The sequence below is a fragment of the Pseudotabrizicola sp. L79 genome (genome assembly GCF_036553525.1).
Taxonomy (GTDB): domain Bacteria; phylum Pseudomonadota; class Alphaproteobacteria; order Rhodobacterales; family Rhodobacteraceae; genus Pseudotabrizicola.
The window spans coordinates 57,122-113,028 of record NZ_JAZHDA010000057.1 but is presented as its reverse complement, the minus strand read 5'-3'; the positions used below and the strand labels follow the sequence as shown (position 1 = coordinate 113,028).

General features: G+C 61.9%; 55 protein-coding genes and 1 tRNA gene (1 of these 56 cut by a window edge). 27 read left to right on the top strand and 29 right to left on the bottom strand.

Translation table 11 applies throughout. The annotated features are described in order from the left end of the window. Window positions 1–412, bottom strand: the start of a protein-coding gene (locus tag V3C85_RS18770; RefSeq protein ID WP_331797065.1) for an FAD-binding domain-containing protein. The gene continues 1,097 nt to the left of window position 1, outside the view; 412 of the gene's 1,509 nt are visible here — the first part of the coding sequence; the start codon lies at window positions 410–412; its stop codon lies off the left edge, out of view. A 39-nt stretch (window positions 413–451) separates the two neighbouring features. Then, window positions 452–634 (bottom strand): hypothetical protein, encoded by a 183-nt coding sequence (locus V3C85_RS18765; RefSeq protein ID WP_331797063.1) that lies wholly within the window; start codon window positions 632–634, stop codon window positions 452–454. A gap of 95 nt (window positions 635–729) precedes the next feature. On the opposite strand from V3C85_RS18765, the gene pepN reads away from it, so the two are divergent. After that, window positions 730–3,288 (top strand): aminopeptidase N, encoded by a 2,559-nt coding sequence (gene pepN / locus V3C85_RS18760; RefSeq protein ID WP_331797061.1) that lies wholly within the window; start codon window positions 730–732, stop codon window positions 3,286–3,288. A 13-nt stretch (window positions 3,289–3,301) separates the two neighbouring features. On the opposite strand, the gene V3C85_RS18755 is transcribed toward pepN, so the two are convergent. Further along, window positions 3,302–4,078 (bottom strand): 23S rRNA (adenine(2030)-N(6))-methyltransferase RlmJ, encoded by a 777-nt coding sequence (locus V3C85_RS18755; RefSeq protein WP_331797059.1) that lies wholly within the window; start codon window positions 4,076–4,078, stop codon window positions 3,302–3,304. A gap of 250 nt (window positions 4,079–4,328) precedes the next feature. On the opposite strand from V3C85_RS18755, the gene V3C85_RS18750 reads away from it, so the two are divergent. Further along, on the top strand, window positions 4,329–4,826 hold the full coding sequence (locus V3C85_RS18750) for a hypothetical protein (protein ID WP_331797057.1): 498 nt from the start codon (window positions 4,329–4,331) through the stop codon (window positions 4,824–4,826). 45 nt (window positions 4,827–4,871) lie between these two features. Here V3C85_RS18750 and V3C85_RS18745 read toward each other — a convergent pair whose 3' ends face one another. The 4 genes from V3C85_RS18745 to V3C85_RS18730 form a co-directional block, all read right to left on the bottom strand. Then, a complete protein-coding gene (locus V3C85_RS18745; protein WP_331797055.1) occupies window positions 4,872–6,515 on the bottom strand; it encodes a CTP synthase in 1,644 nt (547 codons plus the stop codon). Window positions 6,516–6,651: 136 nt separating this feature from the next. Then, window positions 6,652–7,011 carry a preprotein translocase subunit SecG gene (gene secG, locus V3C85_RS18740; RefSeq protein WP_331797054.1) on the bottom strand — a complete coding sequence of 120 codons (360 nt, stop codon included), beginning with the start codon at window positions 7,009–7,011 and terminating at the stop codon, window positions 6,652–6,654. Between the two features lie 125 nt (window positions 7,012–7,136). Then, entirely contained in the window at window positions 7,137–7,532 is a 396-nt protein-coding gene (locus V3C85_RS18735; RefSeq protein WP_331797052.1) for a DUF6524 family protein, read from the bottom strand. A 91-nt stretch (window positions 7,533–7,623) separates the two neighbouring features. Next, window positions 7,624–8,022, bottom strand: coding sequence for a VOC family protein (locus V3C85_RS18730; RefSeq protein ID WP_331797050.1), 399 nt, complete (start codon window positions 8,020–8,022; stop codon window positions 7,624–7,626). A gap of 119 nt (window positions 8,023–8,141) precedes the next feature. On the opposite strand from V3C85_RS18730, the gene V3C85_RS18725 reads away from it, so the two are divergent. Both V3C85_RS18725 and V3C85_RS18720 read left to right on the top strand, forming a co-directional pair. Then, entirely contained in the window at window positions 8,142–9,434 is a 1,293-nt protein-coding gene (locus V3C85_RS18725; RefSeq protein ID WP_331797048.1) for an adenylosuccinate synthase, read from the top strand. A 21-nt stretch (window positions 9,435–9,455) separates the two neighbouring features. Continuing rightward, a complete protein-coding gene (locus V3C85_RS18720; RefSeq protein ID WP_331797046.1) occupies window positions 9,456–9,689 on the top strand; it encodes a DUF2842 domain-containing protein in 234 nt (77 codons plus the stop codon). Window positions 9,690–9,795: 106 nt separating this feature from the next. Here V3C85_RS18720 and V3C85_RS18715 read toward each other — a convergent pair whose 3' ends face one another. Beyond that, the gene (locus tag V3C85_RS18715; protein WP_331797045.1) at window positions 9,796–12,378 is read right to left on the bottom strand and encodes a hypothetical protein; all 2,583 of its coding nucleotides are present in this window, start codon (window positions 12,376–12,378) and stop codon (window positions 9,796–9,798) included. Between the two features lie 139 nt (window positions 12,379–12,517). Here V3C85_RS18715 and V3C85_RS18710 point away from each other — a divergent pair, with 139 nt between their 5' ends. Further along, on the top strand, window positions 12,518–13,186 hold the full coding sequence (locus V3C85_RS18710) for a thiamine diphosphokinase (RefSeq protein ID WP_331797044.1): 669 nt from the start codon (window positions 12,518–12,520) through the stop codon (window positions 13,184–13,186). Here the strand turns inward: V3C85_RS18710 and V3C85_RS18705 are convergent. Next, window positions 13,156–14,124, bottom strand: coding sequence for a DMT family transporter (locus V3C85_RS18705; RefSeq protein ID WP_331797042.1), 969 nt, complete (start codon window positions 14,122–14,124; stop codon window positions 13,156–13,158). The genes V3C85_RS18710 and V3C85_RS18705 overlap by 31 nt on opposite strands. 146 nt (window positions 14,125–14,270) lie before the next feature. On the opposite strand from V3C85_RS18705, the gene V3C85_RS18700 reads away from it, so the two are divergent. Continuing rightward, on the top strand, window positions 14,271–14,906 hold the full coding sequence (locus V3C85_RS18700) for a gamma-glutamyl kinase (protein WP_331797040.1): 636 nt from the start codon (window positions 14,271–14,273) through the stop codon (window positions 14,904–14,906). A 6-nt stretch (window positions 14,907–14,912) separates the two neighbouring features. On the opposite strand, the gene V3C85_RS18695 is transcribed toward V3C85_RS18700, so the two are convergent. Then, complete coding sequence (locus tag V3C85_RS18695) at window positions 14,913–16,292, bottom strand: L-serine ammonia-lyase (protein ID WP_331797038.1); 1,380 nt, start codon at window positions 16,290–16,292, stop codon at window positions 14,913–14,915. A gap of 195 nt (window positions 16,293–16,487) precedes the next feature. On the opposite strand from V3C85_RS18695, the gene rpiA reads away from it, so the two are divergent. The 5 genes from rpiA to V3C85_RS18670 all read left to right on the top strand — a co-directional run bounded on the left by rpiA (window position 16,488) and on the right by V3C85_RS18670 (window position 21,150). Beyond that, window positions 16,488–17,273, top strand: coding sequence for a ribose-5-phosphate isomerase RpiA (gene rpiA / locus V3C85_RS18690; protein WP_331797036.1), 786 nt, complete (start codon window positions 16,488–16,490; stop codon window positions 17,271–17,273). Between the two features lie 94 nt (window positions 17,274–17,367). Continuing rightward, a complete protein-coding gene (locus tag V3C85_RS18685) occupies window positions 17,368–18,804 on the top strand; it encodes an FAD-dependent oxidoreductase (RefSeq protein WP_331797034.1) in 1,437 nt (478 codons plus the stop codon). 89 nt (window positions 18,805–18,893) lie between these two features. Next, window positions 18,894–20,078: an FtsH protease activity modulator HflK gene (hflK, locus tag V3C85_RS18680; RefSeq protein WP_331797032.1), complete on the top strand. Its 1,185-nt coding sequence runs from the start codon at window positions 18,894–18,896 to the stop codon at window positions 20,076–20,078. After that, on the top strand, window positions 20,078–20,959 hold the full coding sequence (gene hflC / locus V3C85_RS18675) for a protease modulator HflC (protein WP_445942042.1): 882 nt from the start codon (window positions 20,078–20,080) through the stop codon (window positions 20,957–20,959). The genes hflK and hflC overlap by 1 nt, the downstream gene beginning before the upstream one ends. Beyond that, window positions 20,956–21,150, top strand: a complete 195-nt coding sequence (locus V3C85_RS18670) for a DUF2065 family protein (RefSeq protein WP_331797030.1) — start codon at window positions 20,956–20,958, stop codon at window positions 21,148–21,150. Before hflC ends, V3C85_RS18670 begins: the two co-directional genes overlap by 4 nt. A 4-nt stretch (window positions 21,151–21,154) precedes the next feature. On the opposite strand, the gene V3C85_RS18665 is transcribed toward V3C85_RS18670, so the two are convergent. After that, the gene (locus V3C85_RS18665) at window positions 21,155–21,856 is read right to left on the bottom strand and encodes an FG-GAP repeat domain-containing protein (protein WP_331797028.1); all 702 of its coding nucleotides are present in this window, start codon (window positions 21,854–21,856) and stop codon (window positions 21,155–21,157) included. Next, on the bottom strand, window positions 21,856–22,179 hold the full coding sequence (locus tag V3C85_RS18660) for a 2Fe-2S iron-sulfur cluster-binding protein (RefSeq protein ID WP_331797026.1): 324 nt from the start codon (window positions 22,177–22,179) through the stop codon (window positions 21,856–21,858). Before V3C85_RS18660 ends, V3C85_RS18665 begins: the two co-directional genes overlap by 1 nt. Window positions 22,180–22,296: 117 nt before the next feature. Between V3C85_RS18660 and V3C85_RS18655 the strand changes: the two genes are divergently transcribed. From V3C85_RS18655 to V3C85_RS18645, 3 genes are all read left to right on the top strand, one after another. Next, the gene (locus V3C85_RS18655) at window positions 22,297–22,707 is read left to right on the top strand and encodes an OB-fold nucleic acid binding domain-containing protein (RefSeq protein WP_331797025.1); all 411 of its coding nucleotides are present in this window, start codon (window positions 22,297–22,299) and stop codon (window positions 22,705–22,707) included. A gap of 126 nt (window positions 22,708–22,833) precedes the next feature. Further along, entirely contained in the window at window positions 22,834–23,379 is a 546-nt protein-coding gene (locus V3C85_RS18650) for a peptidoglycan-binding domain-containing protein (protein WP_331797024.1), read from the top strand. Beyond that, the gene (locus V3C85_RS18645) at window positions 23,376–24,026 is read left to right on the top strand and encodes an HD domain-containing protein (RefSeq protein WP_331797023.1); all 651 of its coding nucleotides are present in this window, start codon (window positions 23,376–23,378) and stop codon (window positions 24,024–24,026) included. Before V3C85_RS18650 ends, V3C85_RS18645 begins: the two co-directional genes overlap by 4 nt. 67 nt (window positions 24,027–24,093) lie before the next feature. Here the strand turns inward: V3C85_RS18645 and V3C85_RS18640 are convergent, their stop codons facing one another. The 7 genes from V3C85_RS18640 to fabI form a co-directional block, all read right to left on the bottom strand. Next, window positions 24,094–25,572: a DegQ family serine endoprotease gene (locus V3C85_RS18640; RefSeq protein ID WP_331797022.1), complete on the bottom strand. Its 1,479-nt coding sequence runs from the start codon at window positions 25,570–25,572 to the stop codon at window positions 24,094–24,096. Window positions 25,573–25,725: 153 nt separating this feature from the next. Further along, window positions 25,726–27,234 carry an anthranilate synthase component I gene (trpE, locus tag V3C85_RS18635; protein WP_331797021.1) on the bottom strand — a complete coding sequence of 503 codons (1,509 nt, stop codon included), beginning with the start codon at window positions 27,232–27,234 and terminating at the stop codon, window positions 25,726–25,728. A gap of 25 nt (window positions 27,235–27,259) precedes the next feature. Then, entirely contained in the window at window positions 27,260–29,131 is a 1,872-nt protein-coding gene (locus V3C85_RS18630; protein WP_331797019.1) for a peptidyl-prolyl cis-trans isomerase, read from the bottom strand. A gap of 87 nt (window positions 29,132–29,218) precedes the next feature. Next, a complete protein-coding gene (locus V3C85_RS18625) occupies window positions 29,219–30,397 on the bottom strand; it encodes an aminotransferase (protein WP_331797017.1) in 1,179 nt (392 codons plus the stop codon). Between the two features lie 146 nt (window positions 30,398–30,543). Next, the gene (gene gpt, locus V3C85_RS18620; RefSeq protein WP_331797015.1) at window positions 30,544–31,047 is read right to left on the bottom strand and encodes a xanthine phosphoribosyltransferase; all 504 of its coding nucleotides are present in this window, start codon (window positions 31,045–31,047) and stop codon (window positions 30,544–30,546) included. A gap of 105 nt (window positions 31,048–31,152) precedes the next feature. After that, window positions 31,153–31,767 (bottom strand): LysE family translocator, encoded by a 615-nt coding sequence (locus V3C85_RS18615; RefSeq protein WP_331797014.1) that lies wholly within the window; start codon window positions 31,765–31,767, stop codon window positions 31,153–31,155. Continuing rightward, window positions 31,764–32,585, bottom strand: a complete 822-nt coding sequence (gene fabI / locus V3C85_RS18610) for an enoyl-ACP reductase FabI (RefSeq protein WP_331797013.1) — start codon at window positions 32,583–32,585, stop codon at window positions 31,764–31,766. The genes V3C85_RS18615 and fabI overlap by 4 nt, the downstream gene beginning before the upstream one ends. A gap of 118 nt (window positions 32,586–32,703) precedes the next feature. Here fabI and pdxH point away from each other — a divergent pair, with 118 nt between their 5' ends. The 4 genes from pdxH to V3C85_RS18590 all read left to right on the top strand — a co-directional run bounded on the left by pdxH (window position 32,704) and on the right by V3C85_RS18590 (window position 34,547). Then, window positions 32,704–33,321: a pyridoxamine 5'-phosphate oxidase gene (gene pdxH / locus V3C85_RS18605; RefSeq protein ID WP_331797012.1), complete on the top strand. Its 618-nt coding sequence runs from the start codon at window positions 32,704–32,706 to the stop codon at window positions 33,319–33,321. Between the two features lie 113 nt (window positions 33,322–33,434). After that, window positions 33,435–33,974, top strand: coding sequence for a cold-shock protein (locus tag V3C85_RS18600; protein ID WP_331797011.1), 540 nt, complete (start codon window positions 33,435–33,437; stop codon window positions 33,972–33,974). Continuing rightward, window positions 33,938–34,429 carry a DUF192 domain-containing protein gene (locus V3C85_RS18595; protein WP_331797010.1) on the top strand — a complete coding sequence of 164 codons (492 nt, stop codon included), beginning with the start codon at window positions 33,938–33,940 and terminating at the stop codon, window positions 34,427–34,429. The genes V3C85_RS18600 and V3C85_RS18595 overlap by 37 nt, the downstream gene beginning before the upstream one ends. A 41-nt stretch (window positions 34,430–34,470) precedes the next feature. Beyond that, window positions 34,471–34,547 (top strand) — tRNA-Pro (locus V3C85_RS18590). A gap of 89 nt (window positions 34,548–34,636) precedes the next feature. On the opposite strand, the gene V3C85_RS18585 is transcribed toward V3C85_RS18590, so the two are convergent. Both V3C85_RS18585 and V3C85_RS18580 read right to left on the bottom strand, forming a co-directional pair. Further along, window positions 34,637–36,373 carry an ATP-binding protein gene (locus tag V3C85_RS18585; RefSeq protein ID WP_331797008.1) on the bottom strand — a complete coding sequence of 579 codons (1,737 nt, stop codon included), beginning with the start codon at window positions 36,371–36,373 and terminating at the stop codon, window positions 34,637–34,639. 12 nt (window positions 36,374–36,385) lie between these two features. Next, entirely contained in the window at window positions 36,386–37,009 is a 624-nt protein-coding gene (locus V3C85_RS18580; RefSeq protein WP_331797007.1) for a heme NO-binding domain-containing protein, read from the bottom strand. 439 nt (window positions 37,010–37,448) lie between these two features. Between V3C85_RS18580 and V3C85_RS18575 the strand changes: the two genes are divergently transcribed. From V3C85_RS18575 to V3C85_RS18535, 9 genes are all read left to right on the top strand, one after another. Further along, complete coding sequence (locus V3C85_RS18575; protein ID WP_331797006.1) at window positions 37,449–38,621, top strand: PP2C family protein-serine/threonine phosphatase; 1,173 nt, start codon at window positions 37,449–37,451, stop codon at window positions 38,619–38,621. Then, window positions 38,618–38,962 carry an STAS domain-containing protein gene (locus V3C85_RS18570; RefSeq protein ID WP_331797004.1) on the top strand — a complete coding sequence of 115 codons (345 nt, stop codon included), beginning with the start codon at window positions 38,618–38,620 and terminating at the stop codon, window positions 38,960–38,962. The genes V3C85_RS18575 and V3C85_RS18570 overlap by 4 nt, the downstream gene beginning before the upstream one ends. 17 nt (window positions 38,963–38,979) lie before the next feature. Continuing rightward, window positions 38,980–39,372, top strand: coding sequence for an ATP-binding protein (locus V3C85_RS18565; protein ID WP_331797003.1), 393 nt, complete (start codon window positions 38,980–38,982; stop codon window positions 39,370–39,372). 49 nt (window positions 39,373–39,421) lie between these two features. After that, a complete protein-coding gene (locus V3C85_RS18560; RefSeq protein ID WP_331797002.1) occupies window positions 39,422–41,155 on the top strand; it encodes a DUF3131 domain-containing protein in 1,734 nt (577 codons plus the stop codon). Between the two features lie 20 nt (window positions 41,156–41,175). Then, window positions 41,176–42,300 (top strand): acyltransferase, encoded by a 1,125-nt coding sequence (locus V3C85_RS18555; protein ID WP_331797001.1) that lies wholly within the window; start codon window positions 41,176–41,178, stop codon window positions 42,298–42,300. Beyond that, window positions 42,297–44,126: a glycosyltransferase family 2 protein gene (locus V3C85_RS18550; protein WP_331797000.1), complete on the top strand. Its 1,830-nt coding sequence runs from the start codon at window positions 42,297–42,299 to the stop codon at window positions 44,124–44,126. The genes V3C85_RS18555 and V3C85_RS18550 overlap by 4 nt, the downstream gene beginning before the upstream one ends. Next, the gene (locus V3C85_RS18545; RefSeq protein WP_331796999.1) at window positions 44,123–45,481 is read left to right on the top strand and encodes a DUF3131 domain-containing protein; all 1,359 of its coding nucleotides are present in this window, start codon (window positions 44,123–44,125) and stop codon (window positions 45,479–45,481) included. The genes V3C85_RS18550 and V3C85_RS18545 overlap by 4 nt, the downstream gene beginning before the upstream one ends. Beyond that, on the top strand, window positions 45,478–46,224 hold the full coding sequence (locus V3C85_RS18540; protein WP_331796997.1) for a hypothetical protein: 747 nt from the start codon (window positions 45,478–45,480) through the stop codon (window positions 46,222–46,224). The genes V3C85_RS18545 and V3C85_RS18540 overlap by 4 nt, the downstream gene beginning before the upstream one ends. 266 nt (window positions 46,225–46,490) lie before the next feature. Next, window positions 46,491–48,392, top strand: coding sequence for a PHA/PHB synthase family protein (locus V3C85_RS18535; RefSeq protein ID WP_331796996.1), 1,902 nt, complete (start codon window positions 46,491–46,493; stop codon window positions 48,390–48,392). Here the strand turns inward: V3C85_RS18535 and V3C85_RS18530 are convergent. The 8 genes from V3C85_RS18530 to V3C85_RS18495 all read right to left on the bottom strand — a co-directional run bounded on the left by V3C85_RS18530 (window position 48,323) and on the right by V3C85_RS18495 (window position 55,812). Next, complete coding sequence (locus V3C85_RS18530; protein WP_331796995.1) at window positions 48,323–48,991, bottom strand: GntR family transcriptional regulator; 669 nt, start codon at window positions 48,989–48,991, stop codon at window positions 48,323–48,325. The two genes, V3C85_RS18535 and V3C85_RS18530, sit on opposite strands and share 70 nt — an antisense overlap. Before the next feature lie 110 nt (window positions 48,992–49,101). Beyond that, window positions 49,102–50,082, bottom strand: coding sequence for a 2-dehydropantoate 2-reductase (locus V3C85_RS18525; protein ID WP_331796994.1), 981 nt, complete (start codon window positions 50,080–50,082; stop codon window positions 49,102–49,104). Window positions 50,083–50,095: 13 nt separating this feature from the next. Beyond that, window positions 50,096–51,628 (bottom strand): acyl--CoA ligase, encoded by a 1,533-nt coding sequence (locus tag V3C85_RS18520; RefSeq protein ID WP_331796993.1) that lies wholly within the window; start codon window positions 51,626–51,628, stop codon window positions 50,096–50,098. A gap of 52 nt (window positions 51,629–51,680) precedes the next feature. Beyond that, window positions 51,681–52,433 (bottom strand): ABC transporter permease, encoded by a 753-nt coding sequence (locus V3C85_RS18515; protein WP_331796992.1) that lies wholly within the window; start codon window positions 52,431–52,433, stop codon window positions 51,681–51,683. Window positions 52,434–52,439: 6 nt separating this feature from the next. Continuing rightward, the gene (locus tag V3C85_RS18510) at window positions 52,440–53,237 is read right to left on the bottom strand and encodes an ABC transporter ATP-binding protein (protein ID WP_331796991.1); all 798 of its coding nucleotides are present in this window, start codon (window positions 53,235–53,237) and stop codon (window positions 52,440–52,442) included. Further along, window positions 53,224–53,985 (bottom strand): ABC transporter permease, encoded by a 762-nt coding sequence (locus tag V3C85_RS18505; protein WP_331796990.1) that lies wholly within the window; start codon window positions 53,983–53,985, stop codon window positions 53,224–53,226. Before V3C85_RS18505 ends, V3C85_RS18510 begins: the two co-directional genes overlap by 14 nt. 100 nt (window positions 53,986–54,085) lie before the next feature. Beyond that, on the bottom strand, window positions 54,086–55,048 hold the full coding sequence (locus tag V3C85_RS18500) for an ABC transporter substrate-binding protein (protein ID WP_331796988.1): 963 nt from the start codon (window positions 55,046–55,048) through the stop codon (window positions 54,086–54,088). Window positions 55,049–55,125: 77 nt separating this feature from the next. After that, the gene (locus V3C85_RS18495; RefSeq protein WP_331796987.1) at window positions 55,126–55,812 is read right to left on the bottom strand and encodes a FadR/GntR family transcriptional regulator; all 687 of its coding nucleotides are present in this window, start codon (window positions 55,810–55,812) and stop codon (window positions 55,126–55,128) included. Window positions 55,813–55,907: the final 95 nt, after the last annotated feature.

Here is a 55,907-nt window from a genome sequence, read left to right as displayed (position 1 = left end):
CGCGGCTGCGCAGGCGGCGGGTGATGCCCGATTGTGGCAGTTCTTGCCAGTCGATGCCCTGTGCGCGCGCCCAGGCCGCCACCCGCTGGTCGCGGCCATAGGTCCACAGATTGCCGGTTTCCTCATGGCTGACAAGGGTGGTGATGCGGTGCTGGCGGCACAGGCGGTCCAGCGTGCTGACCGCCTCGCCCACCCGCACCACAAGCGGTGCGCCAAGGCCGCGCAATTGCAGGCGCAGGCTTTCAACCGCCTCGGCCGTCAGGGCCCATTGCCGGGCCGAGGTGTCGGGCAGCGCCCAATACTCCGGCTCGACAATATAAACCGGCAACACCGCGCCCAGACGGGCGGCGGCGGTCAGGGCGGGGTGATCATCGACCCGCAGATCGCGTTTGAACCAGACAAGAACATTCATGGAACATTTATGTAGCCTCCGGCGCAGATTCGTAAAGCCTTAACCGTTCATCGGGGCGGTTATGGCGGGGGATTCTTCGCCGGGTGTCTGGCCTTCATCGACCAGCCAGACCGACAGGCCGAAAAACAGCGCGAGGGCAAAGGCCACAACGGCGATCATGCCGATCAGGGCGCTGCGGTGGCGGGCTTTCTGGCGGTCAAGGTTGGTATCGGGGGCTGACATGGGGTCTCCTTTCGCTTTGGGCGCAGTTGCGATGCGCGGCATGGGGGGCTAACGTCCGGGCAGATGGATCTGTTCCCCAGCCTCAAGGAGACGTGATGAAGGACGCCAGCCCGCAGACGGTTTTCCTGTCGGATTATCAACCTTTTACCCATGTGGTGCAGCAGGTGGCGCTGACCTTTCGGCTGGCCCCGGCCGCCACGCGGGTGCTGGCGCGGCTGACGCTTGCGCCCAATCCGCTGCGGCCTGGGGCGCAGGATCTGCGGCTGGATGGCGAAGGGCTGCGGCTGATCTCGTGCCGCGTCGACGGGCAGGCGGTGGGGGTGGTGCCCGATGCCACGGGGCTGACGCTGGCGGCCGATCTTTTGCCCAACCGCGCCTTTGTGCTGGAAACCGAGGTCGAGATTGCCCCCGAGGCCAATACCGCGCTGGAGGGGCTGTATATGTCGAACGGCATGTATTGCACGCAATGTGAGGCCGAGGGCTTTCGCAAGATCACCTTTTACCCCGACCGCCCGGATGTGATGGCCCCGTTCAAGGTGCGCATCGAGGGCGATCTGCCGGTGCTGTTGTCGAACGGCAACCCGGTGGCGCAGGGGCCGGGCTGGGCGGAATGGGATGATCCCTGGCCCAAGCCGGCCTATCTGTTCGCATTGGTGGCGGGCGATCTGGTGGCCCATGCGGGCCGGTTCCGCACAGGTTCGGGGCGCGAGGTGGCGCTGAACATCTGGGTGCGCAAGGGGGATGAGGACCGCTGCGCCTATGCGATGGACAGCCTGATCCGGTCGATGGCCTGGGATGAAAAGGTCTATGGCCGCGAATACGACTTGGACATTTTCAACATTGTTGCCGTCGATGACTTCAATATGGGCGCGATGGAGAACAAGGGCTTGAACATTTTCAACTCTAAGTTCGTTCTGGCCAGCCCTGAGACGGCGACCGACGATGACTATGCCCGGATCGAGGCGATCATCGCGCATGAGTATTTTCACAACTGGACGGGCAACCGCATCACCTGCCGCGACTGGTTTCAGCTGTGCCTGAAAGAGGGGCTGACCGTGTTCCGCGATCAGCAGTTTTCGGGCGACATGCGCAGCCATGCGGTCAAGCGGATCGAAGATGTGCTGATGCTGCGCGCCCGCCAGTTCCGCGAGGATCAGGGGCCGCTGGCGCATCCGGTGCGCCCGGATTCCTATATGGAGATCAACAACTTCTACACTGCCACGGTCTATGAAAAAGGGGCTGAGGTGATCGGGATGCTGAAGCGCCTTGTGGGTGATGATGGCTATGCCCGCGCGCTGGATCTGTATTTCGACCGCCATGATGGCGAGGCCGCGACGATCGAGGATTGGTTGACGGTGTTCGAGGATGCCACGGGCCGCGATCTGACCCAGTTCAAGCGCTGGTATACCGAGGCCGGAACACCGGTTCTGAAGGTCACGGAAGACTGGAAGGACGGCACCTATACCCTTCATTTCGAACAGGAAAACCCCGCCACGCCGGGCCAGCCGGTCAAGGGCGCCAAGGTGCTGCCGATTGCCGTGGGGCTGATCGGGGGGAATGGCGATGAGGTGGTGCCAACGACTGTCCTGGAGATGACAGAGACGCGGCAGAGCTTTGCCTTTGAGGGGCTGTCGTCGCGGCCGGTGGCGTCAGTCTTGCGGGGGTTTTCGGCGCCGGTGATCCTTGATTTTCCGCGCTCGGTGGGGGATCGCGAGTTTTTGCTGGAGCATGACACCGACCCGTTCAACAAATGGGAGGCGGGCCGCGCCTTTGCCAAGGAGCAACTGGCGCGGATGGTGACGGGGGCCGAACTGTCGCCCAGTTGGACCGCCGCGCTGGCACGGGTGGTTCTGGACCCATCGCTGGACCCGGCGTTTCGGGCGCTGTGCCTGCGGCTGCCATCGGATGACGATATGGCGCAGACCCTGCATGCCGCCGGGCAGGTGCCTGATCCGGCCCGTATCTATGCGGCGCGGCGGCGGATGGGGCTGGCGCTGGCCGAGCATCTGGCGCCGAATTTGCCGGGGCTGCTGGCCGATCTGGCCAATCCGGGGGCCTTTTCGCCCGATGCGGCCTTTGCCGGGCGGCGGGCACTGCGGCAGGCGCTTTTGGCGTTGATGACGCGGCTGGATGATGGTGTGGCGGCGCAGATGGCCTTTGCCGAGGCCGACAACATGACCGACTCGCTGGGGGCGCTGACCTGCCTTGTAGACAATGGGCGGGGGGCTGCGGAACTGGCGGCCTTTGCGGCGCGCTGGTCGGGCGATGCGAATGTGATGGACAAGTGGTTCATGTTGCAGATCGCCTATGCCGCGCCGGATCGGGCGGTTGAGGTGGCGCGCGATCTGGTGGCGTTGCCGTCGTTCAACTGGAAGAACCCCAACCGCTTCCGCTCGGTCATCGGGGCGCTGTCGGCCAATCATGCCGGGTTCCACCGGGCCGATGGGGCGGGCTATGCCTTTGTGGCCGATTGGCTGTTGCGGCTGGACCCGGTGAACCCGCAGACCGCGGCGCGGATGTCCACCGCGTTTGAGACCTGGCGGCGCTATGATGCCGACCGCAGCCAGATGGTGCAGGCCCAGTTGCGGCGTATTCTGGCGCAGCCGGGGCTAAGCCGCGACATGACCGAGATGGTGGGGCGGATGCTGGGGTAGGCGGCCGGCGCCGTCAAAGCCTGTGGAAATGGGCGCCGAGGTGTTTGGCCTCGGCTTCCAGCCCGAAGGGCGGGTTGATGATGAACATCCCCGACCCTGTCATCCGGTGGCCTTCGCGCGCGGGGGGGAAGCTGACCTCATGCGCCAGGGCACCCGGATGGGCGGCCTTGAGTGCGCGCACCATCGGGAAATGCGGATGACCCGCCAGGATGGGATACCACAGCGCGATGATGCCCACGTTCCACTTGCGGGCAATCTGGCCGATGACGCGGGGCAGGGTTTCGTAATCGGTCTTGATTTCATAGCTGGGGTCGATCAGCAGCATGCCCCGGCGCGGGGTGGGCGGGCAGATCGATAGGGCCTTGGCCAGCCCCTCCTCGCGGTAGACATGCGCGCCAAAAGGGCTGGTGGCATAGTCGAGGGCGGCGTGTTCCTGCGGGTGCAGCTCGCACAGATGGATGGTGTCGGTTTCCCGCAAGATATGGCCCGCGATCAGGGGGCTGCCGGGATAGGCATCGGCACCCCGCTCGGCCCGCGTGGCGGCAATGGCGCGGGCATAGGGGTGGGATTTGGCAAACCAGCTTTCGGCGCGGGCGATGCCCATGGCGGCCTCACCGGTCTTGATGGCCTCGGCAGCATTCAGATCATAAAGCCCGCGCCCCGCATGGGATTCCATGTAGGTGAGCGGTTTGTCTTTCTGGATCAGATAGTTGAGCACCCATGCGAGCACCGCATGCTTGTGCACATCGGCGAGATTTCCAGCGTGGTAATGGTGTTGGTAGGAGAGCATGGACAGGGGTGTACAGGAGTTGGTGGGAGGGGGGAAGGTCCGTGACGTAAGTTTAGGCTCGCCTACACTGACCGCAAATTTTGTCTTGTTAATGCGACAAGGTTTCCACCAACTAACTCACTCAAAAAGGAGGGCACTGGGGAGCTCCAGTGTTCAGAGTTCTGAATCTTCTTACTTGACATTCGCTGAACGTCTTCACACGTTTGGCAAGAATGTCAGAATTCCACCCGTGTATCCAAGGAACTAAACTTTGGAAAGTGAAAAAACGCCGATTTGGAAAAGCTCAAAGTTTGAGGCTACAAAAGCGTTTTCTGATTTTATTGCATTTCACGTTCGAGTTCAATTTTTGATATTTGGCGCTTTTTTGCTTCTAGCGCCCGGAATTGTTGAGATCAACATTGCTTTGAGAAATGGTACAGCTTATGCGTCGCCATTGCGCATTTTTGATTTAATTGCAGTTTTTTGTTTTTTTGTGTACGCTATTGTACTTTTCAAAAAAACACTGAGTGTTGGCTTGCTTTATTTGAAGGTGCATTTTACTTCCAAAGAGCTTACAATTGTACGCAGGGCAACATGGTTTATCGTTGCGGCCATTTTTGTCTCGTGTGAAATACTCTTAACAATAGCACTTCAAATTACCTCGTTTTTAAAGAGTATGGAGATTTTTGGCGTAAGCTGGTCTGAAATAGTGCCCTTCGGAGAAAGGATTTGGTCAGACGCCTGCTTTGTATGGCAAAAAAATTGTTAAACAAACAAATATATTTGAATAATTATTAAAATCTTTGCGGTCACCTCACACCAACCTTGCCCCTTCAATCGCCGCCCTTACAAAATCCGCGAACAGGGGATGCGGCGCGAAGGGTTTGGATTTCAGCTCGGGGTGGAACTGGACGCCGATGAACCACGGGTGGTCCTTGACCTCGACGATCTCGGGCAGGCGGCCATCGGGGGACATGCCGGAAAAGATCAGGCCGCATTTTTCCAGCTGTTCGCGATACTGGATATCCACCTCATAGCGGTGGCGGTGGCGTTCCTCGATCACCGGGGTGCCATAGATGCGGGCCACGGCCGAGCCATCTTTCAGGTTGGCGGTATAGGCTCCAAGGCGCATGGTGCCGCCCTTGTCATCGGTGGATTTGCGCCGCACGGTGTGGTTGCCCTGCACCCATTCCTTGAGGTGATAGACGACGGGGGTAAAGCGGCGCTCGCCGGCTTCGTGGTCAAACTCCTCAGAGCCTGCGTTTTGCAGGCCAACCAGATTGCGCGCGGATTCGATGACGGCCATCTGCATGCCAAGGCAGATGCCCAGATAGGGGATCTTCTTTTCGCGCGCGAATTGCGCGGCCTTGATCTTGCCTTCGGTGCCGCGTTCGCCAAAGCCGCCGGGCACAAGGATGGCGTTGAAGCGTTCCAGATGCGGGGCCGGGTCTTCGCGTTCGAAGATTTCGGCATCAATCCATTCGGCGCGCACCTTGGTGCGATTGGCCATGCCGCCATGGGTCAGCGCCTCGGCGATGGATTTATAGGCGTCTTCAAGCTGGGTGTATTTGCCCACGATGGCCACACGCACCTCGCCTTCGGCATGGGTGATGCGGTCCATCACATCTTCCCAGCGGGTCAGGTTCGGCTTGGGCGCGGGCGAGATGCCGAAGGCATCCAGCACCGCCTGATCAAGGCCCGCGCGGTGATAGGCCAGCGGCGCCTCGTAGATGGTTTTCAGATCATAAGCCGGGATCACCGCATCCTTGCGGACGTTGCAGAACAGCGCGATTTTTTCGCGTTCTTTCTCGGGGATCGGGTGTTCGGACCGGCAAACCAGCACATCGGGGGCAAGGCCGATGCTTTGCAGTTCCTTGACCGAGTGCTGGGTGGGTTTGGTTTTTAATTCGCCGCTGGCGGCCAGATAGGGCAGCAGCGTCAGGTGCATCAGGATCGATTGGCCGCGCGGGCGTTCGTGGATGAACTGGCGGATGGCTTCAAAGAAGGGCAGGCCCTCGATATCGCCGACAGTGCCGCCGATTTCACACAGCATGAAATCAACCTCATCCGCGCCGATGCGCAGGAAGTCTTTGATTTCATTGGTGACATGGGGGATCACTTGGATGGTTTTGCCCAGGTAATCGCCGCGGCGTTCCTTTTCCAGCACGTTGGAATAGATGCGCCCGGACGAGATGGAATCGGTCATGCGGGCATGGACGCCGGTAAAGCGTTCGTAATGGCCAAGGTCGAGATCGGTTTCGGCGCCATCATCGGTGACGAACACCTCGCCATGTTCAAAGGGCGACATGGTGCCGGGATCGACGTTAAGATAGGGGTCAAGCTTGCGCAGACGCACCGAATAGCCGCGCGCCTGCAACAGCGCGCCAAGCGCCGCCGAGGCCAGGCCTTTGCCAAGCGATGACACCACCCCGCCGGTGATAAAGATGTAACGCGCCATTGGGGTCTCCCGTGAATCGATTCGGATCGGTGGAATCGCAGCACCACGGGAGTCAGGCAATACCCGAGGCAAAGCCTTATGGCAACAGCACCGCTAGATGCTGTTCAGGCGCAGGGCCGCGAAACAACGGATGGTATCAGTTTTCCGCCTTGGGCGGGGTCAGCGGCGCATCGGCCGGGGCCGGGGGCAGCAGATCGGTGCCGGTGGGCGCGGGTGCCGCGTCGGGGGTGACGGGCGGTGCGCCGATCTGGTCGATCACCGACGAGGTACCGGCATCCGAGGCGGCCAGAATGGTCAGCGCGATCGAGGTGCAGATGAATGCCGCGGCGAAAACCCAGGTCAGTTTCGTCATCACATTGGCCGCCGTGCGGCCCGACATGGCGCCACCACCGCCGCCACCCATGCCAAGGCCACCGCCCTCGGACCGTTGCAACAGCACGACCCCGATCAACAGAAGGGCAAGGATCAGGTGGATGGTCAGGATGACATTTTGCATGAAGACGCTCTTTTTCCGGCTTGCGGGCCTATCTAGGCGGATGGCAGCAAAGGTGCAAGGGCGAAGGCGCGCCTTGGGTGACAGGCGGGGGGCTGGCGTGGTTTTGGCGGTGGTTTTGGCGGGGGTCAGCCGTCGATTTCATCGACGCTGGCCTGACCCGACATCTTTTGGCGCAGGATCGACCAGGACAGGCCGATCCCAAGGATCAGCGACAGCGCGAGGATGCCAAGCCAGAGGTTCAGGCTGCGGTCTTGCAGGCTGAGCATCCCCCAGTCGTGCAGCACCCAAAGCCCCGCGCCAAAGATGGCGGCGACAAGGATGATGCCAAAGGCCCCGATCGAGCGCAACGTGGCAACGACATAGATCATGTAGCCCACGGCCAAAAGCAGCCCGAGAAACACCGCCAGCGCCGTTTGTTGGCCGAAATTGGCCTGCGCCCAGACCAGATAATTCCACTGTGTCGGGTTGAAGGTGGCGGTCAGCAGGGCAAAGGCCCCGATCCAGCGCAGCAGAACGCCCATGTCACACACCCTTTCGCATCGGCCCGGAACGCCGCCAAACTACCAATCGCCGCGGCGCTGTCCAGTTGTTTGCAGGCCAAAGCGCCGCCTGTCAGCTCGGGGAAGGCCCCGTGGGGGCGGTGCAGACGGCCGACAGCTTGTTGCCATCGGGGTCGCGCAGGTAGCAGGCGTAGAACTGCGGGCCATAGGGGCGCAGGCCCGGCGCGCCTTCGTCGCGGCCCCCATGGGCGAGGCCCGCGGCATGAAAGGCATCGACAGCGGCGCGGCTGGCGGCGTCGAATGCGGGCATCGTGCCATTGCCCGCGGTGGCGGTCTGGCCGTCAAAGGGGCGGGTCAGCCACAGCCGGGCCCGCGAATCGCCCGCGCTGGCATAGCCGATCTCGTCTTCGTGCGTGGCGTAGCGGTGCAGGCCCAGCGGGGCCAGAACCGCATCATAAAAGGCGGTGGCGCGGCCAAGGTCATTGGTGCCAAGGGTCAGATAGAGCAGCATGGCCGATCCTGTTGTGTTTGCGGGTCTGATTTGCGGCGGGCAAGCATTTAGCGGTTTAATCCTGACCCGCCTGTCGCTATAGGGTGCGCGGTTTCTCTTCCGATGCAAGGACCGAAAGCATGGCCAATGTAGTTGTCGTGGGCGCCCAGTGGGGCGACGAGGGTAAGGGCAAGATCGTCGATTGGCTGTCTGAACGCGCCGACATCGTCGCGCGCTTTCAGGGCGGGCACAATGCGGGCCATACTTTGGTCATTGATGGGAATGTCTACAAGCTGAGCCTGCTGCCCAGCGGCATCGTGCGCGGTGGCAAGTTGTCGGTCATCGGCAATGGGGTGGTGCTGGACCCTTGGGCGCTGCTGTCGGAAATCGAAAAGCTGACCGGGCAGGGGGTTGAGATCACGCCCGACAATCTGATGGTGGCCGAAAACACGCCGCTGATCCTGCCGATCCATGGCGAGTTGGACCGGGCGCGGGAAGGCCAGACCGGGGTGGCCAAGATCGGCACCACTGGGCGGGGCATCGGGCCGGCCTATGAAGACAAAGTGGGCCGCCGCAGCGTGCGCGTGGCCGATCTGGCCGATGAGGCCACGCTGGATCAGCGGATCTCGCGCCTGCTGACGCATCACAACGCCCTGCGCGCCGGGCTGGGGCTGGAGCCGATCGACGTGGCCGCGCTGAAGGCGCAGTTGATGGAGGTGGCGGCCAAGGTGCTGCCCTATGCCAAGCCGGTGTGGAAAGTGCTGCATGAGGCGCGGCGCGCGGGCAGGCGCATCTTGTTCGAAGGGGCCCAAGGGTCGCTTTTGGATGTTGATTTCGGCACCTATCCTTATGTCACCTCGTCCAACACCCTTGCCGGGATGGCGGCCACGGGCACGGGCCTTGGGCCGACGGCAGTGGATTTCGTTCTGGGCATCGTCAAGGCCTATACCACCCGCGTGGGCGAAGGCCCGTTCCCGACCGAGTTGTTTGACGAAGACGGTCAGCGGCTGGGCGAGCGGGGCCATGAATTCGGCACCGTCACCGGGCGCAAGCGGCGCTGCGGCTGGTTCGATGCGGTTCTGGTGCGCCAGACCTGCGCCACCAGTGGTGTGTCGGGCATCGCGCTGACCAAGCTGGATGTGCTGGACGGGTTCAAGACGCTGAAAATCTGCACCGGCTATGAATTGGATGGCGAAGTGCTGGATTATCTGCCGACGGCGGCCAATCTGCAGGCCCGCGTCACGCCGATTTACGAAGAGATGGAAGGCTGGAGCGAGTCGACCGCTGGCGCCCGGTCCTGGGCCGATCTGCCGGGGGCCGCGATCAAATATGTGCGCCGGATCGAAGAGTTGATCCAGTGCCCGGTCGCGCTACTTTCCACTTCACCCGAGCGTGACGACACCATTCTGGTCACCGACCCGTTCGCGGATTGATCTGACGACAGGGGGTGACGGATGGCGCTGAGTTACAAGACCCGCAAGCGGCTGGCCGTTCTGGTGCTGGTGCTGGGGTTGCCGCTGTATATTGCGGCGGCGCTGTTCGTGGTCAGCCTGTTTGAACGGCCCTCGATCTGGGTGGAATTTGCCGTGTATGTGGCCCTGGGTTTTCTTTGGGCCATTCCGCTGAAATCGGTGTTTCTGGGGGTGGGCCAGCCCGACCCGGATGATGATGGCCCCGCGCGCGACTAGGCGCGGTTTGATCTGTCAGTCCTGCAATGAAAACAGGCGGAGCGTTGAACGCTCCGCCTGTCTTTTGGGGCCTTGATGGCAGCCTCGGCCCACTGTTCGAAATCTGTTACCCGGCGATCTTGCGGGCCTCGGCCAACACGGCCGAGCTTTCGCTGAGCGCAAACTGGCCCCGGCGGCTTTTCTCGATCCGGCCTTCGCGCAGAAGAACGCCAAAGCTGCGCAGGCTGTCTTCGCGCTGAACATCGCTTTGGCTTTCGGCGACATAGCGCAGAAGCTGGGGGCGGGTAAAGCTGTCACGGCCCTCGACGCAGGCGATATAGGCCGCTGCGGCCTCGATCATGTCGCCCAGTTCGGTGGCGCCAAGGCGGTCGGCGAATTCGGCAAAGCTGTAATTGCCAAAGATGTTGCCGGCGCTGGTGTCGTCGTCGTCCAGAACCTCGTCCTCATCTTCATCGTCCAGATCGGCGATCATGGCCGGGGCCGCCGCGGCGCTGCCGGTGCGCATCGGGCGGGTGGGCTGCACGGTGGCGGCGGGCTGTGCCGCCGGTGCCTGCGGGGTGGGGGCCGGGCGGTCGATGCGCTGTTCCGACACCAGCACCAGCGGGGCCGGGCGGGGGCCAGAGGGGGCACCGGTCTGGCCGGGCGGCACGGCCTTGGCCAGATCGCTGCGATAGGGTTCAAGGCGGCCGTCTTCGTCACGCGGCTTGTCGCCGGTGATGCGGCGTTCGGCCAGAGTGGCGGCCACGGCGGCCTTGAGATGCGCGATGGCCGACTGGCGGCGGCGCGTCTCGGGGCCGGCCATCTGGGTCGAGGCTTCGGCCATCAGGCGGCTGACCGCTTCGTCCCCATTGGGGCTGAGACGGTTGATTGCAGCGCCTTGATCCGGGCGGCTGGGGGGGGTGGTGCCTGCCAACGCCGCGAGTTCGGCGGCAAGGGCGGCTTCGGCCTCATCGCTGAGGCCAGAGGCGGCGGGTTTGGCGCTGTTGGTCTGGGTGTCGGCCTTTGGGGTTTTGGTCGCTGCAGGTGTTGCGGCGGTTTCGGCGCGACGCACGCGGATGACGCGGGCACGGGCGCGTTGCAGCTTTTCCAGGCTGATCGGTTCTGCGGGTGTTGCAGGGGCCGCGGGGCTTGCGCCCAGATCGGTCAGGGCCGTCGGGCGTTCGCCCTGGCTTTCGGCCACGGGGCGCACCGGACGCACCGGGCGCACAGGGCGCGGCGTGACAACAGCCGGTTCTTCGGCGGTGGTGTCGTCGTTGGTGGCGGGGGCTTCGGCCACAGGCTCTGCCGCCGGGGCGGGCTGGTCGGCTTCGGCTTCGGCTTCGGCAACAGGCTCGGCTTCGGCCTCAACTTCAACCTCGGCTTCTGCTTCTGCTTCGGCCATGGGGGCTGCGTCGTCTTCGTCCTTGTCTTCCACCGGTGTTTCGGCTGCGGCGCCAATCACGTCTTCTTCGGCGTCATCGGCCACGTCGATCAGGTCGGCCAAAGGCTCGGCTGCCTTGACCGGCGCGGGGGCGATCACATCGCCAGACAGCGCGGCCCGGATCGAGTCGAGATCGGCAAAGCCTTCGTCGACAGTGGATTCAACGGGGGCCGGGTCGGCGCCTGCATCGTCGGCCTCGGGGTCGATCATATCGGCCAGGCTGGCTAGGAACGACTCGTCGTCGTCTTGAGCGGCGGTGTCGGCCTTGGGGGCGGGCTGTTCTACCGGATCTTCTGACACCTGTGTTTCAGGCTCGGCGTTTTCAGCTTTGGCGCTGTCTTCGGCGGGGGCAAAGATCAGGTCTTCGTCTTCATCCGGGGCGGCGGCCGAAAGTTCTGCGCCAAGGTCAGGCGCGCCCATGATCGAGGCCTCGCCCATGACGGCTTCGGCCTCTTGCGGCTCGGCCACCTCTTCTACGATCTGCACCGAGGGGGCGTCGTCGGCTGTGGCAAGCGGCTGGTCCGGTGCGGCGTCTGCCACAGGTGCCGCTTCGGGCGCAGGGTCAATGTCGGTCTGGGCGTCGGTCTGATCCTCTGGCAGCAGATCTTCGGCCTCAACCTCGGGGGCCGAGGGGGCGGCATCTTCTGGCAAAATATCGTCCATCGCTTGGGCGGGCACAGCCGTGGCTGCGGCGTCAAGCGGTTGATCGTCTTCGTAATCGGTGTCTGCTGCGGCAACCGGGGCGGCAACCGGGGCTGCAACCGTGGCGGCCACGGTGGGGGCGGCGGCCGTTGCGGCCTGACGCAACCGCGACAGTTTTTCGGCCACGGACGAGGCCACAGAATCATCGGTTGCGGCCAGTTTCGGTGCCGGTGCAGTGGTTTGCGCGGCCGAGGCGGCGGGCATGGTGACGCGCGGCATCGGTTCGGGCTGCGACGGGGTGGGGGCGGCCAGTTCGGCGCGCGGCGCAGGGCCAGGGCGTGGGCCAGACTGTTGGCCAGGCTGGGCGGCATCGCCTTCGGCGCGCAGGATCACGCCGTTTTCCTGAATCTTCGCCTCGACCCGACGCTGGATTTCCCGCTCGGCAATCTTGTGCAGCATGGCTGCATCGGGCTGCGGCGGTTCGGCCCCGAAGTAACGGTCCTCGGCGGCGAGGTCTCGGAAGTATTCCGCAATGGCCTTCATCGTATTGAACGGGTCGTCAAACCCCTCCAATGTGCAGGAGAAGGTGCCATAGGACACTGTAAGGATCTTACTCGCACCAGTCATGGCTGCTCGCTTTCTGCCAATTCAGATAACCCTTTGTTGCTTGCCACCCGTACAATTCCGTGGGCAGAACGGGTTAATTTGAAGGAATGATTGTGGCGGTCCCCCTGTGGATTTGCCTCAATTGGGAGACAGTATCGGTATGAATCAGGCAATTGTCGAATCTTCACATGGGGTGACGCTGGTCGGGGGCGCGCCTGTCAGCCCGGCATTGTTTCGTTTGGCGCAGCAAAGGGCGCCGACAGTTGTTGCCGCAGACAGCGGGGCGGATCGCTGTCTGAAGCTGGGGATCACGCCCGAAGCGGTGATTGGCGATATGGATTCGATCTCGGCCCCGGTGCGCCAGCGGCTGGCGGGGCGGGTGCATCAGATTGCCGAACAGGATTCGACCGATTTCGACAAGGCGCTGCGGTCAATCCGCGCGCCCTTTGTGCTGGCGGTGGGGTTTGTGGGCGCACGGGCCGATCATGAGCTGGCGGCGTTTAATGTTCTGGTGCGGCGGCCTGAGCTTTGCGTGATGCTGGGCCCCCAGGATGTGATCTTTCATCTGCCCCGGCGGTTCGAGATGGCGATGGTGCCGGGCGACCGGTTCAGCCTGTTTCCGCTGGCCCCCGTCACCGGGCGCAGTCAGGGGCTGGAATGGGCGATCGACGGGCTGGAGTTGTCGCCTGCCGGGCGCACCAGCACGTCAAACCGGGTCAGCGCACCGCAAGTGGAGATAGAGGTATCGGGGCCTGGGATGCTGGGCATCGTGCCGCGCCGCCGGCTGGACCAGGTGCTTCAGGCGCTTTTGGCCTGCTCGGGGGTCTGATCGGCATGGGGGCCGGGGCCGGCGCTTTCGGTCACGATCCTTTGGCGGGCGGTCACCCTCTCGCGGTGGATGATATACAGGCCCGAGGCCACGATGATGGCAATGCCCGACCATGTCAGCGCATTGGGGAAATCGTCAAAGATCCAATAGCCCAAGGCCACGGCGGCGACGATTTCAAGATAATGCAGCGGGGCAAGCGTGGCCGAGGGCGCGAATTTCAGCGCATAGGTCATGCAGATGTGGCTGATCGCGCCCCAAAAGCCCACACCAAACAGCCACAGCCATGCCAGACCCACGGGCCAGACCGGATCAAAATCGGCCCAACCGGTGCCTTCGGACAGGATCATCACCGGCAGGCACATCACCACGCCCGTCCAGGCGGTGTGGAACTGCATGGCGACGGGGTGCATATAGCCCGATACGGCGCGGGTTGAGAGCATGTAGAAGGCAAAGAAGAATGCCGTGCCCAAAGGCCAGAGCGCAACGGCGCCAAAGGTGACAAGCGAGGGCTGGATCACCAGAAGCGCGCCCAGAAACCCCACGGCCGAGGCCGCGATGCGGCGTGGCCCGACCTCGTCCTTGAACAGCAGGCGGCCCAGGATCAGCAGGATGAACGGTTCGACAAAGGCGATGGCCAGCGCATCGGCCACGGGCATCACCGAAATGGCCGCGACAAAGGAAAAGGTCGAAAAGATCAGGAACAAGGCGCGCAAGCAGATATGGCCAAGCGCCCGCAGCGGCAGGCGCAGCGTCAGGCCCATGGCCAGCACCACCGGCAGCATCAAGGCAGCCTGCACCGCAAAGCGTGCGGTCACGATCTGGGCCACGGGGATGGTGGCGGATGCCAGTTTTGACGCCACGTCCAGCAAGGGCGCAAGCATGCAAAAGGCCAGCATCAGAATGACGCCGGGAAGGATACGGTCGGGTTGGCGGGTCATGCGCCTTGGCTACGGCCTGCGGGCGCTTTGGTCCATCGCAAAAACGACACATCGGCGGCCGAAGTGACGGGGGCTGCCGCTGGCAGGTCTTGTCGGGGCGCGGTGCAGTGCTTAGGCTTTGGGCACAATGGCATAGGGGGGCAAGGGTGCTGGTCCTGAAACAGGCGGGGCTGGTGTATCTGGCCAATCCCAAGACGGCGACGCAGGCTTTGCGCGCGATGCTGCGGCCCTATGCCGGGGCCACGCCGCAAGATACGGGCAACAAGCACATCAATGCCGGGGCCTATGATCGGCGGTGGCGGGCCAAGGTGACCCAGATCATCGGAGGCCGCGCTGAAACACTGGCCGTGATGCGTGAACCACTGGCCCATCTGGGCAGTTGGTATCGCTATCGGCAGCGCCCGGCGTTGCGAGGGCATGAAAACTCGACCCACGGGATCAGCTTTGCCGAATTCGTCGAAGCACGGCTGAGGGACGAGCCGCCGCCCTTTGCCCGGATCGGGCGGCAGGACCGGTTCCTGGGGTTCATGGATGCGGCGGTGCCGCCGGTGACCTATGTGTTCGATTACGACCGGCTGGATTTGCTGGTCTTGTTTCTGAATGACCGGCTGAAGGCCGATCTGGCGATGCCCACGCGCAATGTCTCGCCCGTTCTGGCGGGCGATGCGCTGGAGTTGCCGGCACCGCTGCTGGCCCGCCTGCATGAGGCGCATGCCGGGGAATTCGCGCTGTATCGGCAGGTGCATGACCTTGGGGTGCTGGAAAGCCCGCCCAAGGCCTGAGGCGCATCAGCAGTTGGGCACATTCACGGCAAGGCCGCCCAGGCTGGTTTCCTTGTATTTCTCGTGCATGTCGCGGCCGGTCTGGCGCATGGTTTCAATGCAGACATCCAGGCTTACAAGGTGCTGGCCATCGCCGCGCAGCGCAAGGCTGGCGGCCGAGATGGCCTTGATCGCGCCAAGGCCGTTGCGTTCGATGCAGGGCACCTGAACAAGCCCCTTTACCGGGTCGCAGGTCATGCCAAGGTGGTGTTCCAGCGCGATTTCGGCGGCGTTTTCCACCTGTTCGGGTGTGCCGCCCATCACGGCGCAAAAGGCAGCGGCGGCCATGGCGGCGGCGCTGCCGACCTCGGCCTGACAGCCGCATTCGGCGCCCGAGATGCTGGCATTGTGCTTGCACAGCCCGCCGATGGCCGCGGCGGTCAGCAGGAAGTCACCCACGCGGGCCGGGCTGGCACCCGGCACATGGTCAAGATAATAGCGGATCACCGCAGGCACCACGCCCGCAGCACCATTGGTGGGGGCGGTCACCACCTGCCCACCGGCGGCATTTTCCTCGTTCACCGCCATGGCATAAAGCGACATCCAGTCGTTGGTCGTATGGGGGGCGGTCATGTTCAGCCCGCGCTCGGCCATCAGCTTGTCATGGATGCCCTTGGCGCGTCTGCGCACTTTCAGGCCGCCGGGCAGGATGCCTTCGCCTTCCATCCCGCGCGAGATGCAGTTGTTCATCACCTCCCAGATCCGGGCCATGCCGCGATCAAGTTCGGCGGGGCTGCGATAGCGCAGTTCATTGGCGCGTTTCATCGCGGCGATCGACAGCCCGCTTTCGGCGGCCATGCGCAGCATTTCGGCGGCGGTGTCGAACGGATAGGGCACATCGGCGCGGGCCGATTTGCGGCTTTCCCCGGCCTCGGCCAGTTCGGCCTCGGTCAAGACAAAGCCGCCGCCGATGGAATAATAGGTTTCTTGCAAGATCACATCGCCCTGCGCATCGGTGGCGCGCAGGATCATGCCATTGGCATGGCCGGGCAGGGCGGGGCCATAGTCAAAGGTCAGGTCACGCTCGGGGTCAAAGGCCAGCGGGCCAAGGCCGGGCGGGGTGATCTGACGATCGACCCTGATCTGATGCAGGGCGGCTTCGGCCTTGGTGGCGTCATAGGTATCGGGCACAAAGCCCGCCAGCCCCAGCATCGTGGCGCGGTCTGTGGCGTGGCCGACCCCGGTAAAGGCCAGCGATCCGTGCAGCGAGGCGCGCAATCCGTGGGCATGAAAGGGCGAGCCGCGCAGGCGGTCAAGGAATTTGGCCGCCGCCACCATCGGCCCCATTGTGTGGCTGGACGAGGGGCCGACGCCGACCTTGAAGATATCAAAGACTGACAGGAACATGGGGCCTCCGCTGCACATGTCGGGCCACCATGGGGCAGATTTGCGAAAAGACCCATCCAGAAAACGACATTCGGCAACGCCAAGCGGCATGGGGTGGGGGGGGCGGTGTGGTGGCTGGAATTGCCCCCTTATGCCAAAGACGGGATTTGCCTATAAGATGGGGTGTGACTGCCCCCATCTGCCAAGGAATCGTCCATGCCTGCCGAGCTTTCCCCGATTGACAAGGCCAAGTTCCTGGCCGCCAAGCGCGCCACCGAATTCGTCGAGGATGGCATGAAGCTGGGCCTTGGCACCGGATCGACCGCTGCGTGGATGGTGCGCTGTCTGGCCGAACGGGTCCGGGAAGAGGATCTTCGGGTGATCGGGGTGCCGACCTCGGCCCGCACGGCGCAACTGGCGCGGCAACTGGGGGTGCCGATCACCACGCTGGACGAGGCGAAATGGCTGGACATGACGATTGACGGGGCCGATGAATTCGACCCCAACCTGAACCTGATCAAGGGGGGTGGGGCCGCGCTGTTGCAAGAAAAGATCGTGGCCACCGCCAGTGACCAGATGATCGTGATTGCCGATGCGGCCAAGGATGTGGCGCAGTTGGGGGCCTTTCCGCTGCCGATCGAGGTGATCCCCTTTGGCTGGCAGACCACCAAGGCGCTGGTCGAGGAAACGCTGGTCAGCCTTGATGTGATGAACCGCGATGTGACCTTGCGGATGAATGGCCCCAAGCCGCTGCTGACCGATGAGGGCAATTACATTCTGGACCTGCATCTGAAGCGGATCGGCAACCCGCGCCAGATGGCGCTGGTGTTGAACCAGATTCCGGGTGTGGTGGAAAATGGCCTGTTCATCGACATTTGCGACATCGTTGTGGTGGGCCATGCCGATGGGCGGGTGACGGTCAAGGATATCAACTCGGGCGAGGTTGAGGACGACCGGGTGGATTTCGTGCCGACCTCCAACATCTTTGCGGATATGGACTGACCTTCACAAAGCTGCGCCTTGGGGGCTGCCTGCTCTGGCCTTCATGGGCTGTGTGTGAAATATCTTGCCCCGTCTGCAATCGAGGGGGCTGTCCATGAGCTTTGATGTCGATCTTTTCGTGATCGGGGGCGGATCGGGGGGCGTGCGCGCGGCCCGGATGGCGGCGGCGACGGGGGCCAAGGTGGCCTTGGCCGAAGACAGCCGTCTGGGGGGCACCTGTGTGATCCGCGGCTGTGTGCCCAAAAAGCTGATGGTTTTCGCCAGCACCTTTCGCGACATGCCGACCGAGGCGCGGGCCTATGGCTGGGATATTGCCGATGGCGGCTTTGACTGGTCGGCCTTTCGCGGCAAGCTGCATGCCGAGCTGGACCGGCTGGAGGGGGTTTACCGGCGCTTGCTGGAAGGGTCGGGCGTGGTGGTTCACGACGCGCGGGCCCGTCTGGTTGATGCCCATACGGTTGCGCTTTCTGATGGCGGCAGGGTGACGGCCAAGCATATTCTGGTGGCCACCGGCGGGCGGCCCGAGCGGCCTGATCTGCCCAATGCCCATCTGGGGCTGGTGTCGGATGATGTCTTTTTGCTGGAAAAACTGCCCAAATCGGTGCTGATCATCGGCGGCGGATTCATTGCCTGCGAGATGGCCTGCATTCTGAACGGCCTTGGCGTCAAGGTGACGCAATTCTATCGCGGCGCGCAAATCCTGCGCGGCTTTGACGATGAGGCGCGGGGGCTGGTGGCCGAGGCGATGAAAGAGCAGGGGATCGACCTGCATCTGGGCACCAATATCGTCGAAATGGCCGAGGCCGCAGCGGTCAAGGGCCATGAGGCCGAGATGGGGGCCGATGTCTCGCAGATGGCCGATCTGCTGCCGAAATCGGGCGAAAAGGGCTGCCCGGTCTGGGTGAAATCGACCAACGGGCACGAGGCGGTGTTTGATGCCGTGCTGTTTGCGACCGGGCGCGCGCCCAATTCCACCGGTTTGGGGCTGGAAGATCTGGGTGTGGCCATCGGGCGGCGCGGCGAGATCGTGGTGGATGATTACAGCCAGACGGCCGTGCCGTCGATCTATGCCATTGGCGATGTGACCAACCGCGTGAACCTGACCCCGGTTGCGATCCGCGAGGGGATGGCCTTTTCGAAAACCGTCTTTGAGGGCGAGCCGACGCCGGTGGATCATGACCTGATCCCCGCGGCGGTGTTCACCCAGCCCGAACTGGGCACGGTGGGCCTGACCGAGGAGGCCGCGCGCGACCAAGAGCCGATCGAGGTTTATGCCACCAGCTTTCGCCCGATGCGCAGCGCCTTTGCCGGGGCCAATGCGCGGGTGCTGATGAAACTGATCGTCAGCCAGAAAACCCGCAAGGTTCTGGGCTGCCACATCGTGGCCCCCGAAGCGGGCGAGATGATTCAGATGGCGGCGATTGCGGTGAAGATGGGGGCCACCAAAGAGGACTTTGACCGCACGGTGGCCGTGCATCCGACCATGGCCGAGGAATTGGTCACGATGCGTGCGCCGGTGCGTCGCGGGTGACAGATACGATTGCTGGCCGCATTTGCTTGAAATCCCGGCCAGAATGACCAGTTATTGTGACGACAGAGAAAAAGAAGGGTAGCACAGGAATGGCGAGTGGAGGTCCCTGGGGTGGCGGTGGCGGCTCGGGCGGAGATGATCGCGGGAATGGGGGGCGTGATGACGACCGCCGTCCCGCCAATGGTGGTCGCAAGCCCGGTGACGGGTCGCAGATCCCTGAAATCGACGAGATCGTAAAGAAAGGCCAGGAACAACTGCGCGTCCTGATGGGCGGCAAGGGCCGTGGTGGCCCGCCAAACGGTGGCGGCGCTGGCCGTGGGCCGGATGGTCCGCGGATCACCAAGCAGGGCATCGCCCTTGGGGCCTTGGCGGCGGTGGCTGTCTGGGCTTATGCGTCCTTTTATTCGGTGCGGCCCGAAGAACGCTCGGTCGAGCTGTTCTTGGGCGAATTCAGCGCGGTGGGGAACCCCGGTCTGAACTTTGCGCCCTGGCCGTTGGTGACGGCGGAAATCGTTCAGGTGACGAACGAACGCCAGACCGATATCGGCATTGGCCGCGGCGGTGAAGATGGCGGGCTGATGCTGACCCGCGATCAGAACATCGTGGACATCGGCTTTCAGGTGGTCTGGAACATTTCCGACCCGTCGAAATACCTGTTCAATCTGGCCGACCCTGAAAACACCATCCGCGCCGTGGCGGAATCGGCCATGCGCGACATCATCGCCCGGTCCGAGCTGTCGCCCATTCTGAACCGCGATCGGGGCGCGATTGCCCAGGATGTGCGGACGCAGATTCAGGCGACGCTGGACAGCTATGATGCCGGTCTGGCCGTCATTCGTGTGAACTTTGAAAAGGCCGACCCCCCGCGTGAGGTGATCGACGCCTTCCGCGAAGTGCAGGCCGCGCAGCAAGAGCGCGACCGGCTGGAAAAGGAAGCCGATGCCTATGCCAACCGTGTGACCGCAGGGGCACGGGGTGAAGCCGCCCGGTTGCTGGAAGAGTCAGAAGCCTATCGTGCCCAGGTCGTGAACAACGCCCAGGGTGAGGCCAGCCGCTTCCTGTCGGTCTATGAGGAATATGTGAAAGCGCCCGAAGTGACGCGGAAACGGATGTATCTGGAAACGATGGAGCGTGTGTTCGGCGGCATGAACAAGGTCATTCTTGACGGTGTTCAGGGCGGCGAAGGCGGTCAGGGCGTCGTGCCGTTCCTGCCGTTGAACGAGTTGGGCCGCACAGGCCCGGCTGCCGCAGCCACGCAGGGAGGGAACAACTGATGAAAAGCCAAGTCGTTCTGCCTGTGATCGCCATCATCGCGGCCACGGCCTTGTCTTCGGTGTTCATCGTCGATGAACGCGAAAAGGCGCTGGTGCTGCAATTTGGTCAGGTCAAGCAGGTCAAGGAAACGCCCGGTCTGGGCTTAAAGATCCCGCTGATTCAGGAAGTCGTCACCTATGACGACCGTATTCTGGGCCTGCAGGGGCAACCGTTGGAAGTGACGCCGCTGGATGACCGTCGTTTGGTGGTGGATGCCTTTGCGCGCTGGCGGATCACCAATCTGGTTGATTTCCGCGAAGCCGTGGGTGCGGGCGGGGTGGATGCCGCCCAGACCCGTCTGGACCGTATTCTGAACGCCGCCATCCGCGAAGTTCTGGGTTCGGTGCCATCCAACCGCGTGCTGTCGGAAGACCGCACCAGCCTGATGAACCAGATCCGCGACCGCGCCCGTCAGGAATCGGCCGCGCTGGGGGTTGAGATCATCGACGTGCGTCTGACCCGCACCGATTTGCCGGATCAGAACCTGTCGGCCACCTTTGCCCGGATGCGGGCCGAGCGGGAACGCGAAGCCGCCGATGAAATCGCCCGTGGTGGCGAAGCGGCGCAGCGGGTTCGTGCCTCGGCCGACCGGACGGTGGTTGAGCTGACCTCGGATGCGCGGCGTCAGGCCGAAGTCATCCGCGGTGAGGCCGATGGTGAACGCAACGCGATCTATGCCGAAGCCTTTGGCCGCGATCCCGAGTTCTTTGCCTTTTCGCGCTCGCTTACCTCGTATGAGCGGGCCTTGCAGTCGGGCAATTCGTCGATCGTGATGAACCCGGATAGCGAATTCTTCAGCTATCTGCGCTCTGAACAGCCCCCGGTTGCTGCTTCGGAATGACCACGCTGATCCTGGCCATTGGGTTGGTCTTGGTGATCGAGGGGCTGGCGCTTGCGCTGGCCCCTTCGCGTATCGAGACTGTGCTGGCGATGTTTGCCGCACTGACGATTGATCAGCGGCGGCGGCTGGGGTTGATTGCCGTGGCCCTGGGCGTGGCGGTGGTGGCGATTGCCAAGACCCTTGCCGCCTGAGCCATCAAGGGCAGCGGCGTGCGGCCTGTATATCGGCGCCACGGCGCAGCGGGCCAAGGGCACGGGCCTGCGGGCCTGTCGCGCCCCACGTTACCTCGGTCACTTGTGACCAGTCGGCATTGGCCAAAATCAGGCTGTCGCGCCCGTTGCACCGGCGCAGGCCGCCCGAGATGACGTCATCGCTGATGCGGTGATTGGTGACGCCCTTCAGCCGGGCCAGTTCGATCAGCCTATCGCCGACAAGCCGCACAAACACCAGTTCGCGCGCCAGATGCGGGCGATCGACATAGGCAATCTCGATCTGGCCATCGCCATCGAAATCGCCCCATCCCGCGGGGGCCAGCCAGCGATGGGTCTGCCCGATATGCGCCGTGGCGGCCCGTTTGCCAGTGGCGTCGTAGATGGCCAAAGAGCCACCGGTGGCGATATCGGTTTCCACCACCATCACCTCGGGGCGGCCGTCGCCGTCGAAATCGCTCAAGCGCGCCTCGACATCCTCGAACACGCGGCTTTGGGGCAGGGTGACGCGCAGGCGCTGACCATTGGTCAGCCGCATTTCCAGCCCGCCCCATTCCAGCGCATCGCCCAGCACGCCGTGGTCATAGCGGTCGGTCGGCTGGATCAGCCGGGCCGAGGCAATGTCTTGTGCGGCCAGGGGGCTGGCCGCAAGGCATGCCAACACCAAGGCCGCTGCGATCTGGCGCATCAGATCTGCTTTTCGGGCATCTGCACGCGCAGGCCATCCAGCGCATCCGACACTTTCAACTGGCAGGTCAGGCGCGAGCGGACAGGATCGGGCTGGTAAGCGAAATCCAGCATGTCTTCTTCCATCGCGTCTTTCTTGGGCAGACGGTCAACCCATGCCGGATCAATATAGACATGGCAGGTTGAACAGGCACAGGCACCGCCGCAATCCGCCTCGATTCCCGGAATGCCGTTGTCGCGGGCCCCTTCCATCACGGTCAGGCCATTGGCCACATCGACAACATGTTCTTTGCCGCCAAATTCCACATAGGTGATCTTCGCCATCTTCAATCCTTTATCGTGTATTCAGGCCCTTTCGACCGACATAGGACAATTGCCACAGATTTGCCAGAGCCGCAGGAGGGGGTGGACAGAAGCGTGATATGTTCTATCTTTGTTCGCATGACCCCTGCACAAGATTTCCTCTCGCCCACCCCGCCGCCCAATACCTGGCCGCGCCCGCCTGCGGCGCTGCCTGCTGCGCGGTTGGTGGAACCGGGCGCTGGGGCGCGGGTCTGTGTGGCGGGGCTGGTGCTGGTGCGCCAGCGGCCCGGCACGGCCAAGGGGGTGATCTTTCTGACGCTGGAGGATGAGACGGGCACCTGCAATGTGGTGGTCTGGGCCAAGGTCTATGAACGCTTTCGCCGTGCGGTGATTGCGGGGCGGCTGTTGCGGGTGACGGGGCGGTTGCAACGGGATGCAGGCGTGGTGCATGTGGTGGCCGAGGTGATCGAGGATATCTCGCCTTTGCTGGACCAGTTGCTGGACCCGGCCTTTCGCCATGACGGCACAAGGGCCGCCGATCAGCCGTGATACGCAATGGTTGCGGCGCGGCCACGCCCTGCCGCCGCTGTTGCTGCGCTGGCTAGGCTGACAGGCGGCAATAGGCTATGGTCGGTGCAATGTCCCCAGACCAACCGGGGCCACAGCACAGGCAGCATGACGCGCAGCACGACCCTATTTCTGATGGCGGGCCTGCTTTTATCGGCCTGCAAAACCCCGGGCAGCTATGTGCCCGAGGCGCCCAGCCGTGCCAATCTGTCGGCTGAACTGATCCGACTGGACAGCCCCGGCCCACCACCCGGCCCCGAGGGGGCGTGTTGGGCGTCGGATATCACGCCTTTGGTGGTGGAAACCGTCAGCGAGCAGATCATGGTTGCGCCTGAAAAGATCGGGCCCGATGGCGCTGTCATTTCGCCCGCCCGGTTTCGCACCGAAACCCAGCAGCGCATCGTGCAAGAGCGCGAGGAAATCTGGTTCCGCGTGCCCTGTTCGCATGACTGGAACGTGGATTTCGTCGCCACCTTGCAGCGCGCGTTAAAGGCGCGGGGCTATTACCTTTTGCCGGTGACGGGCGGCTATGATGCGCCCACGCGCGATGCCGTGCACCGCTTTCAGATCGAGCGTGGTCTGGACAGCCCGCAGCTTTCGCTGGCGGCGGCGCGGGAATTGGGGATCGTCGCGGCAGATCGGGCCAGGTTGTGACCGGATATACCAACACCGGGCTGGCCGACCGTGCCTTGGCTTTTTTGCAGGCCGAATGGCAGGGGCAGGCCGATGCGGCGCATGATCTGGGCCATATCGCCCGCGTGCGGGCCATGGCGCGGCGCATTGCGCAAAGCGAAGGGCCGGTGGATGCCGAGGCGCTGGATCTTGCCTGCATTCTGCATGATCTGGTGAACCTGCCCAAAGATGCGCCAAACCGGGCTGCGGCCTCGCAACTGTCGGCTGATCGGGCGGGGTCGTGGCTGGCGGGGCAGGGCTGGCCGGGGGCGCGGGTGGCGCTTGTGACCCATGCCATCGCGGCGCACAGCTTTTCGGCCGGAATAATGCCCCAGACGATCGAGGCGCGGATATTGCAGGATGCCGACCGGATGGAGGCGCTGGGCGCCATCGGTCTGGCGCGGATGTTTGCGGTGGCCGGCGCCTTGGGGCGCGGATTGTTCGACCCGGCCGATCCGCTGGCCAAGGCGCGGGCGCTGGATGACAAGGCCTTTGCGCTGGATCATCTGGAAACCAAGCTGTTCCGCCTGCTGCCCCTGATGCAAACCGCAACAGGCCGGGCCATCGCAGAGCAGCGCGCTGGCTTTCTGCGCCAGTTCCGCGACCAGTTGCTGGCCGAATTGGCCTGAGGCCCCCAAAGGAAAACCGCCCGGCACCAAGGGCACCGGGCGGCTTTTCTGTCAGGCGTGGTGGGGCTTATTCGATGCCCAAGGCCACAAAGCGCGGATCACCGCCCCGGCGCACCAGCAGCAAGATGGACTTGCGGCCTGCATCCTTGGCCTCGGTGATGCGGTCTTGCAGATCTTGCAGGCGCAGGATCTTTTGCTGGCCGGCCTCGGTGATCAGATCGCCCTCGCGCAGGCCCTTGGCATAGGCTTCGGCCGCGACATCGACCTTCGAGACGACAAGACCTTCGGCATCGGCGGGCAGGCCCATCGATTGCTTCAACTCATCCGTCACCGGCGACAGGGTCAGGCCCAGAATTTCCGCCTCGGCCGGTTCGGCTGGCGCATCGGCCACTGCCGGGGTTGGCGTGTTCTCGGCCTCTTCGCGGCGGCCCAGCGTGACCGGAATGGTTTGCGTCTTGCCATCGCGCAGCACAACCACGGGCACAGCCTCGCCAATCGGGGCATCGGCCACGCGGCGGGTCAGATCGCGGGTATCGGCCACAGGCTGACCGGCAAAGGTGGTGATCACATCACCGGCGGCAATGCCTGCATCCTTGGCCGGGCCATCCGGCACATCCGTGACCAGCGCCCCCTTGGCCTCGGCCAGACCCATGGCTTCGGCCACATCCGGCGTCACGTCTTGGATGCGCACACCCAGCCAGCCGCGGCGGGTTTCGCCGAATTGCTTAAGCTGATCGACAACCTTGGTGACCACGTTTGACGCCATCGAAAAGCCAATGCCGATAGAGCCACCGTTGGGCGACAGGATCGCGGTATTCACCCCGATCACCTGACCATCCAGATTGAACAGCGGCCCGCCCGAGTTGCCACGGTTGATGGCGGCATCGGTCTGGATATAGTCGTCATAGGTGCCCGACAGCGCGCGGTTGCGGGCCGAGACGATCCCGGCCGAAACCGAAAAGCCCTGACCCAGCGGGTTGCCCATGGCCACGACCCAATCCCCCACCCGCATCAGATCGGAATTGCCGAACTGAACAAAGGGCAGCGGCTCGGGGCTTTCGACCTTAAGCAGGGCGATGTCGGTTTTCGGGTCGGTGCCCACCAGCTTGGCATCCAGACGCTTGCCCGAAAAGAACTCGATCTCGATCTCATCCGCGTTTTCGATGACATGGTTGTTGGTGACGATATAGCCGTCTTCCGAAATCACAAAACCCGAACCAAGGGCCTCGGACCGGCGGGGCGCATTGTCGGGGCCCTGACCGTTGCGATCCATGAAGTCGCGGAAGAAATCTTCAAACGGGCTGCCCTCGGGCACCATTGGCCCGCCCTGGGCCGGGGCCGACACCAGCGCCGAGGTGGTGATATTGACCACCGAAGGGCTGATCTGATCGGCCAGATCGGCAAAGCTTTCGGGCGCGCCGCGGGCAAAGGCCCCCTGCGCCTGCGCCAGCGTCATGGCCAGACCAAGACCCAGCGCCAGCAGGATAGACCTGCCACGGGCGCCAAGCGGATTGGTCCGCTGGATGGAAATCGCTTTGGGTTGCACTCCCGAACTCCTTTCGTATCAGGTGGGCCGTCGCCAAAGACAGACCCCGAAGCATGTCGCAGTCTTTATGTGTCGCGCGGGGAATGCAATGCAAACCCTGTTACGCTTCGTCAAAGCCTTGTGAAAGGACGGGAGCCACCGCGAGCGAACGGATCAGTTGTTTCCCGGCCCGGCAAAACGCCCCGCATCTTCGGCGGCACGGCGCAAAGCCCGCGACTTGTTGACGGTTTCCTGAAATTCGGCCTCGGGGTCGCTGTCATAGACGACGCCACCCCCGGCCTGAATATACAAGGTCTGGTCTTTGAGAACCGCGGTGCGCAGCGCGATGCAGAAATCCATTTCGCCATTCGCGGCAAAATATCCGACCCCGCCACCATAGACGCCGCGCTTTTCCGGCTCCAACTCGTCGATGATTTCCATGGCCCGAACCTTGGGCGCGCCCGAGACGGTGCCCGCGGGCAAGCCCGCCAGCAGGGCCGACAAGGCGTCTTCGCCATCCTGAATCTGGCCCACAACATTCGACACGATGTGCATGACGTGGCTATAGCGCTCGATGATGAATTTTTCGGTCGGGTGCACCGTGCCCACCTTGGCGACGCGGCCCACATCGTTGCGGCCCAGATCCAGCAGCATCAGATGCTCGGCCAGTTCCTTCTTGTCGGCCAGCAGATCCAGTTCCAGCGCCTTGTCTTCCTCGGGGGTGGCGCCGCGCGGGCGGGTGCCGGCAATCGGGCGGATCGTCACCTCTCCGTCGCGCAGGCGAACCAGAATTTCGGGGCTGGCCCCGATCACCTGAAAGGCCCCGAAGTTGAAAAAGAACATGAAGGGCGAGGGATTGGTGCGCCGCAACGACCGATACAGCGCAAAGGGCGGCAGTTCAAACCGCTGCGCCCAACGCTGGCTGGGCACGACCTGAAAGATGTCGCCCGCGCGGATGTAATCCTTGGCTTTCTCGACGGCGGCCTTGTAGCCATCCTTGGTGAAATTCGACTGCGGCTCGCCCACAGAGGCCAGTTCGCCCAGATTGCGCTGCGCGGCCGGTGCCCGGTCAAGATCGCGCAGGGCATCCATCACCCTCTCGCCCGCCTGGGCATAGGCGGCCCGTGCCGACAGGCCCGACGCGGCCCAGGCCGGGGCCACCAGCGTGACCTCTCCCTTGACGCCATCCAGCACCGCAATCACCGAAGGCCGCATCAGCACCGCATCGGGCACGCCAATCGGGTCGGGGTTCACATCGGGCAGATGTTCCACCAGCCGGATCATGTCATAACCCAGATAGCCAAACAGACCGGCCGAAACGGCGGGCATGCCATCGGGCATGTCGATGGCACATTCGCCGATCAGGGCACGCAGGGTTTCCAGCGGGTGACCGTCCAGCGGTTGAAAGGCATTCGCATCAAACCGCGCTTCGCGGTTGATCTGGGATTGCGTGCCGTTGCAGCGCCAGATCAGATCGGGCTTCAGACCCACAATGGAATAACGCCCGCGCACTTCGCCCCCCGTCACGCTTTCCAGCATGAAGGTGTCTTTATGCGCCTCGCCCAGCTTCAGCATCAGGCTGACCGGCGTATCCAGATCCGCCGCCAGCCGTGCCCAAACCAGTTGGTTCTTCCCCTGCGTCCAGTTGCGCTCAAACTCTTCAAACGAGGGTGACAGGATCATGGCTTGGGCTTTCAGGGGCAGGAAATCAGTTGAATTGGGCGTGGATGGCGTTGATCACGGCCTGATCCAGCGTCAGCGTCGCCTCGTTGGTCATCGCATCGGTGAACAGCGACAGGGCATCTTGCGACACCGCCTGTTCCAGCTGAATGGCAATCGCCTCTTTCAGCGCGGTGGCATCCTCGCCCTCTTGCTCGGCCGGGGTGATGCTGTCCAGCTGCACAACACCGGTAAAGCCCGGGCCTTCGATCACCTGCAACGCCCCCGGCTGCATGGCAAAGATCGCCGGCATCAGCGCAGGGGGGGCGCCGTCGACAAAGCCTTCGCGGGCAATTTCAACCGTGCGGTCGACGATGCCAAAGCCCGCGAGCGAGGCCCCGGCCTCGACCGCCGCCTTGATCTCGATCGCGCGATCCGACAGGGCCTTGGCTTCGGCATCGGCCAACCAGGCCTGGGCCACCAGATCGGTTGCCTGATCAAACGGGATCGGGGTAGGGGGCACGATTTCATCCAGCCGCAGGGCCACGACACCGCCATCGTCCAACAGCACGGCCTCGGGGAAGTCGCCCTCTTGCAGATTGGCCGCCGCTTCGCGGAACTTGGGATAGGCTGCCATGCCGGCAGGGGCCTCATCCGCCACCACGAAATCCATCGTGCCCAGGGTCAGGCCCTGTTCCTGGGCCAGATCCTCAAGCGAGGCCCCCCCGGCCAACAGATCGTCAATCGCCTCAACCCGGTCGGCAATCGCCCGACGCGCTGTGTCGGTCTGGATTTCAAGCGCAAGATCGGGCTTGGCCTCGTCAAAGGTGACTTCCTGCGCGGCCAGGATGGCATTCATCCGAAACAGCGCCGGGCCAAAATCGCTGTCCAGCGGGCCGACGACACCGGGTTCGCTCAGGGCAAAGACGGCTTCGCCCGCCGCACCCAGATCTTCGGCCGCGACATCGCCCAGATCGATGTCGTTCAACTCCAGCCCGCGCTCGGCCACCAGCGTTTCAAACCGCTCGCCCGCATCCAGACGGGCCTTGGCGGCCTCGGCGTCCTCTTGCGACGGGAACACCAGCCGCTCGACCAGCCGCTTTTCCGGCTGCACGAATTCGGCGATGCGTTCGTCATAAAGACGGCGCAGGGTGGCGTCATCGACGGGCTGGCTGTTGGCAATATCATCGGGCAGCAGCGTGGCAAAGGTGATGCGCTTGGCCTCGGGGGCGGTGAAACGGGCAATATTTGCGTCGTAATAGGCCTTCAGATCATCATCACTGGGCGAGGGCAGGGGGCTTTCCAGATCCGCCAAGGTCAGGCGCAACAGCGAAAAGCCGCGCCGTTCGGCCACCCAGCCATAAAATGTATCGACCGCCGACTGTGGCGCCGCAAAGCCGCCCGCCACAGCCCCGGTCAGCAACTGGCGGGCCAGATCGGCGCGCAGGTCGGCCTCGAACTCGGTTTCGGTCATGTTGGCGCGATTCAGGGTAAAGCGATAGGCTTCACGGTCAAAGCTGCCTTGGGTGCCGTGAAAGGCTGGCGTCTCGCTGATTTGTGCGGCCACGGTGCCATCCCCAACCGACAGACCCAGCCGGGCCGCTTCGTTATCCAGCGCGGCCTGGGCCACCAGACCGGTCAACACACGCCGGTCAAGCCCAAGGCTTTGCGCCTGCGTCAGCGTGACATTGCTGCCAAATTGCGCCGAAAGGGCCTGCAATTCCTGCTGCAAGGCACGGGCGTATTTATTGGCTGAAATCTCACGATCACCCACCGAGCCGATGGCCGTGGCCCCGCCCGAGAAATTGGTGATGCCAAAGCCGCCAAGGCCCACCACCAGCATCGCCATCAGCGTATAGACGACGATCTGGCTGCCCTTGCCCTTTTTGCGCGGGGTGGAGTCTTCGTGTTCTTTGGCCATGACTTTTCCCTTTGGGAAGCGGGCAATTGCCCCGGTTTTGCGATTGTCTAAAGGGTTGGGCCGCCCCCGGCAAGGGCTGCCAGAGGGTCAAGGGTGAAAGCTGGCAAGGCGGCGAAAGACCTCGGCAATGCCCGCGGTATCCACATTGGCAAAGGCGATGCGGATCTGCCGCGCCCCCGCCGCGGATCCGGGCGGCTGAAACATCGTGCCCGGCAACATCAGCAAGGAAAGTTCGCTGACAAACCGCTTGCACAGCGCATCCGAAGGCACGTTGTAGGGATGCTCGACATAGGCAAAATACGCCCCGCAGCCCAAAAGCTTCCAACCCTGCAACTGCTCAAAACCTGCAACCATCGCCTGCCGCCGCGCCAGGATCTCGGCCCGCTCGCCGGCCACCCATTGGCTCAGGTTCCGCATCCCCCAAAGGGCCGCGATCTGGCCCAGCTGGCTGGGGCAAATGGCAACGGTATCAAGGAATTTCTCAACCTCGGCCAAGCGGGCGGTGCTGGCCACAATGGCCCCCACGCGATGCCCGGTCAGGCGGTAAGCCTTTGAAAAGCTGTAAAGCTGGATCAGCACCTCATCCCATCGGGGATCCGTAAACAGATCATGCGGGCGCCCTGTCCGGCTGTCAAAATCGCGATAGGTTTCATCCACGATCAACGCCAGCCCATGCGCCCGCGCCAGATCGCGAAATGCGGCCAGCGTCGCTGCCGGGTATTCCACCCCCCCCGGATTGTTGGGCGACACCAGCACGATGGCCCGCGTCTTCGGCGTGATCAACGCCGCCGCCGCTGCGGCATCGGGGATCAGCCCATCGCCGGTTTCCAGTGGCACCGCGGTGACGGCCTGCATGTCCAGCCACATCTTGTGATTGAAATACCAGGGCGTCGGCAAGATCACCTCATCCCCGGCCCCGGCAAGCGTGGACATCACGGCAGTAAAGGCCTGGTTGCAACCTTGGGTGATCGCCACCTGATCAGCGCCGATCTGCCCGCCATAGGCGCCTGACCATTGCGCCGCGATTTCATCGCGCAAGGCCTGCAGGCCCAGAACCGGGCCATAAAGATGCGCGGCATCATCGGTCAACGCCGCGTCCGCAATGGCCTTGCGCAAGGCCAAGGGCGGAGGATCCACAGGCGCGGCCTGGCTGATGTTGATCAAGGGGCGGTCAGCCGGAAACACGACGCCTTGCAACCAGCGCCGCGCCTCCATCACCGGGGGGGCTTCGGTGGCTTGCATGGCGGGGTTAAGCGGCAGGGTCATCGTTTCACTTTCCTGAGGCGTGGAAGCGGGGGTTTTCCACCCCCGCACCCCCGGAGAGTATTTGGGCCAAGATGAAGCAGAAGGTTCCTTCATCTTGGTAAAAATACTCTCGGGGGTCAGGGGGCGGAAGCCCCCTGCGGGTGCGGTCAGTCGGTGCCGCGGAAGGGTTGGACATATTGCAGGGCCATATCCCACGGAAAGAAGATCCAGGTGTCCTGGCTGACTTCGGTGATATAGGTATCAACCTGCGGTTTGCCCGACGGCTTGGCATAGACGGTTGCGAAATGCGCCTTGGGGTAAAGCTGACGCACCAGCTCCAAGGTCTTGCCGCTGTCGACCAGGTCGTCAACGACCAGAACTCCGGTGCCGTCTCCCATCATGTCGGCTTGCGGGGCTTTGAGCACCTTTGCCGCAGTTTGCGACTGGTGGTTGTAGGATTTGACACTGATCGTATCGACCACCCGGATGTCCAGTTCGCGGGCGACGATCATGGCGGGCACAAGGCCGCCGCGGGTGATGCCGACCACGGCTTTCCATGCGCCATCATCGGGGCCCTTGCCATCCAGTCGCCAGGCAAGCGCGCGGCTGTCGCGGTGCATCTGGTCCCAGCTGACGTGGAAGCCTTTTTCATGGGGCAGGCGGTCAGTCATGATGCGGTCTCCTGTTGCAGAGGGGGCAGGCGGGGCCAGATGCCGGGCGGCTGTGCCGGGCAAGATCGCGGCGCCCGGATCCGGGCGCCAAGATAGCGGCAGGTGTCATGTCAGGGCAACCTTGGCCCCCAGCAGGGCCAGAAGGGTGCCAAAGCTGCGGTCGATCACGGTTTTCAGGCTGATGTAGCGCGCGCGGGTGCGGTCGAGCGAGAAGATGCGGGCCACGAGGATATTCCAGACAGTCTCGTTCAAAAAGATCACGCACAGAAGTGCGGCATAGACCCATGCCGGGGTCTGGGGGGGCACGGTGCCCAGAAAGATGGCAGAGAACATCACCGCCGGTTTTGGGTTGGCGAGTTGTGTGAACAGCCCAAGGCGAAAGGCCGACGCCGCCGAGCGCGGCACTTTGGTTCGTGCCGTGGTATCCAGCGGGGTGCGCGCGTCTTTCCACAGGTGCCATGCCATCCAGATCAGATAGCCGCCCCCCAGGATTTTCAGTGCCCAGAGCAGGGCCGGGGCGACGGCGAAGACGAGGTTCAGCCCGAACATCGCGGCTGATGCCCAGACCACGGCGCCAAGCCCGATGCCTGCCGCCAGAAAGGCGCCGGTGCGAAAGCCCTCGGTCAGGCCGGTGCGGGCGGCCATCAGCACGGCGGGGCCGGGGCTGATGGCGGCAAAGAGCGACAGACTGGCGAATGCCAGAAAAGCCGCGAGCGTCATTCCTTGCGACCCGTGACCACGTCGATATCGGGCGCATCGACGGCCTTCATGCCGACGACGTGATAGCCCGCATCGACATGCAGGTTTTCCCCGGTGGTGCCGGTGCCCAGATCAGACAGCAGATACAGCGCGGCTTTGCCGACTTCTTCTTGCGTCACGTTGCGGCGCAGGGGCGAGTTCAGCTCGTTCCATTTCATGATATAGCGGAAGTCGCCGATGCCACTGGCGGCCAGGGTCTTGATCGGGCCGGCGCTTATGGCATTGACGCGGATCGCATCTTTGCCAAGGTCTTCGGCGATGTATTTCACCGAGGCTTCCAGCGCGGCCTTGCACAGGCCCATCACATTGTAATGCGGCATCACCTTTTCGGCGCCGTAATAGGTCAGCGTCAGCAGGCTGCCGCCGTTTGGCATCAGCTTGGCTGCGCGGGCGCAGACAGCGGTAAAGGAATAGACCGAGATATCCATCGACATCAGGAAATTCTGACGGCTGGTTTCGACATAGCGGCCGCGCAGTTCGTTCTTGTCGGAAAAGCCGATGGCGTGAACGACGAAATCGATGGTGCCCCATTCCTGTTCCAGCCAGGCAAAGAGGTTGTCCATCGACTCTTCCGAGGCCACGTCACATTCGAACAGCATCGGCGTGCCGATCGAGGCGGCCAGCGGCTCGACCCGTTTCTTCAGCGCCTCGCCCTGATAAGAGAACGCCATGGTTGCGCCTTGGTCGGCAAGCGCCTTGGCGATGCCCCAGGCGATAGACTTGTCATTGGCCAGCCCCATGATGAGACCGCGTTTGCCCGCCATAAGCCCTGTTGACATTCAAAACCCCTCGCCCACTTTGCATGCGTTAGGCTTGACGTGTAGGCGAAAGGCAAGGCCCGTTCAAGGGTTGGGCCGCGTGGGTTTGGCCGGCAAGGGCCGGGAAGGAAGAAACAGCATGGACCGGGGTGGAATTTTTGCGGGCGATGACCCGTTTGTGATCGCGCAGAATTGGCTGGCCGAGGCCGAGGGCAGTGAGGTGAATGACCCCAATGCCATTGCGCTGGCCACGGTGGATGCGGCGGGGCTGCCCAATGTGCGGATGGTGCTGCTGAAAGAGATCGAGGCCGAGGGCGGGGGAGAAGGGGCCTTTGTGTTCTACACCAATTACGGTTCGGCCAAGGGGCGCGAAATCGAGGCCAGCGGCAAGGCAGCCTTTGTGATGCACTGGAAATCGCTGCGCCGTCAGATCCGGGTGCGTGGGACCGTCACGCGCGAAGACGGGCCGAAAGCCGATGCCTATTTTGACAGCCGCAGCCTGAAAAGCCGGCTGGGCGCGCTGGCCAGCGACCAGTCGCAGCCTTTGTCCAGCCGCGAGGCCCTGATGGCCAAAGTGGCCAAGCTGGCGGTCAGTGAGGGCCTGAGCCCCAAGCGGCCTGCGCATTGGGGTGGGTTTCGGATCGACCCGGTTGAAATTGAATTCTGGGCCGATGGGGCCTTTCGTTTGCATGACCGCTTCCGCTGGACGCGTCAGGGGGCAGGGTCTGGTTGGCAGGTGGCGCGGTTGAACCCATGAATTTCACGCTTCGTGAATTGATGATGGCCTCAAAAACGCCCGTTTTGGGCTTGAAACTCTCAGCGTGATGGAACAATGACTAATTTCGGGTCAATCTGGGGAACGGCCTTTACATGACTGAAGATGACACTGTCCTGCGCGTCCTAGATGGGCGGGTCAAATGGTTCGACGCAACCAAGGGTTTTGGTTTCATAATCTCGGATGAGTCAGAAACTGACATTCTTTTGCATGCCAATGTTTTGCGGAACTATGGGCAAAGCACGGTAGCTGATGGGGCAGGCATTCGCGTCAAGGTGCAGGCCACCCAACGCGGTGTTCAGGCTGTAGAAGTGCTGGAGGTTCAGGCGCCCGTGGTGGTGTCAGTGCCCCTGAGTGACGAGCAATCGGAAGTTGACGCCGCAACTTTGGCGGCATTGCCGCTGGAGCCCGCGCGGGTCAAGTGGTTTGACAAGGCCAAGGGATTTGGATTTGCCAATGTCTTTGGGCATCCTGAAGATGTGTTCATCCATATCGAAGTCTTGCGCGTGTCCGGCTTTGCTGATCTGCAGGCTGGTGAGGCGGTCAGCCTGAAAATCATTCAGGGCCGTCGCGGGCGAATGGCGGTACAGGTGATGTCATGGGAAGCAGCGGCACGGGTTGGTCAACAGGCCTGATCTTGGGTGTGGCATTGATGCTGGGCGCAAGTGCGGCGCAGGCGGCTGCGTGCCGAGCAGATGAAGTCGTGTTGCGCTGGCCCGGTGGGCAGGCGCGGTTTGCGGTTGAAGTGGCCGATGATGCCGCCGAGCGCAGCCAAGGCTTGATGCATCGCGAAAAGATGGCGCAATCGGCGGGCATGTTGTTCGTTTACGAGGCGCCGCAGCGTGCCAGCTTTTGGATGGCCAACACCTTGATTCCGCTGGACATGATCTTTGCCGACGCCCAAGGCCGTGTCACCCGTGTGCATGAAAACGCCATTCCGCAGGATCGCACGGCTATCGAGGGCGGCGATGCGGTGCAATTCGTGCTGGAAATAAACGGTGGTCTGGCGCGGCGTTTGGGCATTGGCGAAGGCGCAGAACTGCGCCACCCGGCGATTGTTGATGCCGCTTGGCCTTGTGCTGCCGAATAGGGGTTTTCAAGCGCCACGGCATTCGCTAGGAAGCGCTCAGTCGGGGCGTAGCGCAGCCTGGTAGCGCGACGGTTTTGGGTACCGTAGGTCGAGAGTTCGAATCCCTCCGCCCCGACCATCTTCAAAGACTTCAACCATCTACAAAGACAGTGTGGTTAACCGCTGCCAAGGGTGCTGATCCGCCAGCCCGTGCCGCAAGCAGACAGATCAGCGCCGCAGGATGGTTTCAAGTTCGGCCACTTTGGCCGACAGTTTGTGGGCGGTTTCGCTGACACTTGCGTTGGCAAGGTGGGTCTTGCGGTGTTCGATCTGGCTTGCCCAATCGGCCATTTCTTCAAACCCCAAGGCAAGGCAGGCACCTTTGACGGAATGGGCCTGAACCCTGACTTCCTCATCATCCCCGGCGCTGTCGGCGGCCACCAACTTATCCAGCCGGCTGGTGGTGTCAGAGACGAATTTCAGCGCAAGGTCATCAAGCCCGTCATGCGAGAAGAATTCGAGCAGCTTTTCAGCCACTTCGGGCGCCATCCAGTCCAACAGGGTTGGTTTGGTCGATGCCGCCGGATCGGCCTTGGCAGGGGCTGCCTCTGTGCTGTCGGGCAGGGGGCGACTCAGGGCCTTTTCCAGGGCGCTTTGCAGTTCTGCAAAGGGGATGGGTTTTGACAAGATCCGGTCAATGCCCACAAGCCGCGCTTCTTCTTCGATCGCGTCCATCACATGTGCCGTCAGCGCAAAAATGGGGGGGATCGACTGGGCGGGCCAAGTGTCCCGGATACGCCGCGTCGCCTCTAGCCCATCCATTTCGGGCATCGCCACATCCATCAGGATCAGGTCGTATTTGCCGGGGGCGAATTTTTCCAGCGCTATGTGGCCGTTTTCGGCCAGCTCGGCCTGCAGATTCATGCGCGCGGCATAGGTCAACAGCAGCTTTTGGTTGATGATGTTGTCTTCGGCGATCAAGACACGTTTGCCCGCGATGTTGGTGGCGATCGGGCTGGTATCCTGAATGTCTTGCTCGACATCGTCGGACTGCATCGCCGACACGACCGCCACGGGCAATTCAAACCAGAAGGTCGAGCCTGCGCCTGGGCAACTCTCGACGCCTATATTGCCGCCGATTCCGTCAATGATGCGTTTGCAGATGGCCAGTCCCAGACCAGTGCCTTGCGCGGCCGAGGTCAGCGGGTTGGCGATCTGAGAGAAATCCTTGAACAGGCTGGTGAATTTTTCTTCGGGGATGCCGATGCCCTGATCTTCGATCTCGACGCGCAACAGCACCCCCTTTTCATGGGGGGTGGCGCTGGCGCGCAACGTGATCGGGCCTTCGGTCGAATAGCGCAAGGCATTGCTGACAAGGTTTGAAATCACCTGACGAATGCGCGTGGCATCGCCCAGAAACAGCTTTGGCACGCTGCTGTCGATCTTGGCGATGATCGTGCGGTTTGCGCCCTTTTCGTGCGAATTTGACAGGATGCGCACACTTTCAACCAGGGCGCGAATATCCACATGCTCTTCTTCAAAGACAAAGACCCCGGCCTCCATCTTGGAAAAGTCGAGCACGTCGTTCACGATGCGGCTGAGCGCATTTCCCGCGGCCTTTGCGTAATTCAGCAGTTCCAGCTTGTTCGGGTCTTGCTCATCCAGGGTCAGCAGATCGATCATCCCCAACAGGCCGCCCAGGGGGGTTCTGATCTCATGGCTCATCGTTGCGACAAAGCGGCTGCGCGCGGTCGAGGCGGCTTCGGCCCGCTCTAGCGCGCGCTGCAACTCCTCGGTGCGTTCCTGAACGGCCAGTTCCAGCCGCGACGAATGCTCACTCAGCGCCTTGTTGGCCTCAAACAACTCCCGGCTTTTGCTCTCCAGCAAGGACTCGGCTTCGGTGCGGGCCAATCGTTCGCGCCGATACCGCTTGCGTGATACAAATTCCTCGGGAATTTCAGACATGACGGCCGTGCCTTATGGGGTCAGTGTGATCTTGAAGTCGGTGGCGTGGTCGTTGGACGGGTGCGGCGCGCTGGCGATCTCGCCCGTTTCGTTGAAATGCAGCAGGCAGGCCTCGATCATGCCGTGGCAAAAGGCGGCCAAGGGGCGGGGGGAGTCATACGTCATGTTCAGCTCGTTGGGTGCGGCACGCGTGGTGTCGAACCTTGGCAATTCGGCATCGGGATACAGCTTGCGCACCTCGACGTGAATTTCGCGCTCCACCGACTCCAGCAGGGCAAAGGCGCTGTCCTTGGTCTTGAACACCTCGGGGTAGTGCAGGGCGAAATGCTCTAGCATCCAGTGCCCAAACTTTTTCTGCAAGATTTCGGGGCTAAGACCCGAGTGATCGCTGAAGGCCGTGACGATCTTGACAAGGTCAGAGCAATGATAGCTGCCGACCGCCGTAAAGGCGCCATCGTTGTCAAGATCGGCCTTATCCAGAACATCATCGACAACATCTTCTCCAAAGGCCTCCTCTGCCATTCGCAGCAGTTCAACGAACACCACACCCTTCATCGCCAGCCCTTTCCAGATCAACCTTGTTTCGGTCTTGTCGCGTTGAGGTTTATCAAGCGGCAAGCCCTGGCGAAAGTCCATGGTCGTTGGATCAGACGTAAGGGCAGTTTGGGCCGACAAAATGGCGCTAAATTAGCATAAATCTGAGGAATGCGGCGAAACTGTGCAATCTTGGCGTGTATTGCGGGCAGATCGGTTCTGCCTGCAATTTATTTTTGTTCCCCCGCTGCGACGGCATTAGGGGCGGAATTGACACCAATTCGCCACGGTTGAACCGGATTGTCGCCGTTATCCACCCCTATCTCTGGCAACCGTGGGTGGAGTTGGGATAATCATGCACAATACTGATGGCGATCTACACGGTGTTTCTGTCGCGTCAGGGCGTCGCAAGGCGCAAAGTTTCGTGCTTGATGGCCTTGGTTCTCAAGTCGATCATCGGAATAGAATGTGTGGTGTCAGCAACGATGTCCTTTCCCCTTGTGCGATCAATTCGGGACGTCGGAAGAAAATGACACCGGCTTTGAGTATCATCGTTGCCGAAGATAACATCGTGCAGCGCACCTATCTTGCGCAGGTCATTGACCGCCTTGGCTATCATGCCATTCCGGCCGAAGACGGAGAAGAGGCCCTGGCCCTGGTCAAATCGACCGGCGCGCAGATCCTGATCAGCGATTATCAGATGCCCAAGCTGAACGGGATGGACCTGACCAAGGCCGTGCGCGCGCTGGATCTTGATCACTATGTCCACATCATCATGATCACCAGCAGCGATGATGATGTCGTGCGCGCCGAGGCGTTGGAGGCGGGTGTCGATGATTTCCTGTCAAAAGACCGGCATCCCGCCCGGTTGACGGCGCGGTTGCGCGTGGCCTCTCGGCTGGTGCATCACGCCTATGAACTGGCCGAACAGCATCGCATCCTGAAGGAAAAGAACGACCGGATCGAAGCCGATCTCAAGGCAGCAGCATCGGCGCAGCGCCAGCTTTTGCCCGATATGCACAAGGAAATCCACGGCATTCGCATCGCTTCGGCCTTTCTGCCCTCGGCTGTGGTGTCGGGCGACATGTTCGGTTGTGTGCCTTTGTCGCCCACCAAACTGGGGCTTTATGCTGTCGATGTGTCGGGGCATGGCATTCATGCTTCGTTGTTGGCGGTGGCCATCGGCCATCTGATCACGCCCGAATATTTTGCCAGCACCGCTTTGGGCCCAGATGGCAAGCCCGACCCTGCCGCCCTTGTTCTGGATCTGAACGCGCGGTTCGGGGCATCGGACAATGACGATTACTTCACCATGTTCTGTGGCATCTTTGACAAAGACACAGGGCGGCTGGATTTTTGTCAGGCGGCCTATCCGTCGCCCTTTTACTTTGGTCCAGAAGGCGAGTCGCAGCTTTTGGGCGATGGCGGCTTTCCGGTTGGCATGTTTCCGGACGTTCCCTATGAGAACCACTCGATCCTCTTTGAGGAAGATGCGTGGCTTGTCATCTGCTCGGATGCCGCCCCCGAGGCCGAGGATCAAAATGAAACGCCCTTTGGAAATGACCGCTTGCGCGCCCTTGTTGCGCGCAATCTGGGGGCAGGGGCCGATGCTTTGCCCGACATCATCGTTCACGCCTTGCGGACGTGGCGCGGTGGTCGGGCGCTGGAAGACGATTTGACCGTGGTGGCCTTGAAAAGGAAGAAAACGACATGATTCACTCCACCAAACATGATCCTGATATTGTGGTGGTCCGCCCCGGCGTTGACCGGTTGACCGCGATCAACGCACGCACCTTCAAGGAAGAGGTCGTGGCGCTGATCGACGACGGATCGACCCGCATCCTGATTGATTTCAAGGATGTCAGCTTTATCGACTCCTCGGGGTTGGGGGCGTTGACGGGGGTTCTCAAGAAAATCGGTCACAAAGGCGATCTGGTCGTCTGCGGGCTGAACGCCGATGTCGAACAGATGTTCCGCATTTGCCGGATGGACCGCGTTTTCACCATTCTGCGCGATGTGCAAAGCGCCGTGCAAACCATGAGCGAAAACCAGTGACCCCGATCGCCTTCCATATGCCAAAACAGCTTGAAGCGGTCGATCCCATGGTTCTGACCCTGAAACGTCATGTGGAAGGTGTTCTCGCCGATGAGGCCCTGTTCCGTTTTGACATCTGCATCAGTGAGACCCTGACCAATCTGGTCTTGCATGCCCAGACCGATGTTGCGGATGCCGCGATCGACGTGATCCTTGACTGTGATCCGGCGCGCGTGGTGGCCGAGATCTATGACCCCACGGGTGCCAAGGCCTTTGATATCCGCCAGCAGGGCTGTGATCTGGCGCAGGTTGACCCGATGGCCGAAGGCGGGCGCGGTTTGGGGCTGATCCGCGATTGCGCGGATGCCCTGGATTACGGCCCGGTGAATGACCGCAATCGCCTGAAACTGACCTTTGAGGCCAGATCCTGAAAGCGCGGGCTGCGTCAGACGGCCCCTCTCTCTTGACCGGAGTAAGCAGATGAAATCCGAAAACCGCGTCACGTCACTGGCAAAGGGCACCGTCCTTGCCCTGGCACTGGCCAGCCCCGTGGCTTTGGCCGCGCAGACCGAGGTCGAAGGCCAGACCCATATCCTGACCATCGACAATGCCGCGATCACGGCAACGGGGCAGCATAGCGTCACGATCCGGTCAGACTCGCCGCTGTTCATTGATGTCGATGGCGCCGCCGCCAAGACCTGCAACCGGCGTGCCGGCACGATGTCAAAGCCGCATTTCGGGCGCAACGGCGCCTTGACCGAGCGTGAATCCCAGATGGCGCGCATCGCCTGGTCCTATTTCGAAAAGCGCTATCAGCCAGAAACCGGGCTGGTCAACGCGGTTGGCTCTTACCCCTCGACCACGCTGTGGGATACGGCCTCGTATCTCAGCGCCCTGGTTGCGGCCTATGAGTTGTGCGTGATCGACAAGCGTGAATTCGACACGCGGGCGACCAAGCTGATCAACACCCTGCGCAACCTTGATCTCTACAAGGGCGAGGCGCCGAACAAGGTGTATAACACCGCCACCGGGGCCAAGGTGAACTATGCCAACGAGGCAGGCGAAGTGGGCATGTCGGCGCTGGATATCGGGCGCATGCTGGTCTGGCTGCGCATCCTGAAAGAGCGTCACCCGCATCTGGCCAACAGCGTCGATAACGTGCCGATGCGCTGGAACTTTTGCAATCTGGTCAATGAAGACGGCCGGATGTTCGGGGCGTTCAAGAAGGGCGACGGCTCGACGCAATATGTTCAGGAAGGCCGCCTTGGCTATGAAGAATATGCCGCCAAGGGATTTGCGCTGTGGGGCTTTGACGTGGACCGCGCCATGTCGCCCGAGCCGCTGGCCTATACCACGATCTATGATGTGAAAGTGCCCTATGATGGCCGCGATCCGCGCATCTTCAAGAACCAGAACTATGTGCTGACCGAAGGCTATCTGCTGGATGGTCTTGAGATGGGCTGGGACATGCCGTCAGACCGGACGAATGATGGCATGACTGCCAGCCATGGCTGGCGCGCGGAATTTGCCAACCGCATCTATCTGGTGCAGCAGCGCCGCTATGAACAGACGGGCATCATCACCGCCCGGTCCGAGCATCAGGTCGATGGCAAACCCTACTTCGTCTATGACTCGATCTTTGCCGATGGCTATGCCTGGAACACGCTGGACCCAACGGGCGAATACCAGCCCGACCGCGCGGCCATCGCGGCCAAGGCGGCGGTGGGCCTGTGGGCCCTGTGGGAAACCGACTATACCGACCTGCTGTTTGAAAGCGTGGCCGACCTTTATGATCCCGAGATGGGCTTTTACGAAGGCCTGTATGAAAACGGCAACGGCTATATCCCGCTGCAAACCGCCAACAACAACGGCATCATTCTGGCGGCCTTGCTGTATAAGGTGCAGGGGCCGATCCTGCAACAGGTCAGCACCAATGCGCAATATTGGGATACGGCCAATGCCGGCACCGATCTGCGCGACAACAAATGTCATCCTCGGATGATGGAAAAGGTTGTGCCGTGCTGCGCCTGTGACAACCCGGCCCGGCTTGACCCGGTGATCCCGCTGGAAGAATTCCTGTATTGCCGACCGGTGCCGACCGATGGTGAAACCGCCGCAACCGACTGCCGGACAGAGTTGCACAATCTGGCCCCGCCCGAGCCGCGCAAGGTGCTGGCCACCTCTTGCCCGAAACCGGAAGGCACCACACCATGAGCGGGTCAAGCAAGCCAAGAATGGTCTGGTTCGATGCCAACCGCGTGTTTGCGGCGATGGGCGTCGTGTTGATCCACTCCTCGACCGATTTCGCGGGCCAGCCCTTTGCCGAAGCCGAAGCCTCGGCCCGGTTGTTGCCGGTGTTCCTACGGTCGTTGGGAGAATTCTCGGGGTCGGAGATGTTCTTCCTGTTTTCGCTGTTTCTGATGGCGATGCGGGTGGACAAGAAAATGCCCAGCTATTCCAGCGCCATCGGCACACAGGCGCAGCGTCTGCTGGTGCCCTTTGCCTTTTGGGTCGTGTTCTATGCGTTCTTCCGGCTGATAAAGGCCGATGCCTTCAACTATGCGCCCTATATCTGGGATCAGGTCACGCAGGTGCAAAGCTGGTTTGGCTATTTCCTGCTGGGCAAGGTGCAGTATCACATGCACTTTTTGCCAACCCTGTTTGTCCTGTTCCTGTTCTATCCGCTGATGCGGGGGGCCACGCGCTATCCGGTGCTGGGGCTGACCTTGTTTGTCACTCTGGGCATCATGAACAACACCCAGGGCTTTATCTGGGGTCTGGGGCTAGAGGCCGAGTTGCGCGATTATATCCTGCGCGCGATCAAGATCCTTGGCTATGTCGGCTATGGCTTTGCGGCCTTTGCGCTGTATGGGCTGTGGAATGATGGCATTCCGCGCGGCGAGTCCCGCCTGTTGCGGCGCGGCGGGCTTTACTTTGCCGGGCTGGCCTATGTTGCCACCATTCCCTTCTTTGCGGTGGCGGTGCAAACCGGCGGCTGGGGCATTCGCAGCGGCTGGGATTTCTACGGCCATTTCCTGATGCCGATCTGCATCTTTCTGATCTTTCTGGGCGGGCAGTATCAGGAATGGTCCCCGCGCTGGTCGAAACTGGCCAAGTTCACCTTTGGCGTCTACCTTGTGCATCCGGCGGTGATTGATCTGTTTGACATCGCCCTGTTCACCTCGGGCCTGTTCGAGATGATGTCGCCCACGGCCATCGTTCTGCTGCGCTTTGCCGTGGCTTTGCCCGCGTCCTTCCTGGTGGCGCTGGGCCTTTCACGGATCAAGCCTTTGGCATGGACAATCGGCCTTGGGCCGACCCCATGGGAGGCACGCAAGGCAAAGGTGGCCAAGGTATGATCACGGATGACTATTTCCTCAAGTTCGAGGACCGCGTTCCGCCCAAACCCCTGACCTATTCGGCCTTGCGCGAAAGCCTGTGGCAGTTTCTGGCCACCGTCGCGCTGGTGGTGGGGGGCTGGTATATCTGGTGGCGCTGGGCACATTCGCTGAACCCCGAGGCGATGTGGTTCGCCGTGCCGCTGGCCCTTGCCGAAACCTTCGCCTTCTTTGGGATGGTGCTGTTCGTCTTCAACCTGTGGAAGGACGAGCCCGTCAAGCTTGAGGCCCCGCCAGCCCTGTTGGGCGATGTTGACCCGAACCACCCCGAGAAAGACCGGCAGATTGTGGTGGATGTGATGTTCGCCACCTATAACGAAGACCCCGAGCTTGTGCGCCTTGGCATTCAGGATGCCAAGAAGATGACCTATCCGCATCCGATCGACGTTCGGATTCACATTCTGGACGATGGCCGCCGCCCCGAGATGAAGGCCGTGACCGAAGAAGAGGGGGCGAATTACATCACGCGCAGCACGAACGAAGGCTTCAAGGCCGGAAACCTGCGCAATGCGATGGAACAAACCTATGGCGACTTTCTGGTGATCTGTGATGCAGACACCCGACCGTTTCCGACGCTGTTGGAACATACGCTGGGCTATTTCCGTGACCCCAAGATGGCCTGGGTGCAGACCCCCCAATGGTTCTACGACCTGCCCGAAGGCGAGTCTTTGCCCGCCCGGCTGAAAAGCTGGTTTGGCGCAAGGGGCGAGGCCTTTGGCCGTGGCGTGGAAAAGCTGATCGGCCCGGTGACGGTGGGGGCTGATCCCTTCGTCAATGATCCGCAGATGTTTTACGACATCATCCAGCGCCGCCGGAATTGGGTGAACGCCTCTTTTTGCTGTGGGGCAGGGTCTGTCCATCGGCGCGAAGCGGTGATGGAGGCCGCCTTGCGCAGCTTTGGCGCCAAGGTCGAACAGCGCACCTGGGCGGTCGAGGAAAACATCACCGTCTCCAGCAAGGAACGCGAAGTGGCGCCCGAACTGATGCGCGCCATCAAGACCGAGGCCGCCGCAACCGAGGCCGTGACGCCCTACAAGTTTCACGTTTCGGAAGATATCTTCACCTCGATCGTGCTGCATGCCGACCGCGAGCGCGGCTGGAAATCGAAGATGCACCCGATCATCGAAAGCAAGATGCTGTCGCCGCAGGATCTGCTGACATGGACAGTGCAGCGGTTCAAATATGCCGGGGGCAGTCTTGATATTCTGGTCAATGACAACCCTCTGTTCCGCAAGGGGCTGACCTTTCCGCAGCGGCTGATGTATGGCACCACGTTCTATTCCTATCTGGCGCCGATCTGGAACATCGTCTTTCTGTTTGCGCCCGTGGTCTATCTCTTGACCGGCATCTCGCCCGTCTCGGCCTATTCCAGCGAATTCTTCCTGCATCTGATCCCGTTTCTGGTGACACTGGAACTGGCGATCATGGTGGGCACCTGGGGCGTGGCGGGCTATGCGGCCAAGGCCAGTTACCTGTCGTTTTTTCCGCTGGGTCTGAAGGCCATCATGACGGTGGCCCGCGGGGAAAAGATCTCGTTCAAAGTGACGCCCAAGGTGCGGCAGTCGGGCAATTTCCTGCGCTTGGTGCAGCCCCAGATTGCCGTCGTGGGGCTGACCCTGTTCGGCGCGGTTTGGGCAACCGGCGCACTCTTGCTGGGTGACACCCCCCATTCGGCCAGCGGTGTCGTGGCCAATATCCTGTGGGGCCTGAACAATTGCCTGGCCATGAGCGGCATCATCGCTGCCGCCCTGTGGCAACCAACTGAAACCAAAGAGGCATCCCTATGAGCTTTCGTGAAAACCTGATAAAGGCCAGAAGCCACATCATCTTTCTGGTGGCGCTTGGGTTTGGCCTTGCCGTGGTCATCAGCTTGGAAAAAACCGTGACGCAGACTTCGGCCGATGGCCCGACAGCGGCTGAACAGCCCGCAGCCCCCCCTGAAAAGACGTCGGCCATGTCGGCTTTTGATGACATCACCCCCCTGCCATTGGCCATCGTCGGCGAAAGCTCGCCCGAGGATCTGGACTATGCGCGGATCGCGTGGCGCTACTTTGAAAACAACACCGACCCCAACACCGGCCTGGTCAATTCGGCGGACAAATACCCCTCGACCACCATGTGGGAAACCGGCTCGTATTTCGTTGCGGTGATTTCGGCCGATCTTTTGGGCATCATCGAACCTGACGTGGCCAAGGCCCGCATTTCCAAGGCTTTGGATACGCTGACGGTGATGCGCCTGTTCGATGACATCCTGCCGAACAAGGCCTATCATGTGCAGACCGGCGAACTGGTCGATTACAACAACAAGCCGGTCGAGCGTGGGCTTGGCTGGTCAGCCCTCGATATTGCGCGGATCGTCGGCGCCTTGGGGCATGTCGAGCATAACTACCCAGACCTTTCGCCAAAAATTGCGGCGCTGATGCAGCATTGGGATCTGGCGCAGATGGTGTCTGATGGGCAATTGATCGGTGGCAATATGGCCGATGACGCCCTGCGCCGCGATCAGGAAGGCCGCGTCGGCTATGAACAATATGCAGCCAAGGCCATGATGCTTTACGGCTATGACATGTTCCGCGCCTATAACGCCGACGAGCATCTGATGGTGCAAGAGGTGCAGGGCCTGCCGATCCCGGTGGATGACCGCCTGCACCGCAACGTGACCCCCGCCTTTGTGGTCAGCGAGCCTTATGTTTTTGATGGGCTGGAATTCGGCTTTGATGCGCGCTCGCACCGGTTTGCGACGACGATCTATCAGGCGCAAGAGGCCCGGTTTCGCGAAACAGGCGTGCTGACGGCGGTCAGTGAATCCCATCTCGATGAAGCCCCGTATTTCGTCTATTCCTCTGTCTGGGGCGGCGGTGCGCCCTGGGCCGTGATGACCTTTCGCGGCGAACGGCTGGACAGCAAGCGCACGGTGACCACCAAGACGGCTTTTGCCTGGTATGCGCTGTTTGGCACCGATTACGCCAAGGAACTGATCACAGCCCTGGCCCCCTTGGGCGACCCGGAACGGGGCTGGCCCGAAGGGATCTATGAAATCGACGGAACCCCCAACAAGTCGGTGACGACCAATACCAACGCCGTGGTGCTGGCGGCACTGGCCTTTCGCGCCCATGGCCCCTTGATCAAGGCCAAGCCATGACGCAGCGGCTGGTCGTTGGTCTGTGCCTTGCGGGCCTTGCGCAAGGCAGTGTGGCGGCCGCAGAAACCTGTGTGGGGGCGGGCTTTGACCAGCCCTTTCCGGGGGCGACGGCTGTGGTCACCCGTCAGGCCGATGTGCCGACACCGCAGTTTCCCGGCCTGTGGCAAGAGGGGCTGATCGGCGGATATTTCTACGAACTTTACGCCAATGGCGAGGCCAGTTTGAAGGCTGACCCCGCGGGTGAGGCGTGGCAAATCACCGTGGATTGCAAAGAGGGCGCCTGTGCGCAAACCGTGCAAGGCAACCCGCCGGACGGGGCCAGCCAGATTGCAGCGCAGCTTGGCCAGTGCCTTGTGTCGCCCGTCGTGACCCCCATCCTGGCCGACCCCGTCCCCGCCGAAGCCCCCCCCGAAGCCCCTGTCGAAGCATCTGCCGAGGCCGCACCAGTGGTGGCCGAAGCCCCCGCCGAGGTGCAACCCACCCCCGTGCCCCCGCCCGAAGAGGCCAAGCCCCCCTGCGGTCTGGCCACGCTTCCCGCGGCAGATCCGGGCACGACGCTACAGCTTTTGCTGGTGGCCGCCGGGGCCGATCCGGGGCCGATTGACGGCATGCCCGGCCAGAACACCATGAACGCCTTGGCCAGCATCTTGGGGCAGGGCGCAAAGGCGATGGCGATCGACGCCGCAATTTCCGCCCTCGATGCCCATCTGTGCGCTATGCCATCGGGTGCGCCGACCAAATAGGCCTTGGTTTTCGCAGGGGCTGGCGCGTTCAACCTCGCGCTGCTGTGATGGCCTTCTGCTGGTTCTGACGCCTCGCTTGATTTGAATCAATGCGAAAGCCAAGACGCAGCCGCAATGCTTAGGGTGTAGATGTCGGGCCGCTGCATCAGCTTTGCAAGCGGGCGTGACCATTGCGCCCATGGCGACAGCAAATGGGTAACCGGGGTCGGTCCGATCAGGGCAACCCCAGCCCGACGTCAGGGCCGTTCAATCAAGGGATCGATCCGATGTGCGCAGCCCAGACCAAAACCAAAGCCAAAGCCACGGCACTTGCCCCAATTCCCCCCCGGCCCAACCTGCCTGCCATTGCGCCGCAGCAAGACCGCCATCCCCATCAGAATCTTGACCGTGCCGCGCGGGCGGGGTTTGCGCGGCTGTCGGGCGGCGTTTCGCCCCATTCCTTTGTGGCGGCCTGGACAGACTGGGCGCTGCATCTCAGCCGCTCCCCTGGGCGGATGCTGGAACTTGCCGAGAGGGCGCAGGAAAACGCGGTCAAACTGGCGATGCTCTCAACTGCGGCACAGGCTGATCGTCAGGAACCCTTTACCCCAAAGTCCTATGATACGCGCTTTGGTCATCCAGGCTGGCAAAAGTTTCCTTTTCGACTGTGGCAGCAGGCCTTTCTGGCGACCCAGGATTGGTGGGATTATGCGACCGACCCTTTGCGCGGCTTGCGTCAGGAAGATGCCGACCGGACCCGCTTCATGTCGCGCCAGATGCTTGATCTTGTCTCGCCGTCCAACTTCCCCTTCGCCAATCCCGAGATCATCGAGGCGACCACAAAAACCCATGGCCGCAATCTGGCCGAGGGGACGGTGCATTTCTGGCATGACTGGTTGCAGACCGTGACACAGCGCCATGAGGCCCCGCCAAAGGGCTATGAGATCGGCAAGGATCTGGCCTGCACGCCGGGCGAGGTGGTGTTTCGCAATGAACTGTTTGAACTGATCCAATATACGCCCCAGACCGACAAGGTGCAGGCAGAGCCGATCCTGATCGTTCCGGCCTGGATCATGAAATACTATATCCTTGATCTGTCGCCCCAGAATTCGATGGTCAACTATCTGGTTGGGCAGGGTTTTACGGTCTTCATGATTTCATGGTGCAACCCAACGGCCGACCAGGCCAACCTGTCGCTAGAGGATTATCGAAAGCACGGGGTGATCGCGGCTTTGGATGAGATCGCCCAGATCGTTCCAGAGAAGAAAATCCACAGCGTGGGCTATTGTCTGGGCGGCACCATGTTGTCCATCACCGCAGCCACATTGGCCCGGGAAGGCGATGATCGTCTGGCCTCGATCACCTTGATGGCAGCGCAGGTCGATTTTGTCGAGGCCGGCGAGTTGCTGCTGTTCCTTGATGAAAGTCAGGTCGCCTTTATCGAAGATCTGATGTGGGATCAGGGGTATCTTGACCGCCCGCAAATGGCCCGTACCTTTGCGACGATCCGGTCCGAGGATCTGATCTACAGCCGCGCCGTGCGGCGCTATTTTCTGGGGAAAGAGGATCTGCCTTCGGACATCGGGGTGTGGAATGGCGACACGACGCGCATGCCGGCGCGGATGCATTCTGAATATCTGCGTGGTTTGTTCCTTGAAAACCGGCTGTCGGCAGGGCGTTTTGCGGTCGAGGGCCGCGTCATCGCCTTGCAGGATATCGCCGCGCCGATGTTCGTGGTGGGCACCGAGACAGATCATATCGCGCCTTGGCGATCGGTTTATAAGACCAAGCTGTTCACCGATTGCGATCTGACCTTCGTGCTGACCAAAGGCGGGCATAATGGCGGCATTGTCAGCGAACCGGGCCATCGCAACCGGCACTATCGTCTGTCCCATCGGCCCCCCGGTGCGCACTATATCGGACCCGACGCGTGGATCGGCCAGCAAGAGGTGCAGGAAGGCTCGTGGTGGCCGGCATGGACAGAGTGGTTGCGCAAGCAAAGCAGCGGCTCTGGCCCGTGCCCGCCGATGGGGGCTGCCCGCCCCGGATGCAAAGGGCGGTGCCCGGCGCCCGGAACGTATATCTTCCAAGGCTGGGCTGGACTGGGCTTTTGCGGCTGTCAGGCGAGGGGCGTCACGGCCTCGCGCTCGGCCAAGCTGCGGGCAAGAAATTCGCCCGTGGTGCGGTAATGGGCCACCAGCAGATCAACCGCGCGTGTGGTGTCACGGGCCAGCGCCGCTGCGGCAATCTGGGCATGTTCATCATTGATCTTGCGCTGTGGGGCCGCTGTCTGATGCGCAACATTCCGGTATCGCACCGCCAGATCGTAAAGCTGAGCACAAAACGACAGCAGATAGGGTGATGGGCAGGCGGCGATCAAGGCCGCGTGAAAGTCGCGGTGCGCGACTTCCCATGCTGGGGCGTTGCCAATGCGGTCAAGCGTGGCAAGCCGGTATTGCAACAGAACGATCCGCTCTTCCCATTCCAGCCCGCCGTGTTCGATGGCATCAGCCAAGGCCAGCCCTTCCACCCGACAGCGGGTGTCCAACAGCACGGCAAAATCATCGGCGCTGATTTCAGGCGCGCGAAAGCCGCGTTGCTCGTGGCGCACGACAAGGCGTTCTGATGACAGAATGCTCAGTGCCTCTCGCACCGGGCTGGCCCCGATCTCCAGCTTTTTGCAAAGGGCATCAATCTGGATCTTGCTGCCGGGCAGCAATTCACCGGACAGCACCATGTCGCGGATGCGGTGATGCGCCAAAGATGTCAGCGAGCGGTGAGATTCCATATCAGCCTCCTGATATGGATATTAAGGCAGGGGTAGGGAAACAGCAATCATTACCGATTTTATAGCAAAACATCGACAATCCTGTGGTCCCGCCGCAACGCGACGGGTGATCAGCCATACAAGCCCGCAACCCGCCCGCGCAGGGCCACAAGGGCTTGCACGGCATCCAAAGTTGGGGTCGCGGTCTGGGTCAGCTTGCCCAGTTCCTGAACCGAGGTCACCAGCGCGTCAATCTCCATCGGGCGATCGGCCAGCAAATCTTGCAGCATAGAGGTGCGATGCGCGCCCACGGCCGCGCCACCATCAATCCGGCGATCCACATCAATGGGAAAGGTGACACCCAACTTCTCGGCCACCTCTTGCGCCTCGACCATCATGCGGCGGGCCACAGCGCGGGTGCCGGGATCGGTGCACAGCACATCCAGCGTGGCATGGGTCAGGGCCGAGATCGGGTTGAACGACAGATTGCCCCACAGCTTGACCCAGATTTCATCGCGCAACCGGGGCCGCACCGGGGCCTTCAGGCCTGCGGCAGTCAGCGCCTGCGACAGGGCAACGGCGCGATCAGATTTGCTGCCATCGGGTTCGCCCAACGAAAAGCGGTTGCCCTCAATATGCCGGATCGTGCCGGGCTCGCTGACTTCGGCAGCCGGATAGACCACGCAGCCCAGAACCCGGTCAGGGCCAAACCCGTTCCATTGGGCATCGCCTGGGTCAACACTGGCCAGTCGCGTCCCTTCCAAGGCACCGCCATGCTTGTGGAAATACCACCACGGCACACCATTCACGCCGCTGACCACCGTGGTGTTCGGCCCGATCAAGGGCTGCATGGCCCCCACGACGGGTGGCACGGAATGGGCCTTGAGCGTGACGATCACATAATCCTGCGGCCCCAGATCGGCAGCCGCAGCACTGGCGCGCACCTGCACCGTTACGGGGGCGGCATTCTCTTCGATCAGCGTCAACCCGCGAGACTGGATCGCAGCCAGATGCGGGCCGCGCGCCACGATGCTGACCTCTGCCCCGGCCTTTGCCAGTTTTGCGGCCATATAACCGCCAATGGCGCCTGCGCCAAAAATGCAGATCTTCATTCTGTCGCTCCTGTCAGGCGGGGGTGCCAAGGCCCAGCTTTTCGGCCAGACCGATGCGCTGCAACTTGCCGGTTGCGCCCTTGGGAATCTCGTCAAGGATGATCACCCGGCGCGGCACTTTGAAATCCGCCATTTGGCTTGCGCAGAAATCGCGGATCTCTCGCTCGGTCGCGGTCTGGCCTTCGCGCAGCACGACGGCGGCGGCCACCTCTTCGCCCAATTTGGGATGGGGCATGGCAAAGGCCACCACTTGTTGCACCGCCGGATGGTCCAGCAAGACGCCATCCACCTCCAGCGGGCTGATCTTTTCGCCGCCCCGGTTGATGATCTCCTTCAGCCGACCCGTCAGATGCAGATAGCCCTCGTCATCCAAGGCCCCCTGATCACCCGTGCGGAACCAGCGCAAGCCATCGGCCTGAAAAAAGTTCTTCTCATTGGCCTCGGGGTTGCTTTCATAGCCCGGCGTCACATTCGGCCCCGAAATCACCACTTCGCCGGTGCCGTCGATCAGTCTGTTCTCCACCTCATGCGCGATGCGCAGCTTGGGCCCTGCCGCAATGCCGACCGAGCCAGGCTTTTGCGCGCGCGGGGGCAGGGGGTTGCTGGCCATCTGATGGGTGGCCTCGGTCATGCCATAGGCCTCAATCACCGGAGCGTTGAAGGTGCGGGCCAGCTCGCGCATCACCTGTGCGGGCAGCGAGGCCGAGGATGAGCGCAGGAACCGCAGCGGATGGGCGGCGATCACATCGCCGTTGCGTGCCGCGCGTGACAAAATGGCCTGATGCATCGTCGGCACCGCTGTGTACCATGTCGGGCAGGCCTCACGTATCCAGCCAAAGAATTTCAACGCATCAAAGCCTGGCGCACAAAAGACCGACGCGCCCGCTGCCAGCGAGGACGTCACAGCCGCAATCAGGCCATGGATGTGAAACAGCGGCATCACATTCAGGCAGCGATCCGCTGGGGTCAGCGCCAGCGAAGCGGCGATATTCCCGGCCGAGGCAACAAGGTTCGATTGCAGCAGCGGCACGATCTTTGGGCGCGATGTCGTGCCCGAGGTGTGCAGGATCAGCGCCACAGCCTCGGGGCCGGGCAGATCAGCGGGGGCAGGGGTGCTGGCGGGCTGGCCGATCAGGCGAAAACTGCCGGCGGGTTGGTCGGGCTGGCTTTCAAGCCGCAAGATTGCCATGCCAAGGGCTTGGGCCGCCTCGACCGCGGGGCCGTCATGGCCGCTGGCAACGACCAGCGCCTTTGCCTTCAGGTCTTCAAGATAGAACTGGTATTCCGCCAGTTGATAGGCGGGGTTCAGCGGGGCCGTGGTGGCCGCCTGTGCAATTGTCACAAAGGCGGCCGCCATTTCCGGGCCATTCGGCAGCACGATCGCCACCCGGTCAGAGGCGCTGATGCCAAAGCTGCGCAGATCGGCGGCCACTTGCGCCGACAAGGCGCGCAACAAGCCGAAACTCAACCACTCGCGCCCCGGCGCGCCAATGGCAGCGGCCTGAGCATCTTGGGTGTCTAACAGCGCAGCAAGCGTTGCAGTCATCATAAGCCTCTTTATCCGTGGGGGAGGGAAGGCACGGCCGCAGATGCGGCCGTTACCGGGCAGATGCGTAATAGGCGACTTTGCGCTCAAGATAGGCCAGGAATTCGGACAGCGCGAAGGCAAGTCCAAACAGCACGATCAGAACCGCCCAGAATTCGGCCATCATGAACTTGCTGGAATACAGCTCGAACAGCGCCCCAAACCCGACGATCGAGATCAGCAGTTGGCCGATGATCACGCCCTTGACCGCACGAATGATGCCAATCCGCACCCCGCCGAGGATCTCGGGCAATGCCGCCCAGAAGTAGATCTTGAAGAAGGCATCCATCGGCGACGCGCCGAAGCTGTGCGCCATTTCCACCAAAGAGCGGTTGATCTGCTTCACCCCGGTGCGCGCGTTCAGGATGATGATCCAGATCGCAAACAGACTGGTGGTAATGATCACGGTTCGGGTGCCAAAGCCGAACAGAACCATCAGCACCGGAACCAGGGCCGTCAACGGGGCCGAGATGAAGATGTTGACCCAAGGCAACAGCAATTCGTCAATGATCCGGCTTTTGCCCATCAGAATGCCGACGGGAATGCCGATCACCAAGGCGAAGAACACACCGACCGAAAAGGCCCAGGCGGTGGTTTGCAGGGCATTCAGAAAGCCTGCCGTTGGCACCATGCCGAACAATGTTGCAATCACTTCGGAAAAGGGCGGGATGAAGAAGGTCAGATCCACTTGGCCCACGATTTCCCAAAGCAGCGCCCAAAGAAGCAGCGACGAAAGCGCGGGCAGCTTGTATCCGAAAACGGTCATGCCCGATCACTCCACATAGCTGCGCAGCGAAGCCCAGATGCCATCGACGATGTCGAGGTATTCAGGATCGCGGCGAATGTTGTCCACGCCCTTGTTGCGGAAGCTGGAGGGCCGGATGATCTCATGCACGCGGCTTGGGCGCGGCAGCAGGATGGCGATCTGGTCTGACACATAGACCGCTTCTTCGATCGAGTGGGTCACGAAGATGAAGGTCTTTTTTTCGTTCTGCACCAGTTGCAGCAGATCTTCCTGGAACTTGCGACGGGTTTGTTCGTCAACGGCCGAGAACGGCTCGTCCAGCAGCAGCACTTCGGCATTTACCGACAGCGCCCGCGCAAGGCCGACACGCTGCCGCATCCCCCCCGACAACTGATGCGGGTATTTCTGCTCGAACCCTGCAAGGCCAACTTCGCGGATGTACTTTTCGGCAATCGCTTCGCGCTCTGACTTGGCCACGCCGCGCAATTCCAGACCAAAGGACACATTGCGGATCACGGTGGCCCAAGGCAACAGGGCGAAGTCCTGAAAGACGAACGACCGATCCGGCCCTGACTTGGTAACCTTTTCTCCGTTCACCAAAATCTCGCCCGAGGTGGCGGGCAACAGACCGGCGATGATCTTCAGCAAGGTGGTCTTGCCGCAGCCCGAGGGGCCGAGCAGCGATGTCAGCTCTCCGCGAGGGAAATCCAGCGTCAGATCCTTGAGGGCTTGAACATCGCCATAGGTTTTTGAGACATTGCGGACAGACACGGCAATGTCGGCGGCGGGCACGGCATGCCGCGTGTCGGGCTTAATCTGTGACATATCCACGGTTGTTCCCTTTGAACAGAATGTTTTCCAGCGTTCCCAGCAGGTTCAGGAAAAGAACCGCCAGAAGGATGATTGAGAAGATGGCCGCATACATGCTGGGGTAATCAGCGATGGAACGGCTGAAGGTGATGATGTCGCCCACACCGGTCGGCGTGATCTTCAGTTCCGACAGGACTGCCCCGATAAAGCCAGCCGAGACGCCAAGGCGCAGGCCCGCAAAAATCATCGGCGATGCAGCAGGAAGAATGATCTTCCACAAGATCTCATGGTCCTTGGCCAGATAGGACGAGGCCATTTCCTTAAGCGATCCTGGTGTGTTGCGCACAGCAGCGGCGGTGTTCAGCACGATCACCGGCATGGCCATGATACAGACCACAAAGACCTTAGAGGTCAGCCCGATGCCATAGACCATGACAAGAATGGGGATCAGCGCAGCCAGCGGGGCCGCTTGCATCACGACGAAAATCGGTGAGAACAGCCATTCAAACCGCGTGGAAAGCCCAATCCACAACCCTGTGGCGATGCCAACGACAGCCGAGATGGCGATGCCTATGGCCAAGGGGCTGAGTGTCTGGGCATAGGCCACAAACAACGAGCCATCAAAGGTCATCCGGGCCAAGGCGGCCATGGATTCCAGAAAGGTCGGGAAGGCATAAGAAATCGGGACACGGCCCGCAATCTCCCACGCGCCAAAGACAAGCGCAGCCGAGAGAAGTTTGAGTGTCAGAGAACGGTCGATCATCAGAGAACCTCTGCGACGGATGGCCAGAAAAGTCTGGGTTGCAGAAAAGAAGGCCGCCAGATGCAATCGGCTCGGGCGGCCTTCCGCGGTTCAGGTCCGGTTATTTCATTGCCGCATCAAGAGGGGCGAAATACCAGAAATCCTCGGGGTTCAGCGTTGTGATATCGCCTTCAAGCTGACCCGCGCCGGAATACCATTCCAGGTCTGCCATGGCCGCCTCGCGCCCACCGCCATTGGGGTCGTAAAGACCGCCAGCAACGGCTTCGGCGTAAAAGCCGTCCAACTCGGCCAGAACCTCGGCCGGCAGCGTGCCGATCGGTCCGTTCGGGTCGGTCTCGCGGCTGACGATCGTCGGGTCCTTGGCCACGTCGTTCCACACCGAATGCAGCGACTTGACCAGAATGTTGACGGTTTCTTCGTTTGCCTTCATCCAGTCCAGATTGGCGAACAGCGCCTCGTCGCTGGCCTTGACTTCAAACATCGGCAGCGAGTTGAAGCGATCTCCCGCCTCGGCAATGATCTTGTTGCGGTTCGACAAATCAAGAATGGTCGCCTTGGCCTGACCCGCCAGCATCGCCACAACGCGGTTGCTGGAGCCCGGAACATAAGACCGTTCGCTGAATTTGATGCCTTCGCGCTCCTCGATCACGTTGGCGATGGAATCGGTGCCGCCGCCGCGCGAGTGCAGCATGATCGGCTGACCATCCAGGTCTTTCAAGGTGTTGAACTCTTTGGTGGTGACTGGAAAGAACACCAGCTTGGACAACTGAAAGATGATCCGGACAGGGGCCTTTGACCGCTGCATCACGGCATAGGGCGTGCCAAAGGCAATATCCATGTCGCCGCTCAGCACGGCTTGGATCGCCAGCTCTTCTTCTGCAAAGGCCGTCCATTCATAGTCCACGCCCTGTGCCTTGGCCCGGTCCAGCGCCACAAAGAACGCGGCCAGTTCGTCAGATGGCGGTTCGGCAAGCGCAATCCGAATGGTCTCGGCATTGGCCGTTGACATCATCAAGGTCGCGGCAACGGCCACCCCTGCAAGTTTTCCAATCAAGCTCTTCATGATTCTCCTCCCTGAGAATTCAGTTCACTTCTGCCCGACGGCGCTTGGGTCAACGGCACGGTCGGGGTAGGCTGGTCTTACACCTCTCCAAACAGGCGTTTCGCCACCGACCCAAGATGGCGGCGCATCGCGTCATAAGCTTCGGTCGGATCCCGCAGCGAGATGGCTGCAAAGATGGCATCATGCTCGACAAAGCTGGAATGGTTGGGCGAGGGGTGCGCGCTGTCCCGCGATACATTTCCCCAAGCAACGGCACGGCGCACTTCGTTCAACTGGTTGAACAGGGCGAGCAACAAAAGATTGTCGCTGGCTTCGGCGACGGCACGGTGAAACAGGTCGTCCTGAATCTCGTATTCGTTCCAAGTGGTGGCGGCTTTGGCCCGCTCAATCGCCCGCGCCATCCGCGTCAGTGTCTCGCCCGAGGCATTGACGGCCGCTTCGCGGGCGATGGCCGGTTCTATCGCAAGGCGGGCGCGCATCATGCGAAACGGCGTGATCTGACGGCCCAGCTCGATGGTGGCATTGCTGGGGGCGCGGGACGTGGCATCGTCTGACACAAACGTGCCCTTGCCAACATGGCGCCAGATCAGGCCATCGCGCTCCAGCGCATCCAGCGCTTTGCGCAAGTTCGTGCGCGACAGGTTCAACTCTTCCGTCAACTGTCGCTCGGGAGGCAGCTTGGCGCCGCTGGGAAAATTCCCCTCGGCAATGTAGGCGCGGACCCTCGCTTCCGGATCCATCAGCTCGCCCATTCGACCATCCATGATCATTCCTTGCATTGGTTGACCAATTTTTCCCATAACGCAGCCTAGACCGCATTAATGGTTCGATCAATACCATATTTATCGTTTCCCGGCGC

Bases quoted from the DNA above. Each gene is read 5' to 3' on its own strand.
- V3C85_RS18720 (WP_331797046.1), top strand. From the start codon at position 9,456: ATGGCGCTGAGTTACAAGACCCGCAAGCGGCTGGCCGTTCTGGTGCTG.
- V3C85_RS18580 (WP_331797007.1), bottom strand. From the start codon at position 37,009: ATGGACTTTCGCCAGGGCTTGCCGCTTGATAAACCTCAACGCGACAAG.
- V3C85_RS18520 (WP_331796993.1), bottom strand. From the start codon at position 51,628: ATGACTGCAACGCTTGCTGCGCTGTTAGACACCCAAGATGCTCAGGCC.
- V3C85_RS18765 (WP_331797063.1), bottom strand. From the start codon at position 634: ATGTCAGCCCCCGATACCAACCTTGACCGCCAGAAAGCCCGCCACCGC.
- V3C85_RS18630 (WP_331797019.1), bottom strand. From the start codon at position 29,131: ATGGCCAAAGAACACGAAGACTCCACCCCGCGCAAAAAGGGCAAGGGC.
- gpt (WP_331797015.1), bottom strand. From the start codon at position 31,047: ATGACTGACCGCCTGCCCCATGAAAAAGGCTTCCACGTCAGCTGGGAC.
- V3C85_RS18540 (WP_331796997.1), top strand. From the start codon at position 45,478: ATGACGCAGCGGCTGGTCGTTGGTCTGTGCCTTGCGGGCCTTGCGCAA.
- hflC (WP_445942042.1), top strand. From the start codon at position 20,078: ATGAAAAGCCAAGTCGTTCTGCCTGTGATCGCCATCATCGCGGCCACG.
- secG (WP_331797054.1), bottom strand. From the start codon at position 7,011: ATGCAAAATGTCATCCTGACCATCCACCTGATCCTTGCCCTTCTGTTG.
- trpE (WP_331797021.1), bottom strand. From the start codon at position 27,234: ATGATCCTGTCACCCTCGTTTGAAGAGTTTGAGCGCAACTGGACGCAG.
- V3C85_RS18530 (WP_331796995.1), bottom strand. From the start codon at position 48,991: ATGGAATCTCACCGCTCGCTGACATCTTTGGCGCATCACCGCATCCGC.
- V3C85_RS18625 (WP_331797017.1), bottom strand. From the start codon at position 30,397: ATGACCCTGCCGCTTAACCCCGCCATGCAAGCCACCGAAGCCCCCCCG.
- V3C85_RS18595 (WP_331797010.1), top strand. From the start codon at position 33,938: ATGGGAAGCAGCGGCACGGGTTGGTCAACAGGCCTGATCTTGGGTGTG.
- V3C85_RS18565 (WP_331797003.1), top strand. From the start codon at position 38,980: ATGCCAAAACAGCTTGAAGCGGTCGATCCCATGGTTCTGACCCTGAAA.
- V3C85_RS18730 (WP_331797050.1), bottom strand. From the start codon at position 8,022: ATGCTGCTCTATCTGACCCTTGGCACCAATGACCTTGGCCGCGCCACC.
- V3C85_RS18505 (WP_331796990.1), bottom strand. From the start codon at position 53,985: ATGATCGACCGTTCTCTGACACTCAAACTTCTCTCGGCTGCGCTTGTC.
- V3C85_RS18655 (WP_331797025.1), top strand. From the start codon at position 22,297: ATGACCCCTGCACAAGATTTCCTCTCGCCCACCCCGCCGCCCAATACC.
- V3C85_RS18755 (WP_331797059.1), bottom strand. From the start codon at position 4,078: ATGCTCTCCTACCAACACCATTACCACGCTGGAAATCTCGCCGATGTG.
- V3C85_RS18705 (WP_331797042.1), bottom strand. From the start codon at position 14,124: ATGACCCGCCAACCCGACCGTATCCTTCCCGGCGTCATTCTGATGCTG.
- V3C85_RS18495 (WP_331796987.1), bottom strand. From the start codon at position 55,812: ATGGATGGTCGAATGGGCGAGCTGATGGATCCGGAAGCGAGGGTCCGC.
- V3C85_RS18535 (WP_331796996.1), top strand. From the start codon at position 46,491: ATGTGCGCAGCCCAGACCAAAACCAAAGCCAAAGCCACGGCACTTGCC.
- V3C85_RS18745 (WP_331797055.1), bottom strand. From the start codon at position 6,515: ATGGCGCGTTACATCTTTATCACCGGCGGGGTGGTGTCATCGCTTGGC.
- V3C85_RS18715 (WP_331797045.1), bottom strand. From the start codon at position 12,378: ATGACTGGTGCGAGTAAGATCCTTACAGTGTCCTATGGCACCTTCTCC.
- V3C85_RS18585 (WP_331797008.1), bottom strand. From the start codon at position 36,373: ATGTCTGAAATTCCCGAGGAATTTGTATCACGCAAGCGGTATCGGCGC.
- V3C85_RS18685 (WP_331797034.1), top strand. From the start codon at position 17,368: ATGAGCTTTGATGTCGATCTTTTCGTGATCGGGGGCGGATCGGGGGGC.
- V3C85_RS18545 (WP_331796999.1), top strand. From the start codon at position 44,123: ATGAGCTTTCGTGAAAACCTGATAAAGGCCAGAAGCCACATCATCTTT.
- V3C85_RS18550 (WP_331797000.1), top strand. From the start codon at position 42,297: ATGATCACGGATGACTATTTCCTCAAGTTCGAGGACCGCGTTCCGCCC.
- V3C85_RS18510 (WP_331796991.1), bottom strand. From the start codon at position 53,237: ATGTCACAGATTAAGCCCGACACGCGGCATGCCGTGCCCGCCGCCGAC.
- rpiA (WP_331797036.1), top strand. From the start codon at position 16,488: ATGCCTGCCGAGCTTTCCCCGATTGACAAGGCCAAGTTCCTGGCCGCC.
- pepN (WP_331797061.1), top strand. From the start codon at position 730: ATGAAGGACGCCAGCCCGCAGACGGTTTTCCTGTCGGATTATCAACCT.
- V3C85_RS18500 (WP_331796988.1), bottom strand. From the start codon at position 55,048: ATGAAGAGCTTGATTGGAAAACTTGCAGGGGTGGCCGTTGCCGCGACC.
- V3C85_RS18560 (WP_331797002.1), top strand. From the start codon at position 39,422: ATGAAATCCGAAAACCGCGTCACGTCACTGGCAAAGGGCACCGTCCTT.
- V3C85_RS18525 (WP_331796994.1), bottom strand. From the start codon at position 50,082: ATGAAGATCTGCATTTTTGGCGCAGGCGCCATTGGCGGTTATATGGCC.
- V3C85_RS18660 (WP_331797026.1), bottom strand. From the start codon at position 22,179: ATGGCGAAGATCACCTATGTGGAATTTGGCGGCAAAGAACATGTTGTC.
- V3C85_RS18515 (WP_331796992.1), bottom strand. From the start codon at position 52,433: ATGACCGTTTTCGGATACAAGCTGCCCGCGCTTTCGTCGCTGCTTCTT.
- V3C85_RS18710 (WP_331797044.1), top strand. From the start codon at position 12,518: ATGAATCAGGCAATTGTCGAATCTTCACATGGGGTGACGCTGGTCGGG.
- V3C85_RS18555 (WP_331797001.1), top strand. From the start codon at position 41,176: ATGGTCTGGTTCGATGCCAACCGCGTGTTTGCGGCGATGGGCGTCGTG.
- V3C85_RS18600 (WP_331797011.1), top strand. From the start codon at position 33,435: ATGACTGAAGATGACACTGTCCTGCGCGTCCTAGATGGGCGGGTCAAA.
- V3C85_RS18665 (WP_331797028.1), bottom strand. From the start codon at position 21,856: ATGCGCCAGATCGCAGCGGCCTTGGTGTTGGCATGCCTTGCGGCCAGC.
- pdxH (WP_331797012.1), top strand. From the start codon at position 32,704: ATGGACCGGGGTGGAATTTTTGCGGGCGATGACCCGTTTGTGATCGCG.
- hflK (WP_331797032.1), top strand. From the start codon at position 18,894: ATGGCGAGTGGAGGTCCCTGGGGTGGCGGTGGCGGCTCGGGCGGAGAT.
- V3C85_RS18670 (WP_331797030.1), top strand. From the start codon at position 20,956: ATGACCACGCTGATCCTGGCCATTGGGTTGGTCTTGGTGATCGAGGGG.
- fabI (WP_331797013.1), bottom strand. From the start codon at position 32,585: ATGTCAACAGGGCTTATGGCGGGCAAACGCGGTCTCATCATGGGGCTG.
- V3C85_RS18650 (WP_331797024.1), top strand. From the start codon at position 22,834: ATGACGCGCAGCACGACCCTATTTCTGATGGCGGGCCTGCTTTTATCG.
- V3C85_RS18695 (WP_331797038.1), bottom strand. From the start codon at position 16,292: ATGTTCCTGTCAGTCTTTGATATCTTCAAGGTCGGCGTCGGCCCCTCG.
- V3C85_RS18735 (WP_331797052.1), bottom strand. From the start codon at position 7,532: ATGGGCGTTCTGCTGCGCTGGATCGGGGCCTTTGCCCTGCTGACCGCC.
- V3C85_RS18725 (WP_331797048.1), top strand. From the start codon at position 8,142: ATGGCCAATGTAGTTGTCGTGGGCGCCCAGTGGGGCGACGAGGGTAAG.
- V3C85_RS18570 (WP_331797004.1), top strand. From the start codon at position 38,618: ATGATTCACTCCACCAAACATGATCCTGATATTGTGGTGGTCCGCCCC.
- V3C85_RS18615 (WP_331797014.1), bottom strand. From the start codon at position 31,767: ATGACGCTCGCGGCTTTTCTGGCATTCGCCAGTCTGTCGCTCTTTGCC.